Consider the following 54,587-nt stretch of genomic DNA (forward strand, 5'->3'; position numbering starts at 1 on the left):
AGGAGGACCCCGAGGGCTCCGGCGATCATGGCGGGGCCGAACGCCACCCGGGAGCGGGCGTCGACTTTGGCGGCCCACCGACACCGTGTCGATGCTGGCCCGCGACCCGTCGAGAATCTCCTCCTCGGAAAGCTCCTCGAGCACGGCGCGGTGCAGCTTCTCCCACACCCCGGCCTCCTGCCACTCGCGCAACCGGCGCCAGGTGGTGCGCCCGGATCCGCACCCCAGAGCCGGGGGCAGATCCCGCCACCAGCACCGAAGTGTGGAGCACGAACAGGATCCCCTCCAGGGCCGCCCGGTCCTCGATCCGGGGTCGCCCACCGGGCCCTCGAGGTGGTGGCTGGGGAGGGATCAGCGGGGCGATCAGCTCCCACATTGCAGTCGACCATCCACGACTGCGCGCTCCTCGTCATGCAGGCACTGTGAACCGCTCCCAGGCGGGTGGCCAACGACCGATCAGGTTTTGAGACCAGGTCTAAATGCGCTGCCTCCCCATCAGGCAGCGGGTACCGATCGTCGTTGTGAGTCCCGTGGAGCGAGCGGCTAGCGCCCTAGGGGAAGCTACTCCAGGTAGCTCAAAGCGGTCAGATCAGAGACAGCAAAGGGTACTGTCAAGCACGTCGAGGTCTTCCCGGATGGGGAGCGTGAGAGCTACCTCTCAGGACAAACCTCACGCCTCATGGAGTCAGCAACGCCCAGAGCGAGGGGATGGAACGGATTGCCATGTCATCGTGGTGGAGCTCGACCTGGCCAACACTGGTGGGGGTCCTCGGGACCCTGCTGCTGCTGTGGCTGATGCTGCTCATCGTGCTGTGGAGGGCCACACCGAATCAGACCGGGTTGCGCGAAGCCCTGCGGCTGCTGCCGGATGTGCTCCGACTCATCAAGCGACTGGCCGGTGACCGTTCACTTCCCCGAGGCGTGCGCGTGCGACTGCTTCTCCTGCTCGCCTACCTCGCACTGCCCTTCGATCTGGTCCCGGACTTCATCCCCGTCCTGGGATACGCCGATGACGCAGTAGTCGTCCTGGTCGTGCTGCGTTCGGTGGCCCGTGCAGCCGTCCCACAGGCGCTGCAACGACACTGGCCAGGCACCCCGGACGGTCTGGCCGCAGTACGTCGTCTCATAGGGACATGACCGGAGGCGGTGCACCCAAGCGGAAGCGTTGCGACACCAGAAAGCGTTTTTGTCCCGCTCACAAACTCCCCCGCAACACGCAGGCCCCTCACCGGGCCATACGTAAACCCTGTCACCTCGAATCGCCGGATCAAGAGCCCGGTCGATCAGATGGCCAAACTTTCTCAGCGATGCTGTTGACGGATTTGCTTCAGACAGGTGTTGTGGCCATGGCGAGAAATCACCGACAGAGCTGACCTAGCGGGTCAGGGGCAGAAACGCGGAAGGCTGTGGGGCCGGCCGCTTTCTTGATCCATTCTCCATGTGGTCTTGACGTGTCCGCCACTGGGGCTCCCCATAGTGGGGTCCAGCACTGGTGAGAGGTGCGTGCGTGAGGACAGGACCGGCGCACGGGGATCGGACCTGCTAGGGGTCCCTCTTCATCGGTGCTGTATTCCACTCGGGTGCGAGCAGCCCGAAAAGGAGTCGTGATGAGCAGCAGTGTGGAGTTCAATGGTCGTCAGCCGCCCGGTCACGCCGTCGGTCACCCCAGGAAAGGGAACGGCTCGCTGCGCCTGGTCGGTGTGGACGCGGCCCGTGGCCTGGCGCTGATCGGGTTGATCGCCGTGCACATCCTGCCGGAGGAGAACGACGCCACTGGTGACCCGACGTGGAGCTACCTGCTCTTTGCCGGGGACTCGGCAGCGTTGTTCGCGCTGCTGGCCGGGGTGGGCCTGGCGCTGTCCACGGGCAAGACCCGGCCACACCAGGGCCGACAGCTGGTCGCCGATCGGATCGGACTGGCGGTGCGGGCAGCGCTGATCGCCTGTGTGGGCCTGCTGATCGGCTACGCAATGCCCGAGGACGCCTCGGCCAACGGGATCCTGCTGTTCTACGGAATGTTCTTCCTGCTGGCCATCCCGTTCCTGTCCCTGGGCCCGAGGCCCCTGTTCGCCGCCGCCGGCGTGTTCGCGGTGATCGCTCCACTGCTGATCCTGGGACTGCAGGACTCGCTGCCGGATCCCCCCTCGTCCGCTCCCACCTTCGAGCACCTGCTGACCGAGCCGACGGCGGTGCTGGCGCAGCTGCTGCTCACGGGCGCCTATCCGGCGCTGGCGTACATGACGTACATCCTGGCCGGCATGGGCATCGGGCGGCTGGACCTGCCGGCGATGAATGTGCAGGCACGGCTGGCCATGATCGGGGCGGGCCTCGCGATCGCGGCCCAGTTCACCTCCTGGATCCTGCTGTACGCGGCCGGCGGATTCCAGCACCTGGTCGGCTCCTCGCCCGGTCTGGGCGAGGAGGCTGTCACGAGGGCGTTGATCTTCGAACCCGACGTCGACAGGCTGGGCACGCCCTGGTGGTTGGCGGTGACCACCCCGCACATGAACACTCCGCTGTCCATCGCCTGGAGCCTCGGGGTCGGCATGACGGTGCGGGGGTGTTCCTGCTGGCCTCGCGCCGGATCCAGGTGTGGCTGCGGCCGCTGGCGGCGATGGGGGCGATGACGCTGACCCTGTACTCGGCGCACCTGGTGGCCCTGTCCTTCGAACTCCATGAGGACGAGCCCTACCAGTGGTTCCTCGTGCACGTGGCCGTGGCCGTACTGTTCGCCCTCACGTGGCAGACCCTGGCGGGGCAGGGGCCACTGGAGAAGGTCGTGGGCACGGCCGTGAAGGCCTCGCGTCGTGCGGTGCTGCAGACAGCCCCCACTCAGGAACGATCGCATTGACGGATCCCTGAGGCCCCATTCGCCCCGTCCGGGGCTGGAGAGTCGACATGAGCAAGGAACCGTCCTTCGATAAGGAGGCCATGTTCGATCTCGCATCACGGGTTTCAACTGGCACTGTTCGGGTGCTCAAGGGAGAGCCGCGCACGACAAGGAGCACGTGTTGGTTTTCGGATCATGAGCTGTTGAGAGCGGCACTGGAATGCGCCGCCGGCTCCCCGGCGTTATCCCTGGCCCAAGCTTCGACCGCGCCCCCCGTCCTGGTAGTCACCGAAGTGGCCGCCCATGGTCCTGACGAGCACACCCGACCAGGGCGGGAACTGCTCCGGACGGGCCACCCCGGAGAACAGCCCGTGACCACGCGGTCGAACGACATCGCGCAACGCCTCGGCGATCCGGCGTTTCCGGGCCGCACGGCCTGGCCTGCGCAACGGTCGGGGTAGGCCAGCGGACATCCCCTCGCTGAACAACCACACCGGCCGGGCCCGCAGGACGCCTTGGTGGCGGTGGAAGAATTCGGTGGCTACCGGTAACCACGCATGGTTGTGGATCGCGCCTCCCAGCACGAGTGCGACATAGACGCTGGGATCGACGATCTCCTGGATCGCCACGGCGTCGACCGCCCAGCCGTGCGGGCGCAGGACATCGGCGATCCGGTGAGTGATGACAGCGGTCGATCCGTGTGCGCTGGCGTATCCGGCCAGGATCCGCATGCATGGATCGGAAGGGTTGTCGGGCCCAGGGGTCGATTTTTCAGTAGCCCCGGTGCGGGAGTCTCATCGAGAGATCCCACACCCCGGAGCGCGCCACCGCACCGAGACGGTTGCGTTGCCGATCTCCTCCTCCGCTATCCAGGTGGCCGGTTCCATCAGCACGAAAGGCTGGAGCAACACATGTCGGGAGCCACAACCGCGCCGCTACCCGGAGAGCGGACTTCTCCACCGCCCCGATCACCGCGGCGGCGACCATCCAGCCCCGCTGGGCGTGACCACCAGCCACCACCGCACCGAGCAGCATGGCCGCCTCCTTGGGAATGGCTATGCCCAACAATGCCGCCGTCTTCGCCATGGCCACTCGGCCCACGTGCGCGTGGCCCCAAGGACCGGGCAGGCCCGGGACGGATTCCACGACCCCGCTCATCGGGCACCGTCCTTTCCCACCCCACACCCTGGCACGCCTCGGCCGGGGGGGGCTCACGACGGGGTGAGCTGTGGCGGCCGTCCACTGCCTGCCTTCTCGCCCGCACCGCGATAAGGGCTCTCCCGCGGCCTCCGGGCCGGGGCGAGGTGTCAGCGGCTGCACCAGTCCGACCAGGCGGCCTGGGCCCCGGAATGGCCAGTGACCACGGTCTGGCAAATCAGAAACACCCCGGCGACCACGGTGAGCACCTGCAGGCCGAGCACCAGCCACCGGGTGTGGCCCCCACCCGGGCCAGAAACGGAACTCTGACGGAGACCCACGGACCGGTCACCGCGGCGGCCACCACGACTATGCCAGCGAAGATCCCGGCGGCAACCTCCAGCAACTCACCCTGCTCAGCATGGGCCTCGATCAATGCATTCTCCGCCAGTGCGTGTTCCAGGCCCCCCACTGGCGGTGAGCACTGTCAGCCCCACGGCGGCTACCGCCAACGCCAGCACCGGCCACTCCAACACCCGCCGCCAGGTCGGACGCACGGCATAGAGGCTCCCGCCAACCCCGACCAGCGGAGCCAATACGACCACCGAGTGCAACAACAAAATGTGGGCAGGTAGCCCGAAGACCTCCAGCATGGCCTCACCTTCCGTATTTCGTGGCTCCCGGATCCCTCAGGCGACCGCCCAACGGGTACGTGTGCCCGGTGTGCGGCACTGTGGGCACCCAAGACTGAGCACACGCTGAGATCTCCCTGATAGCCGCTTCATTACCAGGACCCCGCAGCAGCCCCTGCGCCGAAGCCCGGGCGGGTCACCTTGCGAGCGGGTCTGAGCAGGTTGCACCCCGACTCCGCTCCCTGCCGCAGGACGCCCGGACGGGAGCGTCTTCCGCGGAGGTGGGTCCCGGGATCCCGGAGAGCTCCGGCGGCGCACCACCGCAGATCCTGTCATGACCGTCGGGACAGCCATGAGGTGGAGCGCCTTGGCGGGCCGGCCCTCAACAGAGGGGCCTGGCTTCGCCATGGTCGTGACGTGCTGGGCGGATCAGGAGTACCGTCTGAATCACCTGACTCGGAAGGGGACAGCCTTGGCAAACCACTACCACTCCGCCGAGGACCTGCAACGGCTGGCCGAGTTCAAGGAACTGGCCCCCCAGGAATGCCAGGCCTTCGCGAGGTTCGACGCCACGATCGGCCGTGAGGGCGGAGCCATCGACCAACTCCACCGGGAGCTGATCGCCGTCGGCGTCGCCATCTCCTCCCAGTGCCCCTACTGCATCCAGGTGCACGTAACCCACGCCAAGAAGGCCGGGGCCACCAAGGCCCAGATCGCCGAGGCCGCCATGATCGCCGCCGGCCTGGGCGCCGGGGCCGCCGTCACCCACGGGACCATGGCCTTGCGGATCTTCGACGAGGCCTGACCCACCCATCGTTCTGCACCTCCGAGGAGGCTCCATGAACCCCGACGATCAGCACTCCCAGCCCGACCACAGCCAGCACGGACACGACCATGCGGCCGGCGCTGAAGCGGCCTCGGCGATGGATCCCACGTTCTACCGGTCCCCGGCGGCGGCTGCGGCTGCCCCGCGCGAGATGCTGGCCTACGTGGTGGCCTTCGACCATGACGCCCAGCGGCCCGATGCGTTGACCGTCGTCGACCTCGACCCGGACTCTGACTCCTACGGCACCGTGGTCGGGTGGGAGAACATGCCCGGCACTGGGGACGAACTGCACCACTTCGGGTGGAACGCCTGCAGCAGCGCGTTCATGCACGAGGGCCACGACATGACCGGGCTGTCCCGCCGGTACCTGCTGATGCCAGGGCTGCGGTCCTCCAACGTGCACATCGCCGACACCCACCCGGATCCCCGGAACCCGAAGGTGGTCAAGACGATCACCGCCGAAGAGCTGGCCGAGAAAGCCGGCTACTCCCGCCCGCACACCTTGCACTGCGGCCCGGACGGGGTCTACCTCTCCTGCCTGGGCACCGCCGAGGGCGACGGCGGGCCGGGTGGGATCGCGGTGCTCGATCACAACACCTTCGACGTCATCGGCAAGTGGGAGACCGACCGTGGCCCCCAGTATTTGTCCTACGACGCGTGGTGGCACCTGATGCACAACACGCTGGTCACCAGCGAGTGGGGCACCCCGGCGATGGTGGAGAACGGCATCGTCGCCGAGCGGCTGCTCAACCAGGAGTACGGCCACGCCCTGCACTTCTGGGACCTGGCCGAGGGCCGGCACCTGCAGCGGGTGGAGCTGGGGGCAGAGCACCAGATGGCCCTGGAGCTGCGCCCGGCCCACGACCCGGAGGCGACCTGGGGCCTGGTGGACTCGGTGCTCTCCACCGATGACCTCTCGGCCTCGATCTTCCACTGGCACCGCACCGAGGCCGGGGACTGGGCCGCGCAGAAGGTGGTCTCCATCCCGGCCGAGCCCCTCGAGGCGGAGAGGTTGCCGGAGTTCTTGCGCCCCTTCGGTGCGGTACCACCGCTGGTCACCGACATCTCCCTGTCAGTGGATGACCGCTGGCTCTACGTCTCCTGCTGGGGCACCGGGGAGCTCAAGCAGTACGACGTCTCGGATCCGGCCCACCCGAAAGAGACCGGGTCGGTGCGCCTGGGCGGGATCGGCGACCGCGCCGCCCACCCTTCCGCCCCGGACACCTGGCTCGGCGGTGGCCCCCAGATGGTGGAGACCAGCCGCGACGGCAAAAGGGTCTACGTCACCAACTCCCTCTACGGGGCCTGGGACGACCAGCTCTACCCCCACGGCATCGGGGCGTGGATGGCCAAGATCGACGCCGACACCGAGCACGGGGGATTGTCGATCGCCGAGGACTTCTTTCTCTCCCAGGAAGACTTCCGGGGCTTGCGCGTCCATCAGATCCGTCTGCAGGGCGGGGACGCCTCCTCGGACTCCTACTGCTACCGCACCTGACTCACACGATCGACACCGCTCACCTGATCGTCCCGATCGGCGACGCCAGGCGTCACCGGCCGCCTCCAACTTCCCTGAGCCTTGGCCGTGTCCGTCGTCACCACGGTGCTCACGAGCCAAGTGATTCTTGAGCTCGAAGAACGTGCCAGGACGCCGTGCGACGTTCACCAGCGTGGTCATCGACGCGCCCTTCTCCACCTGCTCCTTGAGGACCCCCTGCTGAAACAACCTTCTCCTGGGAAGTGCCCGGTAGTCGGCCTTATGTAAGGTCGCGTTTGCTCGCTGGCCCCTATCGGCGTTCAGCTGGAGCACCATCTCTCCGCCTACGAGGGTCAGGAACGACGGCAGAGGTGAACTACTGCCCATGGAAACGCCCCATACGCCGTGACAGCGACAGTCCTGGGCTGACCACTGAGCGTCCGTGTAGGTCGTTTGTGGTGCCTGCCGATGACATCCCGGGGAATGTGCGAGGGGGGTGGTGCAACGGGGCCGGGGCGGGGTCATCATGATGGAAGAGCAAGGAAGCGGGGTGGGATCGACCTAGGACCTGGATTTGGGCGGCGCGACCTCCTCGGCGTTCCGGTGCACGATGGACGACCGGTTCCACGACACCTGATTCTTCACCGAAGGTGCCACCCGGTAATCGGGTGCTGCGTCGGCGCCGGCGCTCGAGGCGCCCCTCGACGAACTTGGGGACGTCGGAGTCTAAGTCCCGCTGGTGGTAGGCGTTATCGCCAGCACCATCTCGAGGAGTCACCATGAACATGGTGGGTGTTGAAGGTCTCCGGCCACGCGTTGACGAGACTCACCGCGAGCAACACTCATCCGGATCCCTCCACCGCCGGCGATGGTCGTGGATCTGGCTTGTCGTCGGCACCGTCCTGCTGTCCTTCGCCACCCTGCAGACGCTCATCCCGGTGACGGCCTGGCTGGCGCCGGTCTTCCTGCTGCGCTTCACCCGCAGCCAACGTGTGCTGGTGGGGTGCCCGGTCCTGGTGTTGGCGATCTCCGGTGCCCTGCTCATCGCGTTGCGCGGTGGCTTCTTCCCGGTCGTCGACGGACCCAGGTACTACCTATTCGTCGCCACCCTCGGGCTGGGTGGCGCGCTGCCGTTCGCCGTGGACCGCGTCCTTGCCCCTCCTCTGGCAGGTGTCCTGCGCACGCTGGTGTTCCCTGCGGCGGTGACAACGACTGAGTTCCTGGGCACGATCGGCAACCCCTTCGGGACCGCCGGCAGCACGGCCTACTCGCAGTACGCCGGGCTGCCGCTCCTGCAGCTGGTCTCCGTCACGGGCATCTGGGGACTGACCTTCCTGGTCAGCTGGTTCGCGCCGGTGGCCAACGAGGTCTGGGAGAAAGGTCCTTCGGACTCTGGGGTGGTCTCCTCGGTCGGACTGTTCGCGGCCCTCACCGTTGCCGCGCTGTTCTTCGGGGGCGCCCGGCTGGCCTTCAGCGCCCCGGGGGCGGAAACCGTCCGCGTCGCCGCCCTGGCACCTGACCGGTACCTGTCCGAACTGGCCTACGCCGCACCGGACCTCAGCGAGGCGAGTCCGGCCGAGCGAGCCTCGGTGCGCGATGAGCACTTCACACCGGTGCTCGATGAGCTGTTCGACCGGTCGGAGCAGGAGGCCATCGGCGGGGCGAAGATCATCGCGTGGTCGGAGGCTGCGGCACGCACACTGGCGGAGGATCAGAGGTCGGTCATCGCCAGGGCGGCGGGCCTGGCTCGCGAGCACGGGGTCTACCTGCAGGTCTCGATGATCGTGCAACTGACCACGAGTGGCTCCGCCACCGGCGGCCCGGTGAACGAGAACCACGCCGTCCTGCTCGACCCCAGTGGTGCAATCGTGTGGGACTACCAGAAGTCCAAGCCGACACCCGGCGATGGCCACGACCCCGGTCCGGGGATCATCCCGACCGTCGACACCCCCTACGGGCGTCTGGCCACGATCATCTGCCAGGACGACTTCTTCCCCGAGCTGGTCCGTCAGGCCGGAGCCGCACAGGTCGACATCCTCCTGCTGCCCTCCAGCGACTGGGACAGCGTCGCCGCCTGGCACGCGCAACAGACCCCGTTCCGTGCCATCGAGAACGGTACCGCCGTGGTCCGCCCCACCCGCCAAGGCATCTCCCTGGCCACGGACGCCCAGGGCCGCCTGCTGGGCCACAAACCCGACTATTTCCTCGCCGAGGAGCACACCCTGGTGGCATCGGTGCCGACCGAGGGCACCACCACCTGGTACTCGGTGGGCGGTGACGCCTTCGCCTGGGCCAGTACCGCAGGGCTCCTGATCCTCGCCGGCGCCGCCTTCCGGCCCAGACGCAACCGCCGGGACCAGTGATGAGGCGGCCGGGGCTGGGGCCGCGACCAGCCATCGGGTCGATCCGGTCGTGGTGGGGGTTCCTAGCCGGTTTCGCCCTGCTCTGCGCGGTGCTGCTGGGCACCAGTGCGCTCGATTCCACCGGCCGATGGGGCCTGGTGATCCTGGCCGCAGTCCTGGTGACGGCGCTGACCCTCGAGCGGGTGCAGCACCGGACATCGCTCCAGGACAGTGTGCGCCGGCTGGGGTTCGCCCGGCCCGGCGGCCGGGCGCTGGCCCTGGCCGCCGCGGTGTCGGCGCTGGTGCTACTGGTCTTCCCGCTCACCGCCGCGCTCAGCGGCGCCGCCCCGGTGTCGAGGACGAACTGGCCGTGGCTGCTGATCGGCATTTTCGCCTTCCACGGGGTGGCCGAGGAACTGGTCTGGCGCGGCTACGCCTACCGCCGCCTGCGGGCGGGCCGGTCGTTCCGGGCGGCCGTGGCCTGGACGATGCCGCTGATCGCGGCCGCCCACATCCCGATCGTGGTGTCCCTGGGCCCGGCCGTGGGGGTGGGCGCGATGCTCGTCGCGGCGGTCACCGCGATCCCGCTGAGCTACCTCTACGAGACGGGTCATCGCTCGATCTGGCCGCCCGCGCTGGTGCACACCGCGATCGACACCTTCAAACTCGTCGTGATTCCGGCGGCCGCCCTGTCGAGCTTCTCGCTGCTGATCATCCTCATCAGCCTCACCGTCCCGTTACTCGCCCTGGCCGTACCGCGCCGGGTCCTCACCCCCACCTTCCCGCCCTCGAACCGTGGAGGAACTGTCATGATCGCCGAGATCGGACTGGGGCTCAGTGTCGTAGCCGCGGGCCTGTGGTCGGGTCTGCTGCTGACCGTGACCACGATCCTGCACCCCCTCTACGGGCGCCAGGACGCCGTCGGCTTTGCCACGGAGATGCGCCGGTTCCTGCCGATCGCCCGCCGCTCCCCGACCAACTACATCCTGGTGATCGCCCTGTTGCTCGCCCCGGCCGTGGCGCTGGTCGGGCTGTGGATCGAGCAGTCTTTCGGTGCGGCGTTCGTGCTGACCGCCACCGGGCTGGCGGCCACCGTCACCGGCCCGTTGTTGGTCTCCCGCCGTCTCGCCGAACCGAACTACGCGGTCATCCTCGGCTGGGACCCGCAGCAGCCACCGGGCGACTGGCGGGTCGCGCGGGACCGCTGGTTGCGGCACAACTGGTTGCGCGCGGCACTGACGTGGACGGCGTTCTCCCTGTTCCTGGCGGCGGCCTACGTACACCTCGGGTAAGACACGTCGGGGCGCGGCGTAACCGGCAGTGCTGCGGAGCCCGACTGGGTGCGGGCCGCACCGTGGCCGGTCACCGGTGGCCGCAGGCCCACCAGTCGAATTGGCACAGCGTTTCTCACCGCACCGCGGGCGGGCGGGATGGCTGCGGCTCCAGGGCTGAAGGTGGGGCACTGCGCCAGGCGCGCCGGTCGAGGACGAGCACCGCCAGCACCACGACCACCAGGACCCCGGCGTAGATCCACCCGGCCCGTTCCAGATCCGCCGCGGTGGAGGACACGGAGCCGAAGGTGAAGGCCCCCTGACTGGCGTGGAAGATCACCGGGAACAGCAGGCTGCCCCCGGTGCGGTTGAACAGCCATACGTACAAGAACGTGATCACCACCGTGGAGGGCAGCCCAACAGGCCCCAGCCACCCGTAGACCACCAAGGGGATGTGCCAGCCGGCCGCGAGCACCCCGAGGACCAGGGCGGACACCACCGGGGAGTGCCTGGACTGCAGCACCGGCAACGCCCAACCGCGGAATCCCAGCTCCTCTCCCAGGGCCGAGTCCAACGGATTCACCAGGCGCAGACCCAGCACGAGCAGGAACTGGCTCCAGGCCAGCTCACCAAGACCCGGCACAGAGGCCTCCAGGGCGGCGTTGATCAGTGCGGTCACGACCACCATGGCCACCGGCAGCAGAAGTGCCACGGCATACCAGTACCAGCGGACACGCCAGCGGAGCAGGCGCCGGCCCAGAGCACGGAATCCTGCGCGGCCGTCGGTGACGGCGATGACGCCCAGAGCCGCCAGCAGCGGCCCGACGGGCAAGAACGCCGGAGCCGGGGTCCATCCCATCGCGTACCCCGGCCAGGGCGCCCAGGAGATGGCGTAGGCCAGGACGAAGAAGACGAGAAGCCGGTGACGGCGGACCCATGTCATGACAGTGTCCAGACTGCAGAAATCACTACGGCGATCAGGTCACCGCACGGATTGGACCATGACGGGCCACCTGCCGGGCGCCGGCACGTCGGGAGATCTCAGTCCAGGCACCGATGACCGCACAGACGCCCTACAGTGCCTCGATCATGGCTTCCGGTCAGCGCTAGCTATGTTCCTTCCAAAGGGCCTGTCCGATTCTTCTACGGTACTCCCTGGCTCGAACGGAAGAATCCGTCCACCAGAAAATCCCTACTGCAACACGGTCCGCGGGCAACATGGTCGATGTCGGCTCGACGGCCAAAACCATCTTCACGATTTCGCCTGGCGACTCGCCTGTAACCGGCCATATGTAAAGCGCAGGAGATCGAGCGCCTCGCACCTCCCGGTCCACCAGCCAAGACCTGGCCGGTCCCAACATCGCGACTGCAGCCCTTGTCCTTGGGCGCAGGACAAGCGCCAGGCATACCCAATTGCATGATCGAGTCGGTGGGCCATCGGCTGGCTCGGCGGATTCGCGTGACCTGATCCGGGATTTCGTGGAGGAACCAGTCGGTGTTGAGCAGCTGTGGGTCGCTCCGCCAGAGGAACCGACGCCCGTGCGGTTCAATCGCTCAGTAAGCGCACCACTCGTGCCGGCGAGCCCACCACCACGGACTTCTCCGGGACGTCCTTCGTCACCACCGATCCAGCGGCCACGACGGCATCGGCACCGATCGTGACTCCGGGCAGAACGGTGACGTTGGACCCGATCCACACGTTACGGCCGATCACGACGGGGGCCGGGTGCATGGCCGCGCGACGGCTCGGGGCGAGGTCGTGGTTGAGGGTGGCCAGCACCGTGTTGTGCCCGATCAGGCAGTCGTCGCCGATGACCACACCGCCCTGGTCCTGGAACTTGCACCCGGAATTGAGAAAGATCCGTTTCCCGACGGTGATGTTCTTCCCGAAGTCGGAGTAGAAGGGCGGGAAGACCGTCACCGACTCGTCCACCGGCTTGCCGGTGAGCTGGGCCAGCAGCTCCCGTACCCGGGTCGGTTCATGGTAGCCGCCGTTGAGCTCACCGGTGATGCGCAGTGCGTCCTGGCTGACCCGGTGCATCACCTCGTGCAGGGGCGAGTCCCCCGTGATGGTGCGCCCGGCGTTAAGCGCCTCCAGAAGATCGGTCAGTTCCATGGTGTCCTTTCAGTGGTGTCTGGGGTCTCTGGGTCCGTAAGTCCAGTGCCTGGGGTTGCGGCGGAATCCGCAGCCCAGGTCAGTGCTCGGGGACGGTGGCGTGCTGGTCGGCACCCCAGGAGGCGAGCAGCCGGAGCCGCTCGGCCGAGGCCGAGCCGGGTTCGGCGGTGTAGATCATGAGGACCTGCCCGGGTTCGGCTGTGACGGCCAGCTCCTCGTAGGCCAGGGTCAACTCCCCCACGACCGGGTGGTGGAAGCGCTTGGTGCCGGTGCCGTGGGTGCGCACGTCGTGGGCGCCCCACAGGGTGCGGAAGGTCTCGCTGCGGGTGGACAGCTCCCCCACCAGGTCCTGCAGGGCCCGGTCGTGCGGGTCACGCCCGGCCTCGGCGCGCATGATGGCCACGCACATGCCCGCGAAGACCTCCCAGTCGGGATAAAAGTCCCGGGAGGTCGGATCCAGGAACTGGAAGCGGGCCAGGTTGGGGGTGCGCCCGCCGTCACCGATCAGCGGGGAGTAGAAGGCCCGGCCCAGGGCGTTGGTGGCCAGCAGGTCCTGGCGTGCGTCGCGCACGAAGGCGACCCCGTCGGTGATCGCCTCCAGCGCCCACTGCAGGGGCGGCCGCGCCTGCCCCGGTCTGGTGCCGCGGCGTCGCGGACGCCCCGAGGCCGGGACACCGTCGGCGGCCCGGGCCAGGTCCAGCAGGTGGACCCGTTCGGTCTCGTCCAGGCGCAGGGCGGAGGCGATCGCTTCCAGCACCGAGGACGAGGCCCCGGCGATCGCCCCGCGCACGAGCTTGGCGTAGTAATCCACGCTCACCCCGGCCAGTGCCGCGACCTCGGTCCGGCGCAGCCCCGGCACCCGGCGGTTGCCCCCGACCGGCAGACCAGCCTGGGCCGGGGTGAGCTTCGCCCGGCGTGTCATGAGGAACTCGCGGACCTCGGTGCGGTTGTCCATGCCGAAAGCGTAGGTGGCCGTCGTCGTATGAAGGAGACCCTGCCGGTACACCCCTCGGCACGGTGTCCCCCACCAACGGCAGGGATGAAGCATGCACCCGCTGGTGCCCGGGGCGCCGCCCGTCGTGATCGCGGGACGTCCTGCCGCAGGTGTGCCGGCGCGGGGGTGTTGCTCAGTCGGCGAGGCTCAGGCGGGCGGTGAAGTCGTTGTCCTGGTCACGGATCCCCGCGAGGTCCTCGAATGCGCCCAGGCGGACGATGCCGTTGTAGAACCCGACGTGTTCGTAGTAGAGCACGAGGGCCTGGTCCGGGGCGTAGTAGCCGATGGTCAGGGGGTCGGCGTCGTCACCGGCCGGCATGCCCTCGAGCGAGAGCGGTGCCGGCAGTCCCGCGATCTTTTCCTGGCCACCGTAGTCGGTGAGGGACAGCTCCAGCGGCAGCTGATCGATCAAGGAGCGTGCGGCTGCGTTGTCGAACAGGGTCGCGGACACCGTGGTGCCCTCGATGTCCATGGTGATCGGGGTGCCTTCTGCGGCGGAAGAGGTGCTCATGTCGTCGTGATTCTCCGTCGTGGCGTGGATCGAGGAGGCTTGGGGCTTCGCGGAGGAGCCGGCAGTGCCGGCGGTGCTGCAGGCCGTCAGTGTCGCGACCAGGACAGCCAGCAGCATCACGACTGTGAGACGAACCCGCAGTGCCGGGGCGGTGGCCTCAGCCACCAGTGTGCCCTCGGCCCGCCGAGGGGTGAACCCGACCGGGCCCGACGCGCGGGCCCGCCGGCGGTCGATGTCGTGGTCCATCGGGCCAGGATAGATCCGGCCCGACAGATCAGGGATGCCCTGCCGGTACACCCCTCCACAGGGACTCCCTCACCGCCGAACACCGCGATTGACTGGGAGAGATCTTCCCACCTGCGCCGTGGCTCACCGCCCGGCGCAGCACCGAATCATCGCCCCAGAAGGAGAACACCACCATGCGTGGAGTCATCATGCACGCCCCCGGCGACGTCCGGGTCGAGGACCGCGAGGACCCGACCATCGTGGAGCCCACGGACGCGATCATCCGGCTGAGCGCGACCTGCATCTGCGGGTCCGACCTGTGGCCCTACCGCGGTGTGGAGCCCGTCGACCACACCCTGATGGGCCACGAGTACGTCGGGTTGGTCGAGGAGATCGGCTCCGCGGTGCGGACCCTTCAGGTCGGTGACTTCGTCGTCGGGTCCTTCGTCATCTCCGACAACACCTGCGAGATCTGCCGCGCCGGGTTCCAGTCCAAGTGCGTGCACGCGGAGTTCGTCGCCGGCACCATCGGCACCCAGGCCGAGAAGGCCCGCATCCCCCACGCCGATGGCACCCTCGTGGCCACCCCGGGTCAGCCGGACCCGGAGCTGACCCCCTCGCTGCTGGCCGCCTCCGATGTGCTGGGCACCGGCTGGTTCGCCGCCGTGGCCGCCGAGGCGGGCCCGGGGAAGACCGTCGCCGTCGTCGGCGACGGCGCCGTGGGGCTGATGGCGGTCCTCGCCGCCAAGGAGCTCGGGGCGGAGCGGATCATTGCGATGTCCCGCCACCCCGCCCGGCAGGAGCTCGCCCGGTTCTACGGTGCGACCGACACCGTCGAGGAGCGCGGCGAGGAGGGCGTGGCCAGGATCAAGGAGCTCACCGGCGGGCTCGGGGCGCACTCGGTGATCGAGGCCGTGGGCACCCAGGAGTCCTTCATGCAGGCCGTGGGCGCCACCCGCGGGGGCGGGCACCTGGGCTACGTGGGCGTCAACCACGACGTGCAGATCCCCGGCATCCAGCTGTTCTTCGCCGGCATCCACACCCTCGGCGGACCGGCCCCGGTGCGCCGGTTCCTGCCCGAGCTGATCCAGCTGATCTGGGACCGGAAGATCGACCCCGGCAAGGTCTTCGACCTCACCCTGCCCTGGAGCAGGCCGCCGAGGGGTACCGGGCCATGGACGAGCGCCGTGCCACCAAGGTCCTGCTCACCCTTTGACCTGTTCCCGCAGAACTGCGCCTCTTCCGATCCCTCATCGCGACACCGCTGAGATAGCTGCCGTGACTGGCCGGTTGATAACCGGCCATATGTAAAGCGGAAGAGGGCTGATGCGGTATCAGAGATCATCTGAGGGTCCGGCAAACCCTCCACTATAACCCTCACGGTATGAACCTCTTACCTGACATCTTTCAGCGCAGTGACCCCGACGCCCGTCATCACTACCCCGGCCGTCCCCTTGTCTGGGTGCCGCAGCGGGGCGTGTGAGAGTCTGGCCTCGTCCCCACCACTTTCCCCTTGGAGCCCCCTTGAACGCTGCCGCGCCCTGCCCTGCCATCGAGAACCTGCCGGTCGTCGACTCCTTCGCCGTCGCCGCCCAGATCCGGATGACCGCCGCCGGTACCCGCGCACGCCTGGTGGTCGCCGTGCCGCAGGAGGCACCGGTCAACCCGCACACGCTGATCTCCGCGCTGCTCACCCTGGGCCGGCAGGTGCTGGAGGAGTACCGGCTCACCGGCCAGCAGCTGCCCGAGGTGGAGGTCACCGCGGTGGAGCGCGTCGAGACCGTCCCGGCGACCGCGGCCGCCACCGGGTTCACCGTCGGAGTCACCAACGACCTGGAGGCCCAGCGCTCCACTCTCGTGCTGGACTCGGACTTCCTGCTGGGCAACGACGGCGGGGTGTTGCTGGCCGCCGCCACACTGCTGGCCGGGGCTGAGCATCTGCTCGACCCGGAACCGGCTGATCGCCCCCGCCGCGCCGGGCGCAAGCACCAGCCGTCCTCGTCCAGCCGCCGGCGCTCTGGCGGCCGAGGCCGCGGCCGCCGCTAAACCTCCCGCGGTCCTCACACTGCCCCGAGATGGGAACCCTCCCTGAATCAGCCCCACTGGGTCCGGCATGAGTTCGTTGCACGGAGACCGGACTATGGGCGAGGAAGTTCAGGCGGTGTCTGCCCCGGCGGGTTCGACCGTGGAGGCCGCCGCAGGGGTGAATGGGGCATGCGAGGGCAGTGCTGCGCTCAGGTGCGGGGCGATGTGTGCCAGCCGGGCGAGATAACCGTGGGCGTCCAGCTCACTCAACGCGACAGGAACCCGGGCCTTGGCCGTGCTGGCGCGGGCGGCGAGCTCGGCCAAAGCCAGGGTGTGCTCGGGACGGGTGCCGGCCACCGCACCCAGCACTCGACGGGCCTCCAAGCTCAGCCGGGAGTCGGCGCCAGCCTGGTGGATCAGGGCCTCCAGGGCCGGGCGCAGCGCCGCGAAGGCCGCCGCCCGGGACAACGGATCCGCCACGGGAGTCGCCCACTTGGCGTGCGCTGCGGCAGGGTGGACGTCGTTCATGCGGGCCTCCTCAACCGGAACAGCTACCTGTGAGTGGTCGTTGTGCTGCCACAGGGCCGGAGGGAGTGTCATGGGTGCCGTGAGGGGCCGCCGGCCCGGCGGCAGAAGCGTCGCCCCCCGACGACGGGGCCCCAAGCCCCAGCTCTTCTGCCGCCAGGACGGCGGCTATTCGACCGGTCTGGAATGGGTCAGCCCCCCGGCTGCGCCCTCTGACACGGTCCACGCTGGGTGGCTCAGCCCCCCGACTGAGTACCGTGCGCGATACCCCAACCGTACCGACCAGTATGAACAAGATCGACTTTCATCATGTCCCCACTTCCGCCGGTAGGACGCCCCGCCGTGCTCACGAGGCGTTTCCCGGGCCGGATTGTCCGCCCAGAGGCGGTTTCCGCCAGCTCGTGCGGCAGGCCGGTATTGCTGTGGCCCCGGTCCTGCGGACACCGACTCCGACCGCATCGGCCAAGCCTTCCCCCGGGGATGCCATTCGCGTGGTCCTGGCCCTGTGACAGTTATGGGTTCCAAGCCATGACGCCATCGGCTGCACGCCCGGGGACATCCACAAAGCCCTCGACCAGGTAGAGCTTCTTGGCGTAGTTGCCGGCCTCCACCGACAGACTGAGCCGGGGCACCCCTCGAGCTCGCGCATCGTCCTGCACCTGGCGCAGGAGCGCCCGGCCCACTCCCTGGCCACGCCAGTTCCCCCGCACCCAGAGACTCACTTCCGGGGTGTCCTCGGCGAGGAATCCGTAACCGGGATCACCCGGGGGCAGGTATTGGGCCCAGACAACGCCAGTGGCGTCCTTCCCGACTTCTGCCACCTATCCGAAGTCGCCACGCTGGGGGTCAACGACCGTGTAGTGGGAGAACTCCGGCCGCGTGCTCAGATCGGTCGCTGTGAACCGCTCCTCGCACCAGTTGAGGTTCCCGAGTGTGGCCGCTGCCAGCAAGGCGCTGTCCGCTGCCAGCAATGGTCGTAAGGAGAAGTCATGGAGCACGGGGTCATCGTAGAGCCGCAACCAGATGCCGAACCCCATCTGCACCATTGAGTCAGGCGCCATCCGGTATCTGAGCCGACTCGGGTGGTCCGGTCTGGAGCTCCACGAATGACCCAGATGACATCGAGGGCATCGGCTCAGGCAGCACCGCGGAAGAGTCCACAACCGTGGGATTCTCTTTCGCACTCGCTCGTGCTTGGCTCAGGGGAGTAATGACGGTACGGGGTGGGGGCAGGCATGCGCAGAGGCGAGGGAAAGTACTTCCTCATCGATACCCTCAGCGCCATTCTGGGCGCCGCCGCCGTGTTCCTGTTCGTCAAAGATCATGTGCTCTTGGGCCTCGTCGCCGGTGCTGCCTCCTTTCTACTGATCTCCGTGGCACACCGGGCACTAGACAACGGCCGCATCGACGAAGCCCTGGAAGCCAAGGCCGAGTACGACCGCCTCCATGGGGATGATCCTGCGCCGGAGCCCCCACGGCACAGCGCTGATGGCTGAGCCGCCCATCATCATCGCTGATCGCATCATCGAGTGGTGCTTCGCCAGGGTTGCCTCACGGCAGACCCCTAGTTCCAATGCACTCAAGCACAAACTTGGCTGTCCCCAGGGGCAGAAACATAGGGGGATCAAGGGTGGGGCAAGGCAACGAGTGGGTCTCCCGATCAGTCATTGCCATCGGCATCGGCATGATGTTGCTGACCTTCAGCCTCTTCGACTTCGGTCAGGCAGACTGGGCCGTAGGAGCCGGTGCACTGAGCGTTCTGCTGATCGTCATTGGCATGCGCTTGTTCCGCCGCAGCCAGCCGGCCTCAAATTTCTCGCGAAGGACAGGTCGGCAACCAATCCCACTACTTGATGGAGACGACGCCACCAAAGGTCTCATCATTGTTGGCCTACTCGTGCTCCTAGTCGGGATCTGGCTCGGACGAAGCGAACAGGTTGGCCCCAGCGGTCTCGTATCGATCGCAGGCATTATTCTCGTGCTCCTCGCCCAACGTCGGTTCAAGCGCGTTCTCGGAGACGGCGCCTTACCTACGGATACAGAGGAAACCGAAGGGTAACGAAAGACCGAGTACGCCAAACCACTTGGGCCGCAACCCCAGCAGGACGGCGAAAATGTCGAGCCGAAAGACCTGACGAAGCACAGCTGGGGAACCTCTACTGCATTGGTCAGTCGTGGCACAGCCGGGGTACGTACAGCGTGGTGTTGCTCGAGCTCAGGCTGGGGATGTTGCCTGGGCGCCTTCGTACATGGACAGGTACTTCCAGGCTCGAACCGACCGGTACAGCGGTATGGCTGCCAACACGAACCAACCGACGTACGTCATGACGGACAGCTCCGCTGAGGCCCACACCATGCCGAACACGGCCACGACCACCATGGTCACCACCGCCGGCGCCCCCTCAAGGTGACCACACGCCAACGCCGCCACCGCCACGCGCACTAACGGCGACTGAGGCAGTTCATTGGCACGGACAGAATCACGGTGCGCGACATTGACGTAGCTGCTGGACCACCACACTCCCCGCAACGTCGGTCTCGGAGCTCGTGTGACGAGGGCAAGCACCCACGCCAGGAGGGGAATCCCGGTCAGCAGCAACACGTGCCAGGGTCGTCCCTCGGCATCCGCCATCGCTTTGAACACCCACCAGATGGCGGGAAGCCCGATCAGCAAGCACGCCACAGCTATCGGTGTAGCCCTCTGCAGCACCTGACGCCGGCTGGGGATGGGAAGATCCGGCCGAACCAGGACAGCGCCAGGTTGCTCGGGAATGGGGACGCCGCTCATGGGCCCACGCTAAGCGCCGGGTCACGCGATGTCTGTCCGCTATTGCGGGATAGGAACCTCTACTGCAACGCCGCCCTCGTATGCAGTGTCCGGTAGCCGGCCATATGTAAAGTGCAAGACCTCCCGCTGTCCCGCCCCTTCAAGGGGGGATTTTGAAGTGAGCCTCGAAGCGTGAGACGCCCGCAGGGGAACCCAACTGCACCGTGGTCGGTCAACCCGTCATCCGGAGTGTCAGCGGCCTCTCCCACAGGCATGCGGGAGGCAGCTGTGCCGGTAGGGTCGGGGCGGTGAGCACAGGACGGCGACAGCGGCGCCCAGTGGTGAGGTTCAGAAAACGGGTCGTGGTTGCGGCAGTCACCGGTGTGGTGCTGATCGGGTGGCTGGCCGGTGCTCTGTTGGGCCGCCCCGAGGGGTGGTCAACGGGACGAGGCCTTGTCTGGTCGGACCCGGAGCGACCGGCAGTGGTGGTCATCGGGGATTCCCAGGCCCACGGCGCACTGGAGGCACAGCTGCGGGAGACCTGGGTGAGCCGGGGGCTGGTGGGTGCCGGCTACGAGCCGGTGGTGCTCGGAGAATCCGGGACCGGGTTCCTCAAGAGCTACGGCGGGGCGCCGTCGTATCTGGAAGGGCTCCGGCAGGGGGCGTACACGCTGCCTGCCGAGGACGTCTCGCTGGTGGTCGTGGAAGGTGGCGGCAATGACGAGGACTACCCCGATGAGCTCATCGTCGAGGCGGCACACGCGTCTTTGGATCTGGTGAAGGATCACTACCACCAAGCCGACGTCGTCGTGGTCGGGCCCCTGGACAGCGGCGATGATCCGCGACGGGTGCGCATCAACGAGCTGCTGGCCCAGGTCGCCGAGCAAGAGGACGTCTTCTTCCTCGACGCCAGCCGATGGGGCCGGCAGTACCAGCTGGAAGGGCTGTTCTACGAGGACGGAGTCCATCTCACCGAAGCCGGCCACGAACGCCTCACGGACCCGTTCACCACCGAGCTCGAGGGGCTGGGCCTGGCACGCACCGAGTGAATCCCCGCACCGGACCAGGAGTCCTCCCTTGAGGCGTGACCGGGGTGTCAGGTGCTGGGCTGCAGCGTCCGGGCGCCGGTTGCGCTCATCGCCGCCGGCCCGGTGAGGGCCTGGACGGCCGCCTCGTGCAGGGTCCAGGCGTGGTGGCCGGGCCAGTCCAGGCGCAGGGCTGCAGCCAGCATCTGCTCGGGGGTGTACTGGCATCCCGACGTGCGCAACTGGTGCAGCATCTTGGTCATCACCTCGAACTCAGCCGGGCCGGGTCGCGGCGGACAACGGCTCAGGTGCAGGGTCAGGCCAGTCATGGCCTGGTGCACTTGAGGATGACCGGCGAACGGGTCACGTGGGGATAGCCGTTGCCCACCGAGATGCTGGGGGTGATAGGCGTCCACCCAGGGGGACACCGTGTCGTTGTCCCCGGCCACCACAGCAAAAGCCATGACTCCGTCGATGTCCTCGGCTTCGGTGAGCATCCTCGCGTCCGGGGCGTAGACGATCACCGCGCCGTGAAATATGGTGGCCCGTGCGGCCTGGGCGACAGTGCCGATCTTGACTCCACGGGCTTTCAGACGCCGCAGATGGTGGAGCTTCTCCCCCATGCCCGCAGATGCCACCAGAACCCCGATCGAGTCCCCACCGAGGTCTTCGCTTTGGTGTAAGGCCCAGGTGATGGCCTGGAACAGGCCGTTGGCCGGGGCCACCGGCGCAGCGACATCAGCCCGCGGGCAGTGGCGCGAATAATGGGGCATTGGCGGCTGGTGACTCCTGCCATGGGAGGGGTGAGCACAGACGGTGGTGATCGTCGCTCAGAGTACCGCCACCGCCCGGGCTCACCCGGCCCCGCCCCCCTGTCGTCCTGGTCCCTGGACACGGCTGCGCCCGGCACCGAGGCGGAGTCAGTGCCGGGCGCAGCCGTGGTTCGGCAGGGACGGGGCTCAGTCGCCCAGACCGGCCTGGTGGTTGATCCCGACCTGGTCGACCTTGCGGTGGAAGCGCATCCCGGCGATGCCGCCCAGTACCGCCCCGACCAGCGGGACCAGGGCGGTGATGACCAAGGCGATGATGCCCCCGGTGGTCAAGGTGCCTTCTCCGACGGGGATGCGGGGGAAGCCGTTGAGCTGGCCCAACAGGTTGAACTGGGACCCGGCCACCGCGCCGAGCACCGCCAGGAGAACGGCGATGACAATGGCCCACAGCCACACCGCGATGCCCTGCTTGGCCCCGTCGAAACGCGCCATGCGCCCGGCGACGTAGCCTCCGCAGAAGTAGGCGATCAGCAGGATCAGGCCCAGCACGATCCCGCTGACGATCCCCACCGTGGTCGCGTCCTGGGTGGCCTGCTGGGCGACCTGCCCGGGATCGGTGTTGGTGGCCACCCCCACCCCGGCCCCGATGGCTGACAGCAGCGCGGTGAGCAGCACCGCCATGCCGGTGGCGGTGAGCCAGCCGAAGAACGCCGAACCGAACTTCATGCCCCCGAACTGCTCCTTCTCGGCGGCCACCACTTCGTTGCGCCGACCCTTGGGAGTGGACGATCCGGGAACGTCTCGATCTGTCATGGTGTTGTCCTCACGTTGGGCTGTTGCTCTGGTGCCGTCTCGGGTGGCGGGTTCCTCGTACTGAGGAGGGTCGTGACGGGTCAGTGGCCCTGGCAGGCATGAGGTGGCTTCCTCCCTGGACCATCCACCGGTGTCCACCGCTGCGGCCGTGCCGGACACCGTTGCGACGCTCTCATCCGGGCGCGCCCCGGCCAGTGCTTCGTGGCCACCCCTGTATTCGTCCTGGGCCTCTGCGCCCATCCCCTCCATAATTCCGCCCCGTGTCCCACCACAGCGGCGGGGGGACACGGGGAGGACAAGCCCGAGTCCGGGGTGGAGTTACTTGGCGTGGCGGGCCAGCAGGTCCTCGACCACACGGGGATCGGCGCTGGACAGATCCCAGGCGCCGGTGGTGTCGTGGTAGTCCTGGGCGGCCTCGGTGATCTTGAACCCGCTGGCATCACGCGGCGGGGTCGAGGTCTCGAGCACGTGGATCAGATGGGTCTCGGCATCGGCCAGAGCCTGCGGGTCATACATGGTGGGTCCTTTCACGGAGTCGGTTCTCCAGGATCAGTTCTGCGGGGTCAGTTCTGCGGGTGTGGGTCCGGTGGGCTCAGCGGTCGACTTTGAGCACGGAGCCGTTGTCGACGTTGACGTACACGTCCACCGAGGTGCCCTGGTCGTCGTCGATGTCGACCTCCCACACGGTGGTGCCGTCCTCGGTGTCCAGCTGGGCGCCGTCCAGGGTGCCGTCCACCTCCTCGAGGGCGGTGCGCACGGCATCCTCCAGCGGGATCTGGACCTGGGCGAGGTTCTCCCGGTCCTGCTGGTCCAGCTCGTCGTCGCTCTCCTGCGGGGTGACCTCCTGCCCGTCGGCGGAGACCTCCACTTCCTGCTCACGGTCCTCCACGGCCAGCTTCACCTCCCAGCCATCACCGGCGTCCTTGCGATCGATCTCGAAAACCTGCCCACCGGCCACGGCCCCCTCCGCGGCCACGATCGCCCCGGCCACCGCACCGGCCTCCACCCCGACCCCGGCCGTCCCCGAGGGGGACGCCGAGGCGCTCTCGTCCTCGGTCGCCGTGCCCGAGGGGGACGCCGAGGCGCTCTCGTCCACGGTCGCGCTCTCACCCGCGGTGGCGGTGGACTCGGTGGTGGCCTCGCTCGTGGTGGCCCCGCCTGCGGTCTCCTCACCACCACCCTGAGTGCCCCCGTCGGCGCAACCGGCCAGCAGGAGGGCGGAGAGGGCCAGGGCGCTCAGGGACAGGACGTTTTTATCAGTGTGCTTCATAAATGATCATTGTTGCGGGGACCGCCCACTCGCGCAAGGAGAGGATCGGGAGCAAAAGGCCAGGTCAGAGCGTCTCGGCGCAGGTGCCGGCCGCACGACCACGGCCCCTCCAGGGTCTGGAAGGCAACCCCCCAGGGGGCACATGGGACAGTCGCCAGGGTGGTGGTTGATCGCTCCAGGCACCTGCCCACGGCACTGGACCAGCTGGGCCGCGACCCTGCCCCATTTCACGAGCGACCACTAGTCAGCTTGCTGTCGATTACGTAGTGTGTGAGGTGCTGCGGTCCCAGTCCGTCGGGGAAGGCGCCGTGTCCTGGCAGGTGTGGTCGGGGTGAATCCGTTCAGTGGGGTGTCGCCCGCAGCGACAGCTATCCGAACTCGCCACCACCGTGGCGCCGTGAGAAGGAGAAGCACATGCCGGCAGGACAGGGCAAGAACATCCGACGGGTCACCAGCGTCGATGTGATCCGCAGCAATACCGGGGAGGGCCAGCCCGGGGCGTACACCTTCGAGCTGACCCTCGACGAGGGCGTGGAGGAATACCTGCTCGTGGTGCCCGACAGCGAGGCCTCCACCGTGGCACGACTGATCCAGCACAGCAGCGCCATGCAACTGGACAAGAACACCGATGACCTGATCTTCGAGAACTACGGTTCCTGACCAGCACCGCGACCAGCAGCCCTGCCCTTTAGCAGTTCACTGGGCAGGGCTGCTGTCCCGCGGCTCGGCGCGGCGGTCAAGAATCCACCAGAACAATCGTGGAGGCCACCCGCCTCCCCTGCCCAGCCCTGGTTCGGCCAGAGAAGAACCACGACTTACCCACCAGACACGCTCACGCTCTTTACCTCCAGGCTGGAGCACAGGAAGAGGATCACGATGAACACCTCAGGAACCACCCCGCAGGACCTCGACGAGTCCGGGAACCTCCCCGAGGGCGCCGCGACGGATCAGCAGGGAGGCCTGGTCGACGCCGACGGCGGGGCGCAGTTCAACGCGGCCGTGGAGCAGCGCCTGACCGACGGTCAGGACTCGGATTCCACCACCAGCGCCCAGACAAAGACCGAGGACGACAAGACGGACCTGCCGGTACTGGAGGAAGAAGAAGACAGCCCTGTGAAGCCGCAGAACTCCTGAAGCCCTGACCACGGCCAGCACTCCCCCTCCACCCCACCGGGCCGCTGGAGAAGCGACCCGGTGGGGGCGATCCCGCTCCCATCACCACCAGTGAGGTAACCCGTGAAGAAGATCCTTTTCGCCATCGCCCCCGTGATCATCAGCCGCGTCCTGCAGCGCCGGCAGGAGAAGAAGACCCGCGGCAACGCCCAGCGCACTGATCGGCGCCGCTGAACCGACACCCGTCACCGGGTGGGCCGGCCGCGCCCTCCGGGCATCAGTGCCCGCCCCAGTGGCACTGCGGGACGGTGAAGCCACCTCGGATCACCAACCGTGCTGTCAGGCGGGAAAGTCTCTGGCTCCCCTCCGATGATCCACCACCAACTTCAGGCCTGACCGGCGGGGTCAGTCGCCCACGGCATCGCGACCGCGGCGGATGAGCAGCTCGTCGGGAGGATAGACCACCGAGACGTCCTTGTCCTCGTAGTCGAACTGGGTCAAGAACACCCGCATCGCGTTGAGTCTCGCCCTTTTCTTGTCGTTGGATTTCACCGTGATCCACGGGGCGTGGTCGGTGTCGGTGGCCAGGAACATCTCCTCCTTGGCTTGCGTGTAGTCCTCCCACCGGTCCAGGGACGCCAAATCCATGGGGGAGAGCTTCCACCGGCGCACCGGGTCGAGCTGGCGGATCGCGAAGCGGGTGCGCTGCTCGTGCTGGGTGACGGAGAACCAGAACTTGGTCAGATGGATCCCGGAGTCCACGAGCATCTTCTCGAACACCGGGGCTTGGACCATGAACTGCTCGTACTCCGCGTCCGTGCAGAAGCCCATGACGCGCTCGACGTTGGCGCGGTTGTACCAGGAGCGGTCGAACATCACGATCTCCCCGTTCGTGGGCAGGTGGCGGATATAGCGCTGGAAGTACCACTGCCCGGCCTCCCGGTCCGAGGGCTTCGTCAAAGCCACCACCCGGGCCGCCCGGGGATTCAGGTGCTCGGTGAAGCGCTTGATCGTCCCGCCCTTGCCGGCCGCGTCACGGCCCTCGAACACGATGACGTGCTTCAGGTCGTGATCCTGGGCCCAGTACTGGAACTTCAGCAGCTCGATCTGCAGCTGGTACTTCTCCAGCTCGTACTCCTCCCGACTCATCAGCTCGTCATGGGGATAGTCCTCCCGCCAAGTCTGCACCGCCGAACCCCCCGGGTCGATCAGCTCCGGGTCCTCCTCGTTACCGTGCGGCACGGTGTAGCCCTCGCCCATCAGCTTGTCGATGAACTCCCGCAGGTTCTCCCGCGCCGGATCCATGGCGTTGGTCATTGGACGATCTCCTCCCGGGCCGGAGGGCCCCCTAAGCACTTCAGATCGGTGTGGTGGCTGGCGCCGGCTGCGACGGGGCACCCTCGGACGGCCGCCAGAGAAACGACTGTCGCTGCCCCTCGGCGGGTACGTCCGTGGGGTCGCCACCGGCAATCCGGCCCAGCCACGGCTGGCGCCAGCAACGCTGAAGGCAACCGGTGGGCGGCGTGCACCCGGGCACCGACTTGTCCTCGCTGCCGCGCATCTGAGCCGTATCAGACCACCATACTGGTAAGCACCCTGATGGATGATGTGAATATTGAGGAGCACGCCGGGGCTGAAACCGAGCTACGGACGCTCACAGCTCCTCAAACCGACCCGCAATCACCCAAGACGCCGCGGGGCCCGTCGCCCTTTCGCCGGTCTCCTGCGATCTAGATGCGTCCATCTCTTCCTTACTACTCTTCTTCCAGGACGCCGGTGCCGGCGCCAGATGAAAGGACCGTTCCGTGACTGATCCTTCCTCCACGACTGATCCCTCCTCGGTGGCTCACCGCCCGATCCCTTCCTTCCCTTCGGTCTCCACGACACTGCCTCTGCACGAGGTCCTGGCAGAGAGCGCGGACCTGCGGGAGTTCCTGGAGGAGTTCACCCAGGTCATGGCCGCCCACCTGACCTCCGAGCACACCGCGGTCTGGTGCGCGGTGACCCTGCTGCGCGACGGTCGCGTCGCCACGGTCGCCAGCAGCAACGCCCGGGCGGAGGTGCTCGATGAGATCCAGTACGGCTACGGCGACGGCCCGTGCCTGACCGCCGCCCGCCAGCAACTGATCACCCACGCCCCGGACCTGGCCCAGGGGCCGTGGCCGGAGTACGGGCAGGCCGCCACCGCCCAGGGGGTGCACTCGGCCGTGGCGGCCCCGTTCGATCTGCCCGGCCCGGACAAAGCGGCACTGAACGTTTACGCCGGTACCACGGACGCCTTCAACGAGGACGCGATCGCGGCGATCACCCAGGAGGTCGTGGCCGCCTCCACCGCGCTGCGCCTGGCCCTGCGTCTGGCGAAGCATCAGGACACCGAGACGGACCTGGCCACGGCGATGACCTCACGCACCGCCATCGACGTGGCGGTGGGCATCCTCATCGGCCAGCAGCACTGCACCCAGCAGGAAGCCTTCGACCTCCTCACCGCCGCCGCCGGGCGGCGCGGCATCAAAGTCCGCGAACTGGCCACCGAACTCGTGCAGTCCACCACCGGGCAGGCTCCCACAACGCACTTCAACGCCCCCGAAGCACCCTGGGCCTCTCGCGGCACCGGCTGAGACGACCCGCTTCCCGCCACCGTCCCCCGCCCCAGACCCGAGCGGACTAGGGGCTTCCCGGGTTGGGGGTCGGTGAGTATGCTCGACGTTGGTCTAGTAGCTGACCGATCCCTTGATCCTGCTCAGCGAAAGATCCTCCCCCATGCCTTCGTGCTCATCCACGCGGTCTGCATACTCCTCGGTCGCCGGCCCCACCCGGTCTCACCCGCGCTTTCTCCCCGGTGCTGACCGTCCGGCACCGGCGACCCGGGTTCCGGCGGTGACCGCGTGAGCGGCGCGGCAGAAACCCACCCCGCCCCCACCACGATCGCCTCGGGCACTCTGGAACGGGCCCTGCGGCTGGGCCCGGACGACCCGTTCCCCGACGAGCTGCTGGAACTACCCCTGGGCGACCTCCAGGTCCTGCACAGCCGCATCTGCCGGCAACTGGAACTCGAGGACCTCACCGACCCTGACGGCCGACACCCGATCACCCTCGACCGTCTGCACGAGCTGCAGATCGAGTTCGCCTCCCGCCTGCTGCACTGAGCCACCCCATTTCGTCGTCAGTGTCCGGTAGCGGGCCATGTGTAAAGCGAAGGGTGAGAACTCGCCTGCGTCCGCGCCGTCGCCGGTCCGATCAGGAGTTGTCCGGACGGCCCTGAGGCAGTGATCGCATTCCGGATACAGGGCGCAGCTCGCCTGAAGGAATCCCGGGCACGGGACCGCGAGCACAGTGACAAGCATGCTTACTATCGCTATGCTTCATGCTTATGCTGGCCGCAGTGGTCGGTGTACGGGGTGATCGCACGGTCGGGTACGACGGTGCCAGCACCCCGGGGGCCTGCCGTTGCTCCGCGGTGAGGTTGTCGCCTCCGTGCCGCCAGCCATGACGGTGCGGAGGCGTTCCCCGGTGGGTATCACCCCTGTGAGGCGACCTCCAAGACACCGTCCTGGATCGGTCGCGGCGGTGAGGGGCCGCACGGACCGCCCCTGGCCACACAGGGGTTTCACTCTCGGTGAAGCCATTGATCAGCAGGCTGATTATCAGTAAGCTGAAGAGTGGCAGCTGAATGCACCACTCCGCCCCCCCCTGGCGGGCACCGTCTGCGCCGGACTCCCGCCAAGGAGTTCGTGCCACGCGAATTACCCAAAGGAGATCTCATGGCCACCTACGACGTCAACGCCCTGCTTTCCGCTACCGCCTACGGGTCGGACGGCAACAAGATCGGCAAGATCGAGCAGGTCTTCCTCGACGACAACACCGAGGAAGTCACCTTCGTGACCGTCAACACCGGTCTGTTCGGCACCAAGGAGAGCTTCGTCCCCGCCGACGGCGCCCAGCAGGACGGCGGCCGCCTCGTCCTGCCCTACACCAAGGACGTCGTCAAGGACGCCCCGAACGTGGACGCGGACCAGCACCTCTCCCCGGCCGAGGAGGAGGAGATCTACCGCTACTACCAGATGAACTACTCCGGCACCGGTGGCCGTGACGACCGATACGCCACAGAGACCGATCACAACGCCGTTCCGGCGGCCGGAACCGCCGGCTACGCCCGCAATGACCGGTACGCCGATGACACCGCGGACCGTCACGACACCGCCGCTCGCGCTGATCTCGACGACAACGAGGTCATCCGTCACGAGGAGCGCCTGCGCGTCGGCAAGCAGCGCGAGGAGTCCGGTCGCGCCCGTCTGCGCAAGTACGTCGTGACCGAGCACGAGACCGTCGACGTCCCCGTCCAGCGCGAGGAGGTCCGGGTCGAGCGCATTCCCCTCGACGGCACCGAGGTCACCGGCGGCACCATCGGCGAGGACACTGTGGAGGTCACCCTCCACGAGGAGCGCGCCGTGGTGGCCAAGGAGACCGTGGGCGTCGAGAAGATCGAGCTCGAGAAGGAGACCGTCACGGAGAGCCAGCGCGTCGACGCCGAGGTCCGCAAGGAGCAGGTCGAGATCGACACCGACACCGACCGTCGCGACCGCATCTGATCGCACCCGATCGACTCTGGGGCCCCCGTCACCTCCATGGTGACGGGGGCCCCGTCGTCGTGCCGGACGCGGTTCACCCCGCGACCCGCCGGGCACGGCCGCGTAGTAGACCAGGCCCAGCGCGACCACCGCCGCGGCAGCCACGTACATCCCCCGGTAGCCGGCCGCGGGGACCAGCGCCCCCATGAGCATCGGGCCCAGCGCCACCCCCACGTCCATGCACAGGAAGTAGGTCGAGGGGACAACCGCACGATCGGTGACAACTGAGTTGACTTGATGGCCGCTATCCGGGCCTTATGTAAAGCAATTGTCTGCCCCAGGCGAGCATTCGGTGAAACCACCCATCCGCGCAGGCGTTCGCTCCGAACTGTCGATATGAGTGGAAGTACCGTCCACCCCACCGGGGCAGAGCTTGACGTTCTGGTGCCCTTCACCACGGCCGGCACCGGCCCCAGCGGCCGGAGAGGAAACTCGGCATCGTGCCATCGACTGGTGTTCGGGAGCTCTCACAACACGTCGGTGAGGCACTCCCGCGGCGGAACCGGCACCACCGCAGGCGGGACATCGCCGCCAGGGGGTCGGCAGCCCCTCCCCCGGCACGGCACCTCGATCGGAGGACATGTCGTCACGGGCGCACCATTGCTGCCTCCACTGCGCGGGGAGCTGGGAACCCGACCCATGACACCGGTGGTGGCGCCCCTGACGCGGCCCCGAACCGTTCGCACCCTCTGGAGGTCTTCATGAGCAGTCCCCTCTTCCCGATGAGCAGCTCCTCAGCCCAACTCACCGAGATCAACCGGGTATTGACCGGGTTGAACGAACGCCTGCACACACTCTCCGGTGGCGCTGCGGTGGCCGCGGTGGCCCAGGCCGCTGTGCACTATCTCCCCGGTGCCCGGTGGGCCAGTGTCACCGTCCTGCGGGAAGGGCAGTTCCGCACGCTGGTGGCCACCGCCCCGGTGGCTCAGCAAGCCGATGCCCTCCAGTACGAGCTCGGCTCGGGCCCGGGCGTGGAGACAGGACTGGCGGGCACCGTCCACCTGGTTCCCAACCTGCGCCAGGAGCCCCGGTGGCCGCGATTCGGCACCCGGGTGAGCCAGCGACTCGGGGTGGCCAGCCTGTTGGCCTACCGGCTGCCTGTACTGGAGGATCCGGCGACGACGGTCGGGCTGAGCCTGTACTCCGATGCCCGGGATGCCTTTGACGGGCAAGCCCTGTGGGCCGGCGGGCTCCTGGCCAGCCACGGCGCCATGGTGGTCTCCGCACAGTTGAATCGGCAACGGTCCGGGCGCCCCGCACAGCGGCCGACGACCCGCCCGTAAGATCGACACCGCCCTCAGCACGCCGGTGGCCCCGTACGGGGAGCAGCCAGGAGGAAGCCACCCCCGTGTTGCACCCGATCGGCCCTTATCCCTGCCGGCCCCTGTGCACCGCCCCTGCCGGTGACAACGACGCTTCGCGGACCGCCAAGACGCCGACCCCAGCCAGTGCCCCCTGCCCCGGTTGAGGCATGGATGGCCCTGGTTCACATGCCGGTGAGCGGCGGTCCGCGTGTTGAGCTCTCCACCGCCGACAGCCGACCTCTGAGGGTGGTGAGCGGGACACGTACAGTGACGTTCATGACGGAGCTGCTCTACGAGTGGATGACGATCACCCAGGCCGCCGCAGCCCTGGAGGAGTATCTGGCCGAGCGCGACCCGGCCCTGCAGCAGCTGCGCACGGGAATGGCCGCTCACGGGTTGAACCCCGAGGAGATGCTCGACGGGACGGTCGGCTCCGTCGTTCCGGTGTGGGAATGGATCACCGACCGGGTCACCGAGCTCGGGGTCGATCCGAGATCACTGACCCAGGACCCGACCCGACCCGGTTGGCCCAGCTGGGCCCGGCACGGGATGCTCGTGGACCCGCACCCACCGGCCGAATCCCTGGCACTGGTCGACGGGTTCGCCTCCTACCTGGGGCAGGTCCTCACCACCGCCGTCCCCGCGGCGCACTGGCAGAGCGGTCATCACCGCATCAACGACTTCCCGATGCTCCACCGCCCGGTGCTCGCCGGCGCCGCGCACCAGGTCTTCCTTCCCGGTCTGCCGATCTACAGCGCCTACCAGTCCGCCCACGGCCGTGACCCGATGAGCGGGGTCGAGATGATCGAGCACGTGCGGCGGACGATCTCGGCGTTGCGCGGGCAAGGCCCGGAGGCGGCCACCGCCGAGGAACCGTACGTGACCGTCGTGCCCGAGATGGATTGCTTCGACGTCGGTTTGCGCGCCGACATCGCCGAGGATCATTCGTCCCTGGTGGATCGGATGATCGCCGAGCTCACCGACCGCGACGGCGTCGAGTCCGTGCACCGGTACGGGCCCGCCGCGCTGGTCGTCAACGCCGCGTCCTGGGAGGAACTGCGGTTGCAGATGTGGCTGACCCTGTGGCTGCAACGCCACCTGCCCGCCGATCATTGAGCGCACCCGGGCAGGAACCCCACCTCAAGGCCTGGAGCGTGGAACAGGGGGGTGCTGTCCGTTGCCGTACCGATGCACTCCCCAAAGACACGGCCACGGTTCGGCGCCGGCACTGTGAGCACGAGGACCACGACGACCAGTGCCAAGAGTCGTCTCCGCGACGACTCGAATGCCCCGCACCGTGGCGGCACCCGAATCGCCTGACCAACGGGTCATCACGGAAGTTCTGCTGCAGCATTGCCACCATAAATGGTGAGGACGTACCCGTCCCGGACGCGTTGGCCTGGCTGTTTGCGCCGGGGACTTCGAGGTGGGAGCACGGCTGGGATCGTGTTGTTCACAGGCCGGTGAAGGCGGTGAAGAAGCGGAAGAACACCGAGGCTGCCGCCGCGACGTAGCTGAGGGCCACCAGCATCCAGGCCCACTCGGACGCGAAGCGCACCAGGGCCGCCGGGGCGGGGATGATGCCGTGGACGAGGTTGCGCACGGTGAGCAGCAGGAACAGCGGAATCATCGCGGCCCACACGATCAGGCAGTACAGGCACAGGACATAGATCGAGAACAGGGCCTGGGACCACAGCCAGACCACGAACACCGCACCCAGGGTGACCCCGACCTGCAACCCGACCCAGTACCAGCGCCCGAACCTCGCCCCGGACAGCAGCGCCATGGCGGTGGTGATGACCACGGCGAAAGCGACGACACCGAGCAGCGGGTTAGGGAAGCCGAACAGCTCCGACTGCCAGGTACCCATGACCTGCCCGCAGGACACCCACGGGTTGATATCGCAACTGGTCACATATCCCGGATCCCGATACAGGGCCAAGCGCTCGAGCACCAGCACGGCGGAGGCGATCCAGCCGATCACCCCGGTGGTCAGCAGCAGCACGGCGAAGGGCCGGTGGCGGGCGAGAACCGGCAGGTGCGACTCGGAGGCGGTGCCGTGGGGGCGGTCGACGGTGGTGGATTCGGTCATGGTGAGTTCCTTGATGACGGTTCGACCGGCGGTGGTGTCGCAGTCAGCGGAACGGGCGCCGAGGTGGTGGGTGATGTGAGGTCACGACCCGCACGGGTCAGAGACTACCGAAGGGACCATGACAGAGAGACCCTGACGAAGAAGGCGTTTACGCGGAGCTGGCGTTGACCGGCCGGATGACCCTCAAGGCTCCCGGAAGGCCCACCGGTTCCCCATGCCGCTCCGGCCACGGCGCGTCGGGCCATCGCTGTTCGAGGGAGTTCCGGCTACGGGGTGGAGGCCTGCTCCGTGGACACAGCCCGGCGCCCCGGCTGGTCGCGGGCGTGCGCCCGGGCCCGGCTCAGGAGCAGGTACCCAACACAGGCCAGGGCTGCCGCGAGGCCTTCGGCCACGGCGGAGAGCGTCTTGACGGGATACCAGACGGGTTCGTACATCGACGGGAGCGGGCCGATCGCCGGCAGAGGCACGTACCGGGTGAGCAGCACCGCGGCCAATGCCGACAGCGCCGTGACCGCCCCGACCAGGTGTGCGGGCCGGGTGCCCCGCACCAAAACATAGAGGGCCGCGGCAACAGAAGCCACGGCCTGCACCTGGAACAGGGTGCCTTGTCCGATCCCGTCATGGGGCACCTGCTGGTACCCGGGGGCCAGCTGCAGGTGGATGACGGCGGTGACCACCAGGGCGGCCGCGATCAGCACCCGCAACAGGGGCATCAGGGCCCGGTGATGCACATCGGCGCCGGCGCGGGTGGGCCCGGCTGTCCGGGTCATTGGACGACCAACGTAGCGGACATCTGCGGGTGGTAGGTGCAGATGATCGGATACTCCCCTGGCACCTCGGGGGCGGTGAAGGTGACCGTCTCACCGGCTGCGGCGATGGCATCGAAACCCCCTTCGTTCGCGGCGGTGACGGTGTGCGGGGCGGCGTCCTCGTTGATCACCGTGACCGTAACCCCGGGGGCGACCGAGTCGGGAAGCTCGTACTGGAAGTCCCTGATCGTGATCACGACCTCCTCCGCGGTTGCAGGTGCCGAAGAACTGGCCTCAGATGCCGAAGATCCCGGTGTTGCCGACGCGGAGGACACGGCGGTGGAGGCGGCACTCGAGGAGGGGGTGTTCGGCACGGACCCGGACGGCCCACTCTCGGCACCGCACCCGGTGAGACCGACCGCAGCACCTGCCAGTGCGACGATGACCACGGCCTGCTGGAGATTCATGACTGTTCCTTCCGAAGAACACGGGCGGGCGCCGATGGCCCCGGGTTTGGGCCCCGGAGGATCCGGGGGCCTGTGCACAGCAGTCCTGTGTATCCGACCGGTCCCACGTTGGTTGTGGGGCTCGGGGCGCTCCACGCGCTGCTGCTCCGATGACGGGGCAACGGCCTCGAAGCATCGCTGAGGTGTGGTGGGTCGTGGTGCTGACCCGTGCACCTGTTGTTCGTTGCCGTGGTGGGAACGGATGGGTGTGTCCGGCGATGTTCTCGGCTTCCCTTTCCGTTGGGCGCTCCGGGGCCCCGCCCCGGTGTCCCCGGCGATGGTCAGGCAACGCGATGATCCCGGCAGACACACCCGTCCACGGGCCGGTTCGCTCCGAACCATGGATGAAGGACCGGTACCCGTGGACCCCAGTGCTACGGGCACCACGGAAGCAGCCCCGGAGAGCCGGTGTTCCCGTCGACGACGGGACGGTTCCCGGGGGCGCCGGTGGAGGAAAGCCGTGATGATGTCGCAAGAACTCGTGCAGGAGCGTCCACGGCAGGCCGAGGAGGCGGTGCCGCGACGGGTCCGAGACGACCTCGTCGCACCCGGGGGGCCGACGGGCGCCCGGCGCGGGTGGGATCTACGCCCCGGGGATCACTTCCACGGGCGCACCATCGTCGCCGTTCACGGGGTGGTGGGCTTGGCCTCCACCCCAGTGGCCGTCATCTCCTTCACCGGACTCAACACCGGGCACCACGGCCAGGCACGGGTCGGGGCGACCCACGCCGACAACGATCGTGGCCACGACCGGCTCCGGCCCCTGGCCCGGAACTGGGTCCGGTCCCGCGGCTTGGCCGAGGGCGAGGCCGTGGACCTCGCCCGGCTCAGGAACGATGTCCTCACCGCCATCACCCCGGACGGCACCTCGTCCACGGCCGGGTAGTGCCCGCGCTTTGCGGGCGAGGGCCGCCGACATCGGTGGCCCCACTGATGGACCACCCCTGCTCTGGAGGCAGAGTTCGCGGAAGAGGCTTTGACCCGCTGTCCAGATGAGGAAGATCCGATCCCGGACACCATCTCGGGGCGCGGTGGTGGTTCCAGAGGGTGGGAGCAGCAGGTGGTCGGTCCCGGAGTAGGGTGCGCGGTGCTTGCCCGGATGCCTCTGGGCAGGCGGGTGGGTTCGAGGGCCCGGATGCTTGAACCCACCCTCCGGTCAGGCGGTGAGGGTGGCGTAGACGACGTAGTTGTCGTCGAACTGTCCGGTGGCCGGGTCGTAGCCGTCGCAGGTGATCAGCCGCAGCTCGGAGCCGGTCGTGTTGCCGTAGACCTCCAGGGTGGGGAAGTCGTCCTTGCCGTACTGCTCGCCGCGGTCGACGGCGAACACCGCCGTGGTCCCGTCCTGGCGGGTCACCTCGATCCGGTCGCCGGGGGTCAGCTGCCGCAGGTCGGCGAAGACCCCGGGGCCGCCGCCGGTGGCGTTGACGTGGCCCAGCACCACCGCGGGGCCGCGTTCCCCGGGGGTGGGTGAGTCGGTGTACCAGCTGGCCGGGGACCCGGGTCCCTCCGGTGGGACCTCGAGCGAACCGTTCTCGCGCAGGCCCAGGTGCAGCAGCTCGGACTCGGTGCCGGTGGCGGGGATCGTCAGGGAGACCGGGTCGGAGGCGGCCAGCACCGGTGGTTGTTCGGGCGCAGGAGTGGCCGCCGGGGTCGGGCTCGAGGCGGTCGGTGCCGGGGTGCTCAACGGGGTGGCCTCGGTAGCCGAGGTGCTCACCGTGGCCGATGGGGCCGAGCTGGTGCTCTCGACTCCCGGGCTGGCGGCGCCGGTGCACCCGGTGAGCAACAAGAGGGCGGCGGTCGCCGCGCAGGTGGTGAAGTCTGCGCGGCGACCGGATCGGGATTCCGTCACGGGAATCGGAGCCTCGGATTCAGCTGGGATCAGCTGGGCGGGGCTCAGGCGCGGGCGGCTCGCCGGCGCAGGGCCCAAGCGGCGCCGGCGGCGGCCGCCAGGATACCGCCGCCGAGCGCCGCGGTCTGGGTGGTGGAACCGGTCTCCTGCGCCACCCCGGTGTCGGCCCCGCCCTCGGGCATCGCCCCCATCTGGGCGGCGGTCAGGGTGCCACAGGCGGCCGGCAGGGTCGCGGCCGCGGGCAGCGCCGGATCCAGATCCGACATCTTCTCGGCGGCCGCAGCCGGCATCTTCGCCGGGTCCACGCCGTGCACCACGATCACCGCGGTGCCGCTCTTGAGGGCCTCGGTGGTGGGCCCGTCCAGCTCGAAGGTCCGCTCGTAGGAGTAGGCACTGCCGCCGGGGAAGCGCTCCACGGCCAGCCCGGAGTCGGGGCTGGTGTCGCCCTCGGTGGTCAGGGAGGTGCCGATCATGCCGTAGGAGGGGTGGCCCTCGGTGGTGTTGACCACCCCGTCGCCGTCGGTGTCGGCCTCGGGGCCGGGGCAGGTGCCCTGGCCCTGGATGTGGATGTGCTGGGCGTGCGGGAACGGGCCGTCCATGAAGGTCTCGGCCGCACCAGAGACATCGACCGTGACGGTGGCCTGATTGCCCTGGACCTCGACCATGGCCTGACCGGTGGTGCCGGAGTTGTTCAGGGTGTTCAGCGTGGCCTGGGTCGACCAGGAGTCATGGCCGTGATCGGCGGCCATGGCGGGGGCCGCCGAGAGGGCCAGGGCGCTCAGGGCCAGGGTGGGAACGGCGAGCAGACGCATCTTCGTGTTCATGATCGGTTCCTTCATCGTGCTGGGGGTGCACACGGGGTGTGTGCATGGGGGGTTCGGAGCTGATCACCCCCCCGGATGGGTGACCCGGGGAAAACTTTGAAAAGAGTTCCGCCGCGACGCTGTCATTCCGCGGAAATGCCCGCAGGCTCTGTCATCGCGAGGTGTGGGAGGGACCCCACAGATGATCGACTCCAAGCTCATCAGCCCTCTTACCATCTGGGCCGTTTACGAGTGTAACCGGCATCACACCAGGTGAGAAGGGCAGGGGAACCTTGGGTGGTGCAGGCTTTCTCGACAAGCAGGAGGGAAGACCCCACGTTTCCGGGTGTCCCTGGAGACGAAGGCAGCCGCGATCCGTGCTCAGGACCTGTGGTGGGACATCGCCGTCGGCCTGGGGCATCTCACGATTGGGTGGCTGTCCCCCAAGGTGTCGGCGGAGCCACACCCATCCGTTGCGTGGGCGGTGGCGAACAGTCACCGTGAAGAATCCTCGTCCGCCCGTGGTCTCCGGCCGTCACGGCCGGACCCTGCCCGGGCGCCTGTCCGGCAGAGCCCCTCTGGGGCAGGGGCCGCGGAGGGCGGCGTCGATGGCGAACCACCGTAGGGGTGTGGCAGTGTTCACACCGAGCATATCCCCGTCTGCTTCTTCGACGGGGCCTTGGTGTCGACGGGATGGACGGGGGGATCCGATGACTGAGCCCCGCCCCGGCTGGGGAGATCGCCAGGACCGGCCCCTCGATGTGCCCAGCCGCTCTCACCTTGACGACCAGCCCGCACCTGCTGGGCCGGCGGCCTCCAGCGAGGATGCAGGGATCGATCATGCGGAACTGCTGCGGCGCAGCGCCGAGGGTGACGAGGCCGCCTTCGCCGCCCTCTACGACGCCACCGCGCCCAAGGTTTACGGGGTGACGTTGCGGGTGACCCGCTCCCCGGAGATTGCCGCCGAGGTCCTCCAGGAGGCCTATCTGATGGCCTGGCAGCAGGCCTCCCGCTTCGACCCGGAGCGCGGGACCGCGCTGGGGTGGTTGTGTACCCTGGCCCATCGCCGTGCGGTGGACCGGATCCGGCAGGTGGCACGGGAACGGGCTCGGGAACAGACCTATGAGAACCGAAGTGCGGGAACCCCGGCCGATGAAACCTGGCAGGAGGTCGAGCAGGACATGGAGACCCGCGAGGTGCGGGCCGGCCTGGAGGCCCTGACGCCGCTGCAGCGTGAGGCCGTGTCACTGGCCTATTACCAGGGATGCACCTATCAGGAGGTGGCCCACCGCCTCGGCATCCCCTTGGGCACCGCCAAGGCCAGGATCCGCGATGGACTGTATCGACTGCGCACAGCATTGGGGGTGCGACCATGAACGACACCCACAGCCACCACATGGACACCGGCGCCGTCCACGAGCTGGCCGCCCTCTACGCCGTGGACGCCCTGGAGCCGGCCGAACAGGCCGCTTTTGAGCGCCACCTTCCGGGGTGCCCTCGGTGCCAGCAGGAGCTGGCCGACTACGCCGAGGTCACCGCCCACCTGGCCGAGACGGTGGCCCAGGATCCCCCGCCCGCTCTGCGAGCCGCCGTGCTGGGCGCCATCCACCACACCCGGCCCCTTCCTGTCTTGTCGGATGAAGCGCCCACCGGGGGCGGAGCGGCACCGGCAGCTCCGGGGACGAGCCGGGGGACCGATTCGACAGATGAGGGCCTCCCCGGAAACACCATCGGCCACCCTGGGGCCGAGGTCGTGTCCCTGGACGCCCATCGGCGTCGCCGCTATCGTCGCCTGCTGGCCGCCGCCGCGGCCGCCGTGCTCGTTCCCGGAATCGCCCTGGGCGGGTGGGGCCTGGGCATGCAGTCGGAGCAACGGCAGCAAGAGCAGCTCCTCGCCCAGGAACAGGACCGCCAGAACCGGCTGCTGGCCGCCCCTGATGTGACCACCCACCGGATCGAGGTGGAGGGCCGGCCCGCCACCCTGCTCGTGTCCCAGCAGCAGGACACCGCCCTGTTCGTCTCCACCGACCTGCCCGACCCCGGGCAGGGGCGGGAGTACCAGCTGTGGCTGATCCAGGAGGACACCCCGGTCCCGGACGTGCACTTCACCGGGGGGCAGGTCCGCACCTGGCTGGACGGCGAGGTCGCCGATGCGGCAGCAGTGGCCATGACTGTGGAGCCGGCCGGGGGTTCCACCGCCCCCACCCTGCCGATCCTGGCCGCCACCGAAATCTGACAGCGCCCCGAGGAGACCACGTCCTCGCTCAACAGCACCGGGCGCACAACGCCATATTGGCGGGGCCCCGGCATGTCCTCGAGGAAACCTGCTCGCTGTGAGGCCGCCTTCGCTGACCCGCACATGGCCTTCTACACCACCCAGGCCCGCGCCCGGTTGCAGGACAACCCGCGCGCCCAGAAGCTGGCCCGCCTGGCTCTGCGCACCGCCTGGCAGCCGGTCGGGTCCGGAGTCTCCCCCGAGGCCGAGGTGGAGCACGTCCTGCGGCACCTGTTCTCCGGTCCGGAGGGACGCAAGGAGATCGAGGCCATCGACCGGCACATCACCAAACTGCCCGGCATGGAGGGGTTGACGCTGGTGGCCGAGGCCCTGGACGCCCGCCGGGTGCCCGCATGAGCACCCCCTCCCCCGGGTTCGAGCGGCATGGTCGGAGCCTCTCGATAAGCTGCACTGAACTTCACACCAGCACGGGTAAGCAAGCCATGGGGCAGGTCAGGAGCCTCTAGCGCCCCGGGATGTCCCTGCCCGGGCATGGATCTTCCACCGCTCACCACCACGGTGCCCCATCCGCTGACCGGGTGGGGCACCGTGGATTCGGGGAGGAGAGGCGTCGTCGTCACAGCAACTCAGTGCTCGACTCGAACCGGGGCAGGCGGCACACCGCCACTGACCGGATTACGGGCCGTCACCGGCCGCGGTGCGAGGCAATCGCCACGGCCCCTCGGAGCAGATCGATCACCCCCGGCCCGCCCGGATCACCACTGCTGGTGGCTGTGGTGCTTGTGGTCGCGCCCGTGCTTTTGGTGGTCCTCGCCTCCTTGGTGCTGCTGGTGCCAGCCCCCGCCGTCGGAGTACCAGGAGACGTTCTCGTGGTGCTTCCCATGGCCGTCGCCCTTCCGGTGCTCCTGTCCATGGCCGGCCCGGTCCCCGTCGTCTTCGGCGACGATCTTGCCGCACAGCGCCGGTGAGGTCGCCGCCAACGGCAGCGCCGGGTCCAGGTCGCTGGGCGCGGCTTGGGCCTCGGCCGAGAGCGTGGCCGGGTCCAGACCGTGGACCACCACCACGGCCCGCCCGTCCTCCAAGGCCTCCCGGGTCTCGGCGTTGAGCTTGATGTCGCGCTGGATCTGATAACTGCCACCCATCCCGGCCAGAGCCAGGTTCAGTCCTTCCTCGGGCCCGGTGGCCCCGCTGGTGGTGAGCGTGGTGACGATCCCGCCGTAGGAGGGCGCGCCCTCGGTGGTGGAGATGACTCCGTCGGCGTTGATGTCGGCGATCCCGGTGGGGCATTCCCCGGCGGCCTGTTCGTCGGAGTGGATGTGCTGGACGTGCGGGTAGGGCCCGTCCATGAAGGTCTCGGCCAGACCGGAGACCCATAGGTCCACCGCGGCGTGATTGCCGTGCACGTCCAAGGACAGGCTGCCGGAGCCGCCGCTGCCGTTGATCTCGTTCAGGGTGGCCCGGTAGGAGTCCTGGGCTGCCATCGCTGGGGTTGCGGTCATGGCCAGGGCGCCCAGGGCCAGGGTGGGGACAGCAAGGTAACGCATCTTCGTGTTCATCGGAGGCTTCTTCCGTTGAGCCGATGTCGCACGTCGACGGCGTGCGTATCAGGTGTTCGGAGCCGACCCCCGTGGGGACGGGTGACTAGGGAAAAGACTTCGAGAAAATGGCTGACGTGCTGTGCTGACCCGGTCGCAGACCGAGGTCACCAGTCCTGGAGCACCGCCTGGACATACCCGGTCACCATCAGGTCTCCCTATGTGGTTGAAGGTGAGCAGCACGGCGGGCATGAAACGTAGGCGACCTCATTTCATCGGTGCTCCCGCAGGGTGGCTGGGCGGGGTCTGGCGGGTCAGAGCAGTTGCTCGGTGGTGTTACCGCCGTCGGTGGTGCGCAGCACGGTCCCGTCGACCACCATCAGGGACTCGAGCGTGCCGTCCTCGGTGATGCTGGAGGCCAGGGCGGTGCTCTCCCCGATCGGCTGGTCACTGACCGTCCAGGTCTTCCCGGCGTCGGTGCTGGTGAGCAGTCGTCCGTCGATCCCGGCACCGACGATGGTGGTGTCGTCGGCCCAGGCCACCAGGGACATCAATTGTGGGGTATCCAGGGTGCCCCAGGTGGTCCCGCCGTCGTCGGAACGCATGACCCCGTCCTCAGTGGTGGCCAGGATCGCGCCTGTGCTCGGGGCGATCGCCAGGGCGGCCGGTGCGGAAGGGATCTCGACGGTGTTCCAGGTGCGCCCGTCGGAGCTGGCGCGCAGCTGCCCGTCGAAGCCGAGCACCCCGTTCGGACCGGCGGCCAGGGTGTGGAAGTCCGATTCCCCGCCCCGGGAGAGCACCTGCCAGGTTTCGCCCTGATCGGTGGATTCGATCAAACCGACCGGTTCGGGCAGATCGGTGCCGGTGCCGGGGTGACCTGAGGCCAGATAGCGGCCCTCGGGCGTGACGGTGAAGCCCATCAGGTCCACGACCGGACCCACCTGGGTCAGTTCCCGGTCCTGGAGGCGGAACAGGCCTTCGTGGGTGGCCAGCAGGATCATCCCGGCCCCTGCTCCGCCCCCGGTCACCGTGTCGCGGGTGATGGCGTGCACGTGGGTGATCGCCGTGCCGGCGCTGCTCGCTCCGGCCGGGGCCGGGGTCGGTGCCGGGGAGGAGCACGCCGCCAGGGCGCCGGTGCCGAACAGGCCGATCCCGCCGATGAGCAGGGTTCTACGGGTCAGGGGGTTCATGGGTCCTTTCCGTCTCGCACCATGCTGCGAGGACCATCCACCATTGTCGATCGGGCGGGAAGGGCCCCGCGGCGTTTTCCTTGAAGGTTTGACGAAGATTCCTCCCCTACCCGGTCTTCGGCACGATTGCGGTTCGGGTCGAGGGGGACACTGAGGTCATGAATCCTGGCATCGATGCGGTGGCCGGGCGGGTGCTGGTGGTCGACGATGAGAAGCCGCTGGCCCTGATGGTCGCCACCTATCTCAGCCGCGCCGGCTATGACGTGGCCATCGCCCACACCGGGCCTGACGCCGTAGAGGCCGCCCGCGCTCAGACTCCTGATGTGGTGGTGCTGGATCTGGGGTTGCCGGGGTTGGACGGGATCGAGGTGTGCCGCAGGATTCGGGGGTTCTCCGAGTGCTACGTGCTGATGCTCACCGCCCGCGGGGACGAGGAGGACAAGCTGGCCGGGTTGGCGGCCGGGGCTGATGACTACATCACCAAGCCCTTCAGTGTGCGCGAGCTCGTCGCCCGGGTGGCCGCGGTGCTGCGCCGTCCTCGGACCACGGTCGTGCCGCCGCAGCCGGCCCGGGTGTTCGGGGAGCTGACCGTGGACCTCACCGCCCACGAGGCCCGCGTGGGCGGGAGCCCGGTGGGGTTGACCCGCACCGAGTTCGACCTGCTGGCGGCCCTGTCGGCCCGGGCGCACCAGGCGTTGTCCCGCCGTCAGCTCATCGACACCGTGTGGGACCCGGCCTGGGTGGGTGATGAGCGGCTGGTGGATGTGCACATCGGGCACCTGCGCCGGAAACTCAGTGATGACCCGAGCGCCTACATCGACACCGTGCGCGGGGTCGGCTACCGGATGGTGACCCGATGAGCCCCCGGCACGAACGCGGCCTGGCCTCCCGCTTCCTGGCCGCCCAGTTGCTGGTGGTCGCCGCCAGCCTGGCCGCCGCGGTCGTAGTGGCCTCCGTGGCCGGCCCGCCGATCTTCCACGAGCACCTGATCATGGCCGGGCATGCGGAGAGCTCCCCGGAGCTGCTGCACGTGGAGCAGGCCTACCGCGACACCAACCTCATCACCCTCGGGGTGGCTCTGGGCACCGCCCTGATCTGCGCGCTGGTGGTCAGCGCCTGGTGCTCCCGTCGCCTCCGGGCCCCTTTGGAACGGCTCACCGAGGCGGCCCAGGGCATGGCCCGTGGCCGCTACGACACCCGGGTCCCGGCCATGGGTGCTGGTGCTGAGGTGGACGCCCTGGCCTCCTCGTTCAACACCATGGCTGCCCGGCTCGAGCGCACCGAGGACACCCGTCGGCGGATGCTCTCGGACCTGGTCCACGAGATGCGCACCCCGATCTCGGTGCTGGCTGTCTATCTCGAGGCCCTCCAGGACGGGGTCACCCACTGGGACGAGGCCACCGGTGAGCTCATGACCGACCAGCTGGGCCGGCTGACCCGGCTGGTCGAGGACATCAACGACGTCTCCCGCGCCGAAGAGGGACGGATCGACCTGGACCGCACCGAACACCCCGTGGGTGAGCTGGTCCGCGCTGCCGTCGAGGCCCACCGGGAGGCCTACGCCGCCAAGGGTGTGAACCTCACCGTGGACGCCGATCACGACGCGGGAATCGTGGAGGTGGACCGGCAACGCATGGGCCAGGTCTTGGGCAACCTGCTCACCAACGCCCTGCGCCACACCCCACCCGGAGGCACCGTGACCGTGCGGGCCACCACCCACGGACCCCGCCGCCTCACCCTGGTCGTGGCCGACACCGGCGACGGCATTCCGGGCGAGCACCTGCCCCAGGTGTTCGAACGCTTCTGGCGCGGGGACACCGCCCGCGACCGCGACCACGGCGGCTCCGGGATCGGGCTGACCATCTCCAAGGCCCTGGTCGAGGCCCACGGCGGGACCTTGACCGCCACCTCTCCCGGCCCCGGTCAGGGGGCGATCTTCACCGTGGAGTTGCCTGGGCACAGCTCACGGCCGGCCAGGACCAGCGCATGACCACACCCCCTTGCGCTATACCCCTAGGGGGTATATACCTGAGGTGAGCACAGGCAGTTCCTGCCTCTGCCGAACGATCCGATCGAAGGAGCAACAGATGACTTCCGAGACCCGCGTTCCGCTGCCGATGGCCCCCACCGGCTGCGCCTGCTGCGCCCCCACCCCGGCCCCCGACCAGACCGCCCCCACCGCTGAGACGGCTCCCTCGACCGGGACCGCCACGGTCTACCGGGTGGAGGGCATGACGTGCGGCCACTGCGCGAAGAGTGTCACTGAGGAGCTCACCGCCGTGGACGGGGTGAGCGATGTGCACGTCGACCTGGTCGCCGGTGGCACCTCTACCGTCACCGTCACGGCTGACCGCCCGCTGTCCACGGCGACGGTCCGCGCGGCCGTGGAGGAAGCCGGCTACACCCTCGTCAGCGCCTGACGAGCCCCGATCATCACCTTGGCCCCCTAGGGGGCTTACGCGGAAGGAGCACATCATGAGCGCCCCGCACCACCACGACCACCCCCGCCCCGCCGCCCCGGGCCGCGAGCACACCGGCCACGGGATTGAGCAGCCCTTGGATCACAACAGCCACGGGCACCACGCCGATGCCGACACCCACGGGCAGGCCATGCCCTCCGGCCACGCCCACTCGGGCCTCGATGAGGACCACATGGTCCACGCCCACGGGGAGCACGCCGGGCACTCCACGGCGATGTTCAAGAACAAGTTCTGGCTCTCCCTGGCCCTGTCCATCCCCGTCGTGTACTTCAGTCCCATGGTCGGGCACCTGCTGGGCTACCACGCCCCGCAGTTCCCCGGCTCGGCGTGGATCGCCCCGGTGCTGGGCACGATCATTTTCTTCTACGGCGGGATGCCGTTCCTCAAGGGCGGGCTCACCGAGCTGAAGTCCCGCCAGCCGGGGATGATGTTGCTGATCAGCATGGCCATCAGCGTGGCCTTCGTCGCGTCCTGGGTCACCACCCTGGGGATCGGCGGCTTCGACCTGGACTTCTGGTGGGAGCTGGCGCTGCTGGTGGTCATCATGCTGCTGGGCCACTGGATGGAGATGCGCGCTCTCGGGGCGGCGTCTTCCGCCCTGGACGCCCTGGCCGCCCTGCTACCCGATGAGGCCGAAAAAGTCCTCGACGGTGAGGCCGTGACCGTTGCGATTGCCGAGCTGGCCGTGGGCGACGTCGTCCTCGTCCGCTCCGGGGCCCGTGTCCCGGCGGACGGAACCATCACCGACGGATCGGCCGAGTTCGACGAGTCCATGATCACCGGGGAGTCCCAGGCGGTCTCGCGCACGGTGGGCGAGACGGTCGTGGCGGGCACCGTCGCCACCGACAACACGGTGCGCGTACGGGTGGAGGCCGTCGGGTCCGACACGGCCCTGGCCGGGATCCAGCGCATGGTCGCCGACGCCCAGGCCTCCTCCTCCCGCGCCCAGGCGTTGGCCGACCGGGCCGCCGCCTGGCTGTTCTGGTTCGCCCTCACCGCCGGCATTCTCACCGCCATCGCCTGGACCCTGCTGGGCCAGCCTGACGATGCGGTGGTACGCACCGTGACCGTGCTGGTGATCGCCTGCCCGCACGCCTTGGGGCTGGCCATTCCGCTGGTCATCGCGATCTCCACCGAACGCGCCGCGAAGGCCGGGGTGCTGATCAAGAACCGGATGGCGCTGGAGCGGATGCGCACCATCGATGTGGTGCTCTTCGACAAGACCGGCACGCTGACCGAAGGCGCCCACGCCGTCACCGGCGCCGTCGCGACTGAGGGGGTCTCGGAGGCCGAGCTGCTGGCCGTCGCGGCGGCCGCGGAGGCCGACAGCGAGCATCCCGTCGCCCGGGCCATCGTCACCGCCGCGGCTACCCACCCCGAAGCCACCCGGCTGGGACTGCGCGGCACCGGCTTCCGATCGGCCACCGGCCGTGGCGTGCGCGCGACCGTGGACGGGACCGAGGTCGTCGTGGGCGGACCGAACATGCTGCGCGAGCTCGGCCTGTCCACCCCGGCCACGATCACCGCCGCCACCCGGTCCTGGACCGACCGGGGTGCCGGGGTCCTGCACGTGGTGCGTGACGGGCAGATCATCGGCGCCCTGGCCCTGGAGGACCGGGTGCGCCCCGAGTCCCGCGCGGCGGTCCGGGCCCTACAGGAACGCGGTGTGCGGGTCGCGATGATCACCGGCGACGCCCGCCAGGTCGCCGAGGCCGTCGGGGCCGATCTGGGCATCGACGAGGTCTTCGCCGAGGTCTTGCCCCAGGACAAGGACACCAAGGTCCTCGAGCTCCAGTCCCGGGGGATGACGGTCGCGATGGTCGGCGACGGCGTCAACGACGCACCCGCCCTGGCCCGGGCCGAAGTGGGCATCGCCATCGGGGCCGGCACCGACGTGGCCATGGAATCCGCCGGCGTGGTGCTGGCCGGCAACGACCCCCGGGCCGTGCTGTCGATGATCGACCTCTCCCGGGCCAGCTACCGCAAAATGCTGCAGAACCTCGCCTGGGCCACCGGCTACAACCTCATCGCCGTGCCCCTGGCCGCCGGTGTCCTTGCCACAGCCGGGATCGTGCTGTCCCCGGCCGTCGGGGCGGTGCTGATGTCGGTGTCCACGATCGTGGTGGCCCTCAACGCCCAGCTGCTGCGCCGTCTCGACTTGGACCCGGCGCACCTGGCCGTCACCAGCATGGACGACCGCCGTGCTGCCAGCACTCAGGCGTCCGCGACAGCAACAACCCACTGACCCCCAACTACCCGATCCACAACGAGTAAGGACATATCGTGAAGCGTTCCACCACCCTCACCACCCTCGCCCTGGCCTCCACCCTGGCCCTGGCCGGCTGCGGCACCAGCGGCGAGGAGAGCACAGGGGAGGCCCCCGAGGCCGCCACGTCCGCGGCCGCCGGCGCCGGGAGCACGGACACCGCTACGACTGCCCCCTCCGGCTCCGCCCAGGCGGTCACGGAGGAGCACAATGACGCGGACACGATGTTCGCCCAGATGATGATTCCCCACCACGAGCAAGCCGTTCAGATGAGCGAGGTGATGCTCGCCAAGAGCGATCTCGATCCCGACATCGAGGAGCTGGCCAACAAGGTTGTCGCCGCCCAGGGCCCGGAGATCGACCAGCTCAAGACCATGCTCGAGACCTGGGGCGAGCCCACCTCGATGGAGTCCGCGGGCATGGAGGGCATGGACCACGGCTCCGAGTCCGGTGCGGGCATGGACGGCATGATGACCGACGAGCAGATGCAGGAGCTGGAGGCCGCCGAGGGCACCGAGGCCGCCGAGATGTACCTGACCATGATGACCACCCACCACCGCGGGGCCATCGATATGGCCCAAACCGAAGTCGCCGACGGTGAGAACCCCCAGGCCATCGAGATGGCCCAGAAGGTGATCGAGGACCAAGAGGCAGAGATCGCCGAGATGGAGACCCTGCTCGCCCAGCTCCAGAGCTGATTCCTCCACCTCTTGGGCGGGCAGCGACTTGCACTGAAGGGCAGGTCAGAATCACTCGAGGGTCAGGCCCCGGTTCGATGCTGCGGATCGGGGCCTGGTGCCGGCCCGCCGAGTCATCTGTTGCTGGCGTTGCCCGTGGCGGGTCGCGCCCCGCGGTTTGCACACCCCCAGGACCGTGGCCGCGAGCAACACCAGTGCGGCAGCTCCGGCGTGAAGCACCGGGGAAGAGTTTCGCACTACCTCCAGCTCTGCCCCGGGATCGGCCGCCGTCTGCGCCATGAGTGCGAAGGTCTGCAGGTATGCCAGCAGGACGGCGGTGGCCACGACGGTGATGCCCAGTTTGAAGATCACCCAGTAGTGGCGGAACAACCCCCAAGGGGTGCCCAAGGACTGGACGATCCCCGTGGCCAGGGAGGCCACCGCCAAGGGCACCAGCATGAACCACCCGGCCTGTTCCATGAGCAGATAAGCCCCCCGCACGGTCAGCACGTCGGGGCTGGACAGCCCGATCAGCGCCATGGCCAAGAAGACCAGCACCGCCCCGAGCCAGCCGACCGAGGACACCACGTGGGCGGTCAGCGCCGCCTGGCGCCATCCCCGTGACAGGGTCATGACCACCCGGGGTAAACCTGGGCCAGTACCTGGGCACCAGAACCCGGGGCCAAGGCGTGGCGGCCGGGGCCGTGGCCACCCGGTCCACCGAGGACCAGCAGGACGGCAACCAGCACGGCCAGCAGCACCACGATGATTCCTGACACCCTCACCCAGCGCGGCATGCCCTCCAACTCGCCGTGGCCAGGGCCCGGACCCGGACCCGGACTGCCCGCAGACCCATTAGGGCGGTGATCGGCCATGAGGACCTCCTGGCGAGTAGACGTGCGGTCGCATCCTGGATTGCACCACGGGGTGCACCACCTGCGTGCTGCCCGCCCGGATGCCGCCCGCGCCGACCTGATGACCGCCGACCCCACCAGGACCACCGTGGCGGCCATGGCCGCCCGGTGGGGCTTCGCCAATCCCGGGCGCTTCGCCGCCGCCTACCAGCAGGCCTACGGCGAAACCCCCGCCGCCACACTGCGCCGCTGAATCCTCGCTACCCTCACCCCGCCCTCTCGGCGGGAACACGGAAGCCCGCACGCCGAAGACGACAGGAAGGCCCTCCTGCCCACCATGGGGCTCAACGCACTCAGAGGTGGCCGCAAACGAACCCCGGCTGCAATGTCGATCTCGTGGAACGGCTGATAACAGGCCATATGTAAAGCGGCAGGGTACTGAGTCACGCTTGGCTTCGTGATGACGGTGTCGGTTCAGCTTGAAGTTTGAGCTGTTTGTCCGGCGTGCTTTCTCGTCATGGTCGCAACAGTGGGTGGTCCGGGAAGGGCAGCAAGGCGGAGAAAAGCTCCGCCGGTGACCGGCCATCGAGGACCGCGCGGGGCCGGTGCTTGAGCTGATACGCGACGGCCTGTAGGTGCTCTGGGGTGTGCACGGACAGGTCGGTGCCCTGGGGAAATACTGGCCCACCTGTCCCAAGCTGCAGACTCCCCCAGTGCCGGCCACTCCCAATTCAGAACAAGCCAGAAGCATCAGCCAGCGCAGAACGTTAGTAATAGTTCGTTAGGTCTGTCGTAGAGGCTCCACGACGAACGGCCCGGACGGAGGAGATCCTCCGGCCGGGCCGTTCGTTCGTGGTACCCGCGCCCGTAGCGGCGCCGCGGACGGGGCTCAGGCCACCGTGAAAGCCTCGAGCAGGCCGGTGTACTGTTTGGGCCGCGGCGCGGCGAACTCCCCGCGCGACGCGCCGGGTACGCCCAGTCGCACCATGGCTTCGACGAGTGCCGTGGCCGCGGCCACGCCGTCGATGACCGGCGCGCCGATCTCCTCCTGGATCCGTGCGCACAGTCCTGCCATGCCCGCGCAGCCCAGGACCACCGCGTCGGAGCGGTCCTCGTCCAGGGCCGTGGCGCACAGGGCGGTCACGACTCGTGTGGCATCGGAGCCCGGGTTCTCGAGTTCCAGGACCGGGATCTCGCAGGAGCGCACGCTGCGGCACCTGCCGGTGAAGCCGAACGCGTGGGCCAGATCCCAGGCCCGGCCCTCCGTGCGGGAGAGGGTGGTGACCACCGAGAAGGACCGCCCGGTGAGGGAGGCGAAGTGCATAGCCCCCTGGGCGATGCCCACGACGGGCCGGCCCTGCGCCACCTCGCGGGCCGCCTCGAGCCCGGGGTCGCCGAAGCACGCAATCACGAACCCGTCCGCAGCGTCCTCCCGGACCGCGGTGCAGATCACCTCGAGGATCCCAGGCACCGCAAGCGACTCGTCGTAGTGGCTCTCGATCGAGGCCGGTCCCATCGGCGGGCTCACGGCGGCGACCGTGGTCCCAGGGGCGGCCGCGGCGGCCGCGCAGGCGCCGATCGCTTCAGTCATGCTCAGAGTGGTATTCGGGTTAACCACCAGGATGCGAGGGCCACTCACGGGCGCGCCTCCGCGGCCGTGCCAGTGGCGGTGGCTGGTGCCTCGGCGGTCTCCTTCCAGGGGCCGTGCACTGAGGCGGCCCAGTAGATCGCCGCGCCCAGCGCGCACCCGATGAACCAGTTGAACGCGGCGGCCCCGGCCAGGCTCGGCACCAGAACGAGGACCAGGCCGACCAGCGCGGCGGCGACTGTGGCGAGGACCGCGTTGGGATTGACGCCGTTGCGGTACCAGTACCGGCCGCCGGGGTCCATCGAGTAGAGGGCGTCGACGTCGATGCGTTGCTTTTTGACCACGTAGAAGTCGACCAGCAGCACGCCGAAGAGGGGGCCGATGAACGCGGCCAGGGTGTCGAGCGTGTAGTGGATCAATTCGGGGCTGCTGTAAAGGTTCCAGGGGGTGATGAGCACCGAGCCCACGGCAGCGATCATCCCGCCCGCGCGCCAGGAGATCCTGCGCGGGTCGACGTTGGAGAAGTCGAAGGCCGGGGAGACGAAGTTCGCCACGATGTTGATCCCGATGGTGGCGATCGTGAAGGTCAGCGCGCCGAGCAGGATCGCCCAGGTGCTGTCGAGCCGGGCGACGGTCTCGATGGGGTCGGTGAGGAGCTCCCCGTAGACCGGGACGGTGGCCGCCGCGCAGGTGACGGTCAGCAGCGCGAAGAGCGTGAAGTTGATCGGCAGGCCCCAGAAGTTGCCGCGCTTCACGTCGGCGAAGCTGCGGCTGTAGCGGGAGAAGTCGCCGAAGTTCAGCAGCGGCCCCGAGAAGTAGCTGACCACCAGGGCCACGGCGGTAAGCATCAAGGGCAGCGCCTCCCAGCCGGTGAACTTCACGGTGCCCAGCGTCCAGTTGACGTTCTGCCACCCGGCGGTGGCCACGAGATAGATCGCCAGGGCGAACATGACCACGTACACGGCGGGCCCGGCCCAGTCGATGAACCGGCGGATCGAGTCCATGCCGCGCCAGAAGACGAGGGCCTGGGCGACCCACAGGACCGCGTAGCCGACCCAGCCGAGTGCGGAGAGCCCGAGGAAGCCGTGCTGGTCCACGTCGGCGTACGCGCCGAGGGAGGGCCACAGCCGGAGCATGACCACGACGAGTGCGTTGGAGGCCAGGTATGTCTGGATGCCGTACCAGGCCACAGCGATGAGCCCGCGCACGACCGCCGGCAGGTTCGCGCCCCGGACGCCGAAGGCCACGCGCGCCGTCACGGGGTAGGGCACCCCGGCCTGCTGGCTGGGCTTGGCCACGAGGTTGGCGAAGACCTGGACAATCACGATGCCGACGACGAGGCAGACGAGCACCTGCCAGCTGGCCAGCCCCAGGGCGAAGAGGCTGCCCGCGGTGACGTAGCCGCCGACCGAGTGCACGTCGGACATCCAGAACGCGAAGATGTTGTACCAGGACCACTTCTGATCCTTCAGCGGGGCGAGATCCTCGTTGCTGAGGCGCTCGTCGTAGCCGGGGCGCGCAGCGCCCTGGGCCGGGGCAGGGGCCGCGGCGGCAAGAGGGACGGGATCGGGAGCGACGGTAGACATGGCGTCGGCCTTCCAGAGGGGCGGTCCGAGGCGTGCACGGAGCACGGCGAGGACGCGGTGAATGAAACGTCAATATCGACACGCCCAGTAAACGGGCATTCTGTTTCACCACCGTTTCCGCACGGGGCACGATTCGTTAACACCAGAACCCACCGGCACCCCGGGATCCCCGGCCCCGCTCCACACCCCGGGGCGGCACGGAGGACGGCACCCTCCGGCACAACACCGCACGTTCCGATCGCTGCACACCTCCACGGGGTGATAAAGGCGAAACAGCCCTTCGAGACAGTGGTCACCCGGCACGGCTCGGCCGTGTAGCGGGCCCGCCGGGCGACACTCAGCACCACTGCTACCAGGCCGTACGATGAGCCCACAGCGACCCTCCCACCGCGGTGCGGGCTCCCCCAAGTCTCTGACCGCCCCACCACGGCGGAGGGTCAGCGGCCCCTCCCTGCTCTCCCGCCTCACCGCGTCATGGGGCAGGTGCGAGCCCGCGTGCTGGTGGCCCCGGGATCGTCCTGGGGTCATCTCGGGAGAGCAGGAGAGACAGGGCATGACCACGATGAACAAGACCGTCAAGGGATGGGTGGCCGCAGGCTCCTCCGCCACACTGCTGGTGGGTGGGCTGGTGCTGGGCGCCCCGGCGGCCGTGGCCGCCCCCGGAGACGCACCCTGTCTGCAGGCCTCCGGCCAGTTCACCGCGGCCCTGGCCGCGGCCGGGATCACCCCCGTCTCGGTCACCCAGCTGGAGCAGGCCGCCGAGGCCGTGGTCGTGGCCGAGGAGCAGTATTTTCTCCTGGCCGATGCCGCCGCCGGGGAGATCGACGTGCAGCTGGAGGCCGCCTGGGCCGAACTGGAAAGCGCCGAAGCCGCCAAGGACCCGGAGGCGATCGCCGCCGCCGAAACCCGGATCGCCGAACTCGAGGTCGCGATCATGCTCGCCCTGGACACCCCGGAGATCCTCGCCGCCGACCAAACCCTCGACGCCGCGATCGAGAACCTGGATGCGCAGCTGAACATGCTGGCCCTGGACGAGACCGCCGCCGAGCAGATCCTGGCGCTGTTCAAGCAGTTCCTCGCCGCCTGCGACGGGGCCGGGACCGGCACCCCGGTCACCACCCCGGTGGTGACTCCGGCTCCTGCCGCACCGGTCGCTCCTGCCCCCGTGATCGCCATCCCCGCACCGGCACCGGTCACAGAGCCGGCCCCGGTCGCAGTGCCGGCGCCGGCCGCTACCATGGTAGTCGCCGCTCCGGAGCAGGCCGTCCCGGTGCCCATGAACCCGGGGATGAACATGCAGACCGCCGCGACCACCGACCAGGAGCACCCCGGTGTCGCCCTGGTCACGGCCCTGCTCGCCGCCGGGATCGCGGTGCCCGCCGCCGTGGCCGTGCGGATGCACCGGCTCCAGCGCCACCACCCCTGACCAGTGCTCTCCTCCTGGGGCCGCCCTCATCAGCGGCCCCAGGAGGAACGCAACACGCTGCCGGCGCGTGGATAGGGAGCACCGAAGAGGCCAGCGAAGCTACCGGCTCAGTTACCGGCGCCATAGCTGGAAACGACCGCTGCGGCACCCCTACTGCAACGCCGCCCTCACAGAAATTGTCCGGTAGCGAGCCATATGTAAAGCGGGGGCGGCGATGCCCTTTGATGCCAAGGTGAGAGGTTCGGGGACGGCCTCAAAGCGTAAGACGCCCGCGTGGAAACCCGAGCGGACCCACTATGGACGGGGCGCACGATAGCAGAGGCGCAGTGGGAACGAGGGGACGGAGGGCAACGTGGGCGCTTATATTCCGCTATGTCTGCGGCGCGTCACGTGATGCACCGCATCGAGGGAGCAGAGATCAGGACCGGCCTCCGGGCTTGCCCCAGGACATCGCACCGAACACCTCGTCGGAATGCTCCAGGAACTCCACATCCGCCCGCGCCAGCAACGCGCCGGGGGCGTAGTCATCGGCCTCGCAGCGCACCGGCACGAGCGCCTGGTGCGGGGCGTACTCGTAGTCGATGCACAGCACCAGCTCCCCGGCGCGCAACTTCAGGCCCGGTCGGTCCGCGAGTATCCGATAGCGGCGCAACCGGGCAGGGGGCTGCGCCGAACATGATGTCGTAGCGGGGACGGGGTCGGTCTGGGTGAAAGTGCTCAAGACGCTCATGGATGATGACTTCCTGGAAAGCAGACTTCCCGGAAGGGACCTCCCGGGGCGTGACGCGCCCCATCGGTCGTCCACCGTCAATAGTAGAGACGCGGTCCGTGGCCGGGAAGGGGTGCGCGGGTGAACATCAGGGGTCGCCCGGTGCCGCGCACGGCACTGTGAACTCCTACTGCGACGTTCGTCAGCGGGCCTGAGCGTCGGCGTGAAGGGCGTTCAGGTACATCCAGCCAGTCCGTACGCGGAACCCCTACTGCAGCACCCGGTGCGTGAAATCATTCCTCTGCCGTCGTCCGCGTCGGGCCGGCGCGGCAAGAACGTGCGCCGCCCCGATGCGGCCGGGGTGCGAAGCCAGATCTGACTCCAGGGACAGTGGTGACGCAGCCCTGGGCGGTGGGTATAGTGGGGAAGGCGAGGGGCAGTAGCCCTGAGAAGTAAGCCAGGCAGTCATCCGGACGGTTCGACGAGCCTGGCTCGCGCATTTAAAAGACGCATTAGGTCAACATGCAAACCCCAGAGACCAGCGGGCCCGCCATTTCGACCCATGGTCCACGCTTTTGGTAGCACCAGGCCACCGCATCGGAGACCCACAGCAACGGCTCCTCGTGCGCCTTCGGGAAGGCATAGCGGGGACGGTGCTCGTAGCCGGCGAACGTCCGCGCCAGGACCCTCTTGTCGTTGTCGAACGAGGAATCGTCCTTCTCCAGGTAGAGGTGGTCGACCTGACAGACCGCGACGTCCTCCGCCAAGGCGGTCAGACACAGCGGCCGGGCCTCCTTGTCCTTGAGCCCCTTGGCCACATACACGGACACCGCGACGTCGAGACGGGCGAAGTCCTTGAGCAGCTTCTTGCGCCGGTCGTCCCTCTCGTCGGTGAAGTGGATCCGCTTCTGCTTCGGCAACAACAGCGCCCGCACAGCTTTGCGGGTGGCGTTCACATCTCCGGCGGCCACCACGCTGGCGGCGACGTAGTACCCGCCGACCTTGGACTCGTCGACGAACACATGCGAGTGAGGGGCGTATTCGGGCACCGAGAAAGACTATCGGTGCCCGCGTCACGGAACTTCCACCGCGACATCGCGCTGGAAGAGATCAATCGGTCGGACGGGAGTTCCAACAGATGTGACAACTCCCGTGGCCTGTTGGCCGCTATTGGGCCTTATGTCAACCGGTAACGACTCTGTCTGCGCTTTTCACCTTGCTCCAAGTGCTCCTGCGGAGTACCGGCAGAGGTTACTTCACTGGGGTCAACGGGTCCGGCCAGAGCGGCGGATTTGGTGCTCGTCGGTGCAGAACATTTTGCGTTCCCCGGTGCGTCCGTCGCGGATCCAGACGACACGGAGGGCGAGCATGCGTTCTTCAATGTGGCCGCTGCAGATGAGTGTTTCTCGTTGGTGGACGTCGACACGATCCCCGGGGCGC

The 54,587-nt window shown here is 68.5% G+C and carries 56 protein-coding genes and 3 pseudogenes (1 of these 59 running past the window's edge); 30 read left to right on the plus strand and 29 right to left on the minus strand.

The features are described 5' to 3' along the window. Both ACYVM4_RS02935 and ACYVM4_RS02940 read right to left on the minus strand, forming a co-directional pair. Positions 1 to 321 (minus strand): transposase (locus ACYVM4_RS02935; RefSeq protein WP_460667603.1); only part of this gene is annotated, 321 nt, incomplete at its 3' end. Further along, a pseudogene (locus tag ACYVM4_RS02940) lies at positions 269 to 376 on the minus strand (IS5/IS1182 family transposase); the annotation flags it as partial. The pseudogene ACYVM4_RS02940 and the gene ACYVM4_RS02935, both read right to left, overlap by 53 nt. Positions 377 to 708: 332 nt before the next feature. Here ACYVM4_RS02940 and ACYVM4_RS02945 point away from each other — a divergent pair. The 3 genes from ACYVM4_RS02945 (at position 709) to ACYVM4_RS02955 (ending at position 2,851) form a co-directional block, all read left to right on the plus strand. Further along, the gene (locus ACYVM4_RS02945) at positions 709 to 1,137 is read left to right on the plus strand and encodes a DUF1232 domain-containing protein (RefSeq protein WP_460667604.1); all 429 of its coding nucleotides are present in this window, start codon (positions 709 to 711) and stop codon (positions 1,135 to 1,137) included. A 470-nt stretch (positions 1,138 to 1,607) separates the two neighbouring features. Then, positions 1,608 to 2,627 (plus strand): heparan-alpha-glucosaminide N-acetyltransferase domain-containing protein, encoded by a 1,020-nt coding sequence (locus ACYVM4_RS02950; protein WP_460667605.1) that lies wholly within the window; start codon positions 1,608 to 1,610, stop codon positions 2,625 to 2,627. Continuing rightward, a complete protein-coding gene (locus tag ACYVM4_RS02955) occupies positions 2,624 to 2,851 on the plus strand; it encodes a hypothetical protein (protein WP_460667606.1) in 228 nt (75 codons plus the stop codon). The genes ACYVM4_RS02950 and ACYVM4_RS02955 overlap by 4 nt, the downstream gene beginning before the upstream one ends. Before the next feature lie 221 nt (positions 2,852 to 3,072). Here the strand turns inward: ACYVM4_RS02955 and ACYVM4_RS02960 are convergent, their stop codons facing one another. Further along, complete coding sequence (locus ACYVM4_RS02960) at positions 3,073 to 3,561, minus strand: flavodoxin domain-containing protein (RefSeq protein ID WP_368823590.1); 489 nt, start codon at positions 3,559 to 3,561, stop codon at positions 3,073 to 3,075. A 1,510-nt stretch (positions 3,562 to 5,071) separates the two neighbouring features. Between ACYVM4_RS02960 and ACYVM4_RS02965 the strand changes: the two genes are divergently transcribed. The 4 genes from ACYVM4_RS02965 (at position 5,072) to ACYVM4_RS02980 (ending at position 10,536) form a co-directional block, all read left to right on the plus strand. Then, positions 5,072 to 5,404, plus strand: a complete 333-nt coding sequence (locus tag ACYVM4_RS02965) for a carboxymuconolactone decarboxylase family protein (protein WP_460667607.1) — start codon at positions 5,072 to 5,074, stop codon at positions 5,402 to 5,404. Between the two features lie 34 nt (positions 5,405 to 5,438). Beyond that, positions 5,439 to 6,923: a selenium-binding protein SBP56-related protein gene (locus ACYVM4_RS02970; RefSeq protein ID WP_460667608.1), complete on the plus strand. Its 1,485-nt coding sequence runs from the start codon at positions 5,439 to 5,441 to the stop codon at positions 6,921 to 6,923. Between the two features lie 917 nt (positions 6,924 to 7,840). Then, positions 7,841 to 9,265: a nitrilase-related carbon-nitrogen hydrolase gene (locus tag ACYVM4_RS02975; RefSeq protein WP_460667609.1), complete on the plus strand. Its 1,425-nt coding sequence runs from the start codon at positions 7,841 to 7,843 to the stop codon at positions 9,263 to 9,265. 137 nt (positions 9,266 to 9,402) lie between these two features. Further along, complete coding sequence (locus ACYVM4_RS02980) at positions 9,403 to 10,536, plus strand: lysostaphin resistance A-like protein (RefSeq protein WP_460667610.1); 1,134 nt, start codon at positions 9,403 to 9,405, stop codon at positions 10,534 to 10,536. A 115-nt stretch (positions 10,537 to 10,651) separates the two neighbouring features. On the opposite strand, the gene ACYVM4_RS02985 is transcribed toward ACYVM4_RS02980, so the two are convergent. From ACYVM4_RS02985 to ACYVM4_RS03000, 4 genes are all read right to left on the minus strand, one after another. Beyond that, positions 10,652 to 11,458, minus strand: a complete 807-nt coding sequence (locus tag ACYVM4_RS02985; RefSeq protein ID WP_460667611.1) for a CPBP family intramembrane glutamic endopeptidase — start codon at positions 11,456 to 11,458, stop codon at positions 10,652 to 10,654. A gap of 603 nt (positions 11,459 to 12,061) precedes the next feature. After that, the gene (locus ACYVM4_RS02990) at positions 12,062 to 12,631 is read right to left on the minus strand and encodes a sugar O-acetyltransferase (RefSeq protein WP_460667612.1); all 570 of its coding nucleotides are present in this window, start codon (positions 12,629 to 12,631) and stop codon (positions 12,062 to 12,064) included. A gap of 79 nt (positions 12,632 to 12,710) precedes the next feature. Continuing rightward, positions 12,711 to 13,586, minus strand: coding sequence for a helix-turn-helix transcriptional regulator (locus ACYVM4_RS02995; protein ID WP_460667613.1), 876 nt, complete (start codon positions 13,584 to 13,586; stop codon positions 12,711 to 12,713). A 172-nt stretch (positions 13,587 to 13,758) separates the two neighbouring features. Beyond that, positions 13,759 to 14,382, minus strand: a complete 624-nt coding sequence (locus ACYVM4_RS03000; RefSeq protein WP_460667614.1) for a cyclophilin-like fold protein — start codon at positions 14,380 to 14,382, stop codon at positions 13,759 to 13,761. Positions 14,383 to 14,555: 173 nt separating this feature from the next. Here ACYVM4_RS03000 and ACYVM4_RS03005 point away from each other — a divergent pair. Both ACYVM4_RS03005 and ACYVM4_RS03010 read left to right on the plus strand, forming a co-directional pair. Then, positions 14,556 to 15,577: pseudogene (locus ACYVM4_RS03005) on the plus strand (zinc-dependent alcohol dehydrogenase family protein). 308 nt (positions 15,578 to 15,885) lie between these two features. Then, complete coding sequence (locus ACYVM4_RS03010; protein ID WP_460667615.1) at positions 15,886 to 16,407, plus strand: hypothetical protein; 522 nt, start codon at positions 15,886 to 15,888, stop codon at positions 16,405 to 16,407. A gap of 108 nt (positions 16,408 to 16,515) precedes the next feature. On the opposite strand, the gene ACYVM4_RS03015 is transcribed toward ACYVM4_RS03010, so the two are convergent. Both ACYVM4_RS03015 and ACYVM4_RS03020 read right to left on the minus strand, forming a co-directional pair. Then, positions 16,516 to 16,914, minus strand: a complete 399-nt coding sequence (locus ACYVM4_RS03015; RefSeq protein ID WP_460667616.1) for a hypothetical protein — start codon at positions 16,912 to 16,914, stop codon at positions 16,516 to 16,518. A gap of 509 nt (positions 16,915 to 17,423) precedes the next feature. Next, a complete protein-coding gene (locus ACYVM4_RS03020; protein WP_460667617.1) occupies positions 17,424 to 17,732 on the minus strand; it encodes a GNAT family N-acetyltransferase in 309 nt (102 codons plus the stop codon). 414 nt (positions 17,733 to 18,146) lie between these two features. On the opposite strand from ACYVM4_RS03020, the gene ACYVM4_RS03025 reads away from it, so the two are divergent. Next, on the plus strand, positions 18,147 to 18,407 hold the full coding sequence (locus ACYVM4_RS03025) for a hypothetical protein (RefSeq protein WP_460667618.1): 261 nt from the start codon (positions 18,147 to 18,149) through the stop codon (positions 18,405 to 18,407). 134 nt (positions 18,408 to 18,541) lie between these two features. Then, the gene (locus tag ACYVM4_RS03030) at positions 18,542 to 18,970 is read left to right on the plus strand and encodes a hypothetical protein (RefSeq protein WP_460667619.1); all 429 of its coding nucleotides are present in this window, start codon (positions 18,542 to 18,544) and stop codon (positions 18,968 to 18,970) included. Positions 18,971 to 19,126: 156 nt separating this feature from the next. Here ACYVM4_RS03030 and ACYVM4_RS03035 read toward each other — a convergent pair whose 3' ends face one another. Beyond that, entirely contained in the window at positions 19,127 to 19,699 is a 573-nt protein-coding gene (locus ACYVM4_RS03035) for a hypothetical protein (protein ID WP_460667620.1), read from the minus strand. A gap of 464 nt (positions 19,700 to 20,163) precedes the next feature. Here ACYVM4_RS03035 and ACYVM4_RS03040 point away from each other — a divergent pair, with 464 nt between their 5' ends. Then, a complete protein-coding gene (locus ACYVM4_RS03040) occupies positions 20,164 to 20,727 on the plus strand; it encodes an SGNH/GDSL hydrolase family protein (protein ID WP_460667691.1) in 564 nt (187 codons plus the stop codon). Positions 20,728 to 20,774: 47 nt separating this feature from the next. Here ACYVM4_RS03040 and ACYVM4_RS03045 read toward each other — a convergent pair whose 3' ends face one another. From ACYVM4_RS03045 to ACYVM4_RS03060, 4 genes are all read right to left on the minus strand, one after another. Beyond that, positions 20,775 to 21,476 carry a hypothetical protein gene (locus ACYVM4_RS03045; RefSeq protein ID WP_460667621.1) on the minus strand — a complete coding sequence of 234 codons (702 nt, stop codon included), beginning with the start codon at positions 21,474 to 21,476 and terminating at the stop codon, positions 20,775 to 20,777. A 186-nt stretch (positions 21,477 to 21,662) separates the two neighbouring features. After that, positions 21,663 to 22,286 (minus strand): hypothetical protein, encoded by a 624-nt coding sequence (locus ACYVM4_RS03050; protein ID WP_460667622.1) that lies wholly within the window; start codon positions 22,284 to 22,286, stop codon positions 21,663 to 21,665. A 318-nt stretch (positions 22,287 to 22,604) separates the two neighbouring features. Beyond that, positions 22,605 to 22,802, minus strand: a complete 198-nt coding sequence (locus ACYVM4_RS03055) for a hypothetical protein (protein WP_460667623.1) — start codon at positions 22,800 to 22,802, stop codon at positions 22,605 to 22,607. A gap of 76 nt (positions 22,803 to 22,878) precedes the next feature. Beyond that, positions 22,879 to 23,556, minus strand: coding sequence for a PepSY domain-containing protein (locus tag ACYVM4_RS03060; RefSeq protein ID WP_460667624.1), 678 nt, complete (start codon positions 23,554 to 23,556; stop codon positions 22,879 to 22,881). Positions 23,557 to 23,970: 414 nt separating this feature from the next. Here ACYVM4_RS03060 and ACYVM4_RS03065 point away from each other — a divergent pair, with 414 nt between their 5' ends. Together ACYVM4_RS03065 and ACYVM4_RS03070 are read left to right on the plus strand one after the other, a co-directional pair. Next, a complete protein-coding gene (locus ACYVM4_RS03065) occupies positions 23,971 to 24,216 on the plus strand; it encodes a hypothetical protein (RefSeq protein ID WP_460667625.1) in 246 nt (81 codons plus the stop codon). A 216-nt stretch (positions 24,217 to 24,432) separates the two neighbouring features. Then, a complete protein-coding gene (locus tag ACYVM4_RS03070; RefSeq protein ID WP_460667626.1) occupies positions 24,433 to 24,690 on the plus strand; it encodes a hypothetical protein in 258 nt (85 codons plus the stop codon). A gap of 384 nt (positions 24,691 to 25,074) precedes the next feature. On the opposite strand, the gene ppk2 is transcribed toward ACYVM4_RS03070, so the two are convergent. Then, a complete protein-coding gene (gene ppk2, locus ACYVM4_RS03075) occupies positions 25,075 to 25,986 on the minus strand; it encodes a polyphosphate kinase 2 (protein ID WP_460667627.1) in 912 nt (303 codons plus the stop codon). Positions 25,987 to 26,474: 488 nt separating this feature from the next. Here ppk2 and ACYVM4_RS03080 point away from each other — a divergent pair, with 488 nt between their 5' ends. From ACYVM4_RS03080 to ACYVM4_RS03100, 5 genes are all read left to right on the plus strand, one after another. Beyond that, on the plus strand, positions 26,475 to 27,287 hold the full coding sequence (locus ACYVM4_RS03080; RefSeq protein ID WP_460667628.1) for a GAF and ANTAR domain-containing protein: 813 nt from the start codon (positions 26,475 to 26,477) through the stop codon (positions 27,285 to 27,287). 267 nt (positions 27,288 to 27,554) lie between these two features. Continuing rightward, positions 27,555 to 27,815, plus strand: a complete 261-nt coding sequence (locus ACYVM4_RS03085; RefSeq protein ID WP_460667629.1) for a hypothetical protein — start codon at positions 27,555 to 27,557, stop codon at positions 27,813 to 27,815. Between the two features lie 615 nt (positions 27,816 to 28,430). Continuing rightward, positions 28,431 to 29,258, plus strand: coding sequence for a DUF2382 domain-containing protein (locus ACYVM4_RS03090; RefSeq protein WP_460667630.1), 828 nt, complete (start codon positions 28,431 to 28,433; stop codon positions 29,256 to 29,258). 740 nt (positions 29,259 to 29,998) lie between these two features. Continuing rightward, positions 29,999 to 30,580, plus strand: coding sequence for a hypothetical protein (locus tag ACYVM4_RS03095; RefSeq protein WP_460667631.1), 582 nt, complete (start codon positions 29,999 to 30,001; stop codon positions 30,578 to 30,580). A 297-nt stretch (positions 30,581 to 30,877) separates the two neighbouring features. Then, complete coding sequence (locus ACYVM4_RS03100; protein ID WP_460667632.1) at positions 30,878 to 31,717, plus strand: hypothetical protein; 840 nt, start codon at positions 30,878 to 30,880, stop codon at positions 31,715 to 31,717. Positions 31,718 to 32,054: 337 nt separating this feature from the next. Here the strand turns inward: ACYVM4_RS03100 and ACYVM4_RS03105 are convergent, their stop codons facing one another. The 3 genes from ACYVM4_RS03105 to ACYVM4_RS03115 form a co-directional block, all read right to left on the minus strand. Next, entirely contained in the window at positions 32,055 to 32,693 is a 639-nt protein-coding gene (locus tag ACYVM4_RS03105; protein ID WP_460667633.1) for a vitamin K epoxide reductase family protein, read from the minus strand. Between the two features lie 266 nt (positions 32,694 to 32,959). Continuing rightward, complete coding sequence (locus ACYVM4_RS03110; protein ID WP_460667634.1) at positions 32,960 to 33,406, minus strand: hypothetical protein; 447 nt, start codon at positions 33,404 to 33,406, stop codon at positions 32,960 to 32,962. A 53-nt stretch (positions 33,407 to 33,459) separates the two neighbouring features. Next, on the minus strand, positions 33,460 to 34,290 hold the full coding sequence (locus ACYVM4_RS03115) for a cupredoxin domain-containing protein (RefSeq protein ID WP_460667635.1): 831 nt from the start codon (positions 34,288 to 34,290) through the stop codon (positions 33,460 to 33,462). Positions 34,291 to 34,591: 301 nt separating this feature from the next. Between ACYVM4_RS03115 and ACYVM4_RS03120 the strand changes: the two genes are divergently transcribed. After that, a complete protein-coding gene (locus ACYVM4_RS03120; protein ID WP_460667636.1) occupies positions 34,592 to 34,834 on the plus strand; it encodes a hypothetical protein in 243 nt (80 codons plus the stop codon). Between the two features lie 270 nt (positions 34,835 to 35,104). Here the strand turns inward: ACYVM4_RS03120 and ACYVM4_RS03125 are convergent, their stop codons facing one another. Next, positions 35,105 to 35,662 carry a class F sortase gene (locus ACYVM4_RS03125; RefSeq protein WP_460667637.1) on the minus strand — a complete coding sequence of 186 codons (558 nt, stop codon included), beginning with the start codon at positions 35,660 to 35,662 and terminating at the stop codon, positions 35,105 to 35,107. 179 nt (positions 35,663 to 35,841) lie between these two features. Further along, positions 35,842 to 36,621, minus strand: a complete 780-nt coding sequence (locus tag ACYVM4_RS03130; RefSeq protein WP_460667638.1) for a hypothetical protein — start codon at positions 36,619 to 36,621, stop codon at positions 35,842 to 35,844. 689 nt (positions 36,622 to 37,310) lie between these two features. Here ACYVM4_RS03130 and sigK point away from each other — a divergent pair. The 3 genes from sigK (at position 37,311) to ACYVM4_RS03145 (ending at position 39,232) form a co-directional block, all read left to right on the plus strand. Continuing rightward, positions 37,311 to 37,976, plus strand: coding sequence for an ECF RNA polymerase sigma factor SigK (gene sigK / locus ACYVM4_RS03135; protein ID WP_460667639.1), 666 nt, complete (start codon positions 37,311 to 37,313; stop codon positions 37,974 to 37,976). After that, positions 37,973 to 38,836 (plus strand): anti-sigma factor, encoded by an 864-nt coding sequence (locus ACYVM4_RS03140; protein ID WP_460667640.1) that lies wholly within the window; start codon positions 37,973 to 37,975, stop codon positions 38,834 to 38,836. The genes sigK and ACYVM4_RS03140 overlap by 4 nt, the downstream gene beginning before the upstream one ends. 123 nt (positions 38,837 to 38,959) lie before the next feature. Next, the gene (locus ACYVM4_RS03145; RefSeq protein WP_460667641.1) at positions 38,960 to 39,232 is read left to right on the plus strand and encodes a hypothetical protein; all 273 of its coding nucleotides are present in this window, start codon (positions 38,960 to 38,962) and stop codon (positions 39,230 to 39,232) included. A gap of 359 nt (positions 39,233 to 39,591) precedes the next feature. Here ACYVM4_RS03145 and ACYVM4_RS03150 read toward each other — a convergent pair whose 3' ends face one another. Together ACYVM4_RS03150 and ACYVM4_RS03155 are read right to left on the minus strand one after the other, a co-directional pair. Then, positions 39,592 to 40,392, minus strand: a complete 801-nt coding sequence (locus ACYVM4_RS03150) for a hypothetical protein (protein ID WP_460667642.1) — start codon at positions 40,390 to 40,392, stop codon at positions 39,592 to 39,594. Between the two features lie 293 nt (positions 40,393 to 40,685). Then, positions 40,686 to 41,561 carry a F510_1955 family glycosylhydrolase gene (locus ACYVM4_RS03155; protein WP_460667643.1) on the minus strand — a complete coding sequence of 292 codons (876 nt, stop codon included), beginning with the start codon at positions 41,559 to 41,561 and terminating at the stop codon, positions 40,686 to 40,688. Between the two features lie 158 nt (positions 41,562 to 41,719). Here ACYVM4_RS03155 and ACYVM4_RS03160 point away from each other — a divergent pair, with 158 nt between their 5' ends. From ACYVM4_RS03160 to ACYVM4_RS03180, 5 genes are all read left to right on the plus strand, one after another. Further along, complete coding sequence (locus tag ACYVM4_RS03160; protein WP_460667644.1) at positions 41,720 to 42,421, plus strand: response regulator transcription factor; 702 nt, start codon at positions 41,720 to 41,722, stop codon at positions 42,419 to 42,421. Then, positions 42,418 to 43,551, plus strand: a complete 1,134-nt coding sequence (locus ACYVM4_RS03165) for a HAMP domain-containing sensor histidine kinase (RefSeq protein WP_460667645.1) — start codon at positions 42,418 to 42,420, stop codon at positions 43,549 to 43,551. Before ACYVM4_RS03160 ends, ACYVM4_RS03165 begins: the two co-directional genes overlap by 4 nt. Positions 43,552 to 43,648: 97 nt before the next feature. After that, positions 43,649 to 43,981: a heavy-metal-associated domain-containing protein gene (locus ACYVM4_RS03170; protein WP_460667646.1), complete on the plus strand. Its 333-nt coding sequence runs from the start codon at positions 43,649 to 43,651 to the stop codon at positions 43,979 to 43,981. Between the two features lie 274 nt (positions 43,982 to 44,255). Continuing rightward, on the plus strand, positions 44,256 to 46,286 hold the full coding sequence (locus ACYVM4_RS03175; protein ID WP_460667692.1) for a copper-translocating P-type ATPase: 2,031 nt from the start codon (positions 44,256 to 44,258) through the stop codon (positions 46,284 to 46,286). Positions 46,287 to 46,324: 38 nt separating this feature from the next. Further along, a complete protein-coding gene (locus tag ACYVM4_RS03180; RefSeq protein WP_460667647.1) occupies positions 46,325 to 47,005 on the plus strand; it encodes a DUF305 domain-containing protein in 681 nt (226 codons plus the stop codon). Positions 47,006 to 47,056: 51 nt separating this feature from the next. On the opposite strand, the gene ACYVM4_RS03185 is transcribed toward ACYVM4_RS03180, so the two are convergent. Further along, positions 47,057 to 47,617 (minus strand): DUF2269 domain-containing protein, encoded by a 561-nt coding sequence (locus tag ACYVM4_RS03185; protein ID WP_460667648.1) that lies wholly within the window; start codon positions 47,615 to 47,617, stop codon positions 47,057 to 47,059. 294 nt (positions 47,618 to 47,911) lie between these two features. On the opposite strand from ACYVM4_RS03185, the gene ACYVM4_RS03190 reads away from it, so the two are divergent. Next, on the plus strand, positions 47,912 to 48,091 hold the full coding sequence (locus ACYVM4_RS03190) for a helix-turn-helix domain-containing protein (protein ID WP_460667649.1): 180 nt from the start codon (positions 47,912 to 47,914) through the stop codon (positions 48,089 to 48,091). Between the two features lie 262 nt (positions 48,092 to 48,353). Here ACYVM4_RS03190 and ACYVM4_RS03195 read toward each other — a convergent pair. The 3 genes and pseudogenes from ACYVM4_RS03195 to ACYVM4_RS03205 form a co-directional block, all read right to left on the minus strand. Then, positions 48,354 to 48,515 (minus strand): annotated as a pseudogene (locus ACYVM4_RS03195) (IS30 family transposase); the annotation flags it as partial. 212 nt (positions 48,516 to 48,727) lie between these two features. Further along, on the minus strand, positions 48,728 to 49,429 hold the full coding sequence (locus ACYVM4_RS03200) for an aspartate/glutamate racemase family protein (RefSeq protein WP_460667650.1): 702 nt from the start codon (positions 49,427 to 49,429) through the stop codon (positions 48,728 to 48,730). Positions 49,430 to 49,473: 44 nt separating this feature from the next. Next, positions 49,474 to 51,012 (minus strand): NCS1 family nucleobase:cation symporter-1, encoded by a 1,539-nt coding sequence (locus ACYVM4_RS03205; RefSeq protein WP_460667651.1) that lies wholly within the window; start codon positions 51,010 to 51,012, stop codon positions 49,474 to 49,476. 553 nt (positions 51,013 to 51,565) lie between these two features. Between ACYVM4_RS03205 and ACYVM4_RS03210 the strand changes: the two genes are divergently transcribed. Next, positions 51,566 to 52,438, plus strand: a complete 873-nt coding sequence (locus tag ACYVM4_RS03210; protein WP_460667652.1) for a hypothetical protein — start codon at positions 51,566 to 51,568, stop codon at positions 52,436 to 52,438. A 418-nt stretch (positions 52,439 to 52,856) separates the two neighbouring features. On the opposite strand, the gene ACYVM4_RS03215 is transcribed toward ACYVM4_RS03210, so the two are convergent. The 3 genes from ACYVM4_RS03215 to ACYVM4_RS03225 form a co-directional block, all read right to left on the minus strand. Then, a complete protein-coding gene (locus ACYVM4_RS03215; RefSeq protein ID WP_460667653.1) occupies positions 52,857 to 53,168 on the minus strand; it encodes a hypothetical protein in 312 nt (103 codons plus the stop codon). Between the two features lie 491 nt (positions 53,169 to 53,659). Continuing rightward, positions 53,660 to 54,196, minus strand: a complete 537-nt coding sequence (locus ACYVM4_RS03220; protein WP_460667654.1) for a hypothetical protein — start codon at positions 54,194 to 54,196, stop codon at positions 53,660 to 53,662. Between the two features lie 216 nt (positions 54,197 to 54,412). Further along, positions 54,413 to 54,587 carry the 3' portion of a hypothetical protein gene (locus ACYVM4_RS03225; protein WP_460667655.1) on the minus strand. It continues 41 nt past the right edge of the window, so the window shows 175 of its 216 coding nt (coding positions 42–216); its start codon lies off the right edge, out of view; it ends in the stop codon at positions 54,413 to 54,415.

Source organism: Kocuria himachalensis, from assembly GCF_054784195.1.

Excerpts from the sequence above, each read along its gene's own strand:
- ACYVM4_RS02945 (WP_460667604.1), top strand. The coding sequence starts at position 709 with ATGGAACGGATTGCCATGTCATCGTGGTGGAGCTCGACCTGGCCAACA.
- ACYVM4_RS02950 (WP_460667605.1), top strand. The coding sequence starts at position 1,608 with ATGAGCAGCAGTGTGGAGTTCAATGGTCGTCAGCCGCCCGGTCACGCC.
- ACYVM4_RS02955 (WP_460667606.1), top strand. The coding sequence starts at position 2,624 with ATGACGCTGACCCTGTACTCGGCGCACCTGGTGGCCCTGTCCTTCGAA.
- ACYVM4_RS02960 (WP_368823590.1), bottom strand. The coding sequence starts at position 3,561 with ATGCGGATCCTGGCCGGATACGCCAGCGCACACGGATCGACCGCTGTC.
- ACYVM4_RS02970 (WP_460667608.1), top strand. The coding sequence starts at position 5,439 with ATGAACCCCGACGATCAGCACTCCCAGCCCGACCACAGCCAGCACGGA.
- ACYVM4_RS02985 (WP_460667611.1), bottom strand. The coding sequence starts at position 11,458 with ATGACATGGGTCCGCCGTCACCGGCTTCTCGTCTTCTTCGTCCTGGCC.
- ACYVM4_RS02990 (WP_460667612.1), bottom strand. The coding sequence starts at position 12,631 with ATGGAACTGACCGATCTTCTGGAGGCGCTTAACGCCGGGCGCACCATC.
- ACYVM4_RS02995 (WP_460667613.1), bottom strand. The coding sequence starts at position 13,586 with ATGGACAACCGCACCGAGGTCCGCGAGTTCCTCATGACACGCCGGGCG.
- ACYVM4_RS03000 (WP_460667614.1), bottom strand. The coding sequence starts at position 14,382 with ATGGACCACGACATCGACCGCCGGCGGGCCCGCGCGTCGGGCCCGGTC.
- ACYVM4_RS03015 (WP_460667616.1), bottom strand. The coding sequence starts at position 16,914 with ATGAACGACGTCCACCCTGCCGCAGCGCACGCCAAGTGGGCGACTCCC.
- ACYVM4_RS03025 (WP_460667618.1), top strand. The coding sequence starts at position 18,147 with ATGCGCAGAGGCGAGGGAAAGTACTTCCTCATCGATACCCTCAGCGCC.
- ACYVM4_RS03035 (WP_460667620.1), bottom strand. The coding sequence starts at position 19,699 with ATGAGCGGCGTCCCCATTCCCGAGCAACCTGGCGCTGTCCTGGTTCGG.
- ACYVM4_RS03045 (WP_460667621.1), bottom strand. The coding sequence starts at position 21,476 with ATGCCCCATTATTCGCGCCACTGCCCGCGGGCTGATGTCGCTGCGCCG.
- ACYVM4_RS03050 (WP_460667622.1), bottom strand. The coding sequence starts at position 22,286 with ATGACAGATCGAGACGTTCCCGGATCGTCCACTCCCAAGGGTCGGCGC.
- ACYVM4_RS03055 (WP_460667623.1), bottom strand. The coding sequence starts at position 22,802 with ATGTATGACCCGCAGGCTCTGGCCGATGCCGAGACCCATCTGATCCAC.
- ACYVM4_RS03060 (WP_460667624.1), bottom strand. The coding sequence starts at position 23,556 with ATGAAGCACACTGATAAAAACGTCCTGTCCCTGAGCGCCCTGGCCCTC.
- ACYVM4_RS03065 (WP_460667625.1), top strand. The coding sequence starts at position 23,971 with ATGCCGGCAGGACAGGGCAAGAACATCCGACGGGTCACCAGCGTCGAT.
- ACYVM4_RS03070 (WP_460667626.1), top strand. The coding sequence starts at position 24,433 with ATGAACACCTCAGGAACCACCCCGCAGGACCTCGACGAGTCCGGGAAC.
- ppk2 (WP_460667627.1), bottom strand. The coding sequence starts at position 25,986 with ATGACCAACGCCATGGATCCGGCGCGGGAGAACCTGCGGGAGTTCATC.
- ACYVM4_RS03090 (WP_460667630.1), top strand. The coding sequence starts at position 28,431 with ATGGCCACCTACGACGTCAACGCCCTGCTTTCCGCTACCGCCTACGGG.
- ACYVM4_RS03095 (WP_460667631.1), top strand. The coding sequence starts at position 29,999 with ATGAGCAGTCCCCTCTTCCCGATGAGCAGCTCCTCAGCCCAACTCACC.
- ACYVM4_RS03100 (WP_460667632.1), top strand. The coding sequence starts at position 30,878 with ATGACGGAGCTGCTCTACGAGTGGATGACGATCACCCAGGCCGCCGCA.
- ACYVM4_RS03105 (WP_460667633.1), bottom strand. The coding sequence starts at position 32,693 with ATGACCGAATCCACCACCGTCGACCGCCCCCACGGCACCGCCTCCGAG.
- ACYVM4_RS03110 (WP_460667634.1), bottom strand. The coding sequence starts at position 33,406 with ATGCCCCTGTTGCGGGTGCTGATCGCGGCCGCCCTGGTGGTCACCGCC.
- ACYVM4_RS03115 (WP_460667635.1), bottom strand. The coding sequence starts at position 34,290 with ATGGTTCGGAGCGAACCGGCCCGTGGACGGGTGTGTCTGCCGGGATCA.
- ACYVM4_RS03130 (WP_460667638.1), bottom strand. The coding sequence starts at position 36,621 with ATGAACACGAAGATGCGTCTGCTCGCCGTTCCCACCCTGGCCCTGAGC.
- sigK (WP_460667639.1), top strand. The coding sequence starts at position 37,311 with ATGACTGAGCCCCGCCCCGGCTGGGGAGATCGCCAGGACCGGCCCCTC.
- ACYVM4_RS03140 (WP_460667640.1), top strand. The coding sequence starts at position 37,973 with ATGAACGACACCCACAGCCACCACATGGACACCGGCGCCGTCCACGAG.
- ACYVM4_RS03145 (WP_460667641.1), top strand. The coding sequence starts at position 38,960 with ATGGCCTTCTACACCACCCAGGCCCGCGCCCGGTTGCAGGACAACCCG.
- ACYVM4_RS03150 (WP_460667642.1), bottom strand. The coding sequence starts at position 40,392 with ATGAACACGAAGATGCGTTACCTTGCTGTCCCCACCCTGGCCCTGGGC.
- ACYVM4_RS03155 (WP_460667643.1), bottom strand. The coding sequence starts at position 41,561 with ATGAACCCCCTGACCCGTAGAACCCTGCTCATCGGCGGGATCGGCCTG.
- ACYVM4_RS03160 (WP_460667644.1), top strand. The coding sequence starts at position 41,720 with ATGAATCCTGGCATCGATGCGGTGGCCGGGCGGGTGCTGGTGGTCGAC.
- ACYVM4_RS03165 (WP_460667645.1), top strand. The coding sequence starts at position 42,418 with ATGAGCCCCCGGCACGAACGCGGCCTGGCCTCCCGCTTCCTGGCCGCC.
- ACYVM4_RS03170 (WP_460667646.1), top strand. The coding sequence starts at position 43,649 with ATGACTTCCGAGACCCGCGTTCCGCTGCCGATGGCCCCCACCGGCTGC.
- ACYVM4_RS03175 (WP_460667692.1), top strand. The coding sequence starts at position 44,256 with ATGTTCAAGAACAAGTTCTGGCTCTCCCTGGCCCTGTCCATCCCCGTC.
- ACYVM4_RS03185 (WP_460667648.1), bottom strand. The coding sequence starts at position 47,617 with ATGACCCTGTCACGGGGATGGCGCCAGGCGGCGCTGACCGCCCACGTG.
- ACYVM4_RS03200 (WP_460667650.1), bottom strand. The coding sequence starts at position 49,429 with ATGACTGAAGCGATCGGCGCCTGCGCGGCCGCCGCGGCCGCCCCTGGG.
- ACYVM4_RS03205 (WP_460667651.1), bottom strand. The coding sequence starts at position 51,012 with ATGTCTACCGTCGCTCCCGATCCCGTCCCTCTTGCCGCCGCGGCCCCT.
- ACYVM4_RS03210 (WP_460667652.1), top strand. The coding sequence starts at position 51,566 with ATGACCACGATGAACAAGACCGTCAAGGGATGGGTGGCCGCAGGCTCC.
- ACYVM4_RS03215 (WP_460667653.1), bottom strand. The coding sequence starts at position 53,168 with ATGAGCGTCTTGAGCACTTTCACCCAGACCGACCCCGTCCCCGCTACG.